We start from the raw sequence: 53,998 nt of genomic DNA on the forward strand, positions 1-53,998 counted from the left end.
CCGCCGGCGCAATCCCGACGATCCCCGTCCCGTTCACGTCGCGCACCACAACCTTGATGCGTGCGTTCGCGGCAAGGGCCGTCCCTGCATCGTTGTTCGGACACACACGGAACGACAACAGCGCCGTGGCGCCCTCTTGCGGCGTACCCACAGAGCCTCTCTGAGGTACGTAAAACGAATTCGCAACATCCGGGACGCCAGCGTAGGCGGCCGGGACGATCCAAGCCAAAACTGCCGCGATCGCAATGCCCAGCTTGGCCACTTTCAACATCATGACACCTCCTAGGGTCTCAACGGCTGCTAACAAGCTCACGGATGTAGAGGTTTTTTCGGGTCACGAACAAAGTAGTAGGAGTGATGCCGTGGCGGTTGAAAACACCTCCTTTCGAGCAATTCATTCTTGGATCGTTGCGTTATGCTATATCGAAACATTTCAAGCACTTAGACGGTAACCAGCCCACGCGCCCCTTCCCTCGGGGCCATGAGATTCGTCCGAAATACCTGAAGATAGTACCAATAATGGACCTCAAAGTCAAGGACTAGAACGCTGTAAGCGGTCGGACGGGGAAATTTTGGTGGGCGAAACAGGGTTCGAACCTGTGACCCCTTGCGTGTAAGGCAAGTGCTCTACCAGCTGAGCTATTCGCCCCCTTATTTGGCCAGAATACCCCAGGGGATCAACACCAGATAGCCGGTCAAAAGCAGGATCGGAGCGAGGGTGATGGAGCCTCGGGAGAGGGCCAGGTACCCGGTCAGGATGACCGCCGCCGCGACGGCCAAAATGACGTAATTCTTTCTCCCAAATGCGATTTCGACCCCGGGCTGATCGCCCTGCTTCGGCCCGGGACCGCGCCGCGCTCTCCTGCGGGATTCAGCGACGTTCGCCATCGACCCTCTCCTCCGCGAGAACTGCCGGCTGCGGATCCGGTCGGCGGTAGCCTCTCGGATCGATCTCCACGGTCATAAAGCCTAACCTATTCAAGGCAAATGATATATTGGAAAGGGTCGTTTCCCCCGAAATACGAGCGATATCCTCTTCCAGGACCTCGATCCTCGCGTGGGTTCCTTCGTGCCTGAGCCGGGCGACCCGGAGGCCGAGAGCCTCCCGGAGCCAGGCCTCACCCTGCTCCACCTGGCTCAGCTTCATCACGGTCACCGGAGAGCCGTGGGGGATCCGCGACGCCAAGCAGGCCGACTGCGGCTTATCCCAGACGCGGAGGCCGATGTCGCGAGCCAGGAGCCGGACTTCCAGCTTTCCGAGCCCCGCCTCGAGGAGCGGGGCGCGCACCCGGAAGCGACCGGCAGCCGCCATCCCGGGGCGAACGTCGCCGAGGTCGTCCGTGAGCGCTCCGTACGCGATCGTGGCCCACCCCTCCTCGGCGGCGACCGTCGTGAGCCGCTCGAAGAGCTCCGCCTTGCAGTGGAAGCACCGGTCGGGGCCGTTCGCGCGGTATTCCGTTCGCTCCATCTCCCGGGTCTCGATCACCCTGACGCCGATTCCCCGCGAGGCGGCGAGGGACAGCGCGGCGGTGAGCTCGGCGCCCGGGAGCGAGGGACTCTTGGCGATGACCCCCAACGCCCGTGGACCGAGCACCTGGCTGGCCTCGGCGAGCAGGTAGGCCGAATCGACCCCTCCCGAATAGGCGACGAGGGTCCGGCCCATCCCGGCCAGGATATCGGTAAGCCGCGAGCGCTTCGCGGAGAGAGCCGGCTCGATGCCCGGCGCCCGAAGCCTCAACGTGTGCTCGATCGCACGGCGGCCCGCTTGGGGCGCGCCGGCGGAATGTCCCGCGCGAACCCCGGGCCGATCGGGACCAGCGTCGACTCGCGACGCGCCTGCGCGCGCACCATCGCGATCGCCCGGAGATGCTCCTCCCAGCTCCGCGAGAAGATGTGGGTCCCGTCGCCCCGGGCGACGAAGTAGAGCTCGGTCGAGTCCGCCAGCGGGAAGAGGATGGCGTGGAACGCGCCGCGCCCGGCGCTGCAGATCGGACCGGGCGGGAGGCCGCGGTTTCGGTAGGTGTTGTAGGGCGATTTCACGTCGAGGTCCCTGTAGTAGATGCGCCCACGCCAGACGCCCATGGCATAGGACACCGTGGGGTCCGATTGGAGCATCATACCGCGCCGCATTCGATTGTAGAAGACGGCCGCGATCCTCGGACGCTCCGACGGCACCTGCGCCTCCGCCTCCACGATCGAGGCGAGCGTCACGATCTGGTGCAGCGTGAGTCCCATCTTCGCGCCCGGCAGGGCCATCTCCTCGCCGAGGACCTTGAGGCTCCGCTCCGCCATGACCCGGAGCACCTCCTGGGGGGTCAGGAGCGGATAGAAGGGGTAGGTCTCAGGGTAGAGGTAGCCCTCCATGCGGCTGGCGGGGATACCGAGGGATCGCACGAACGCGGAGTCCTCCGCGAGCGCGAGGAAGCGGACGGGGTCGATCTTGGCGCCGCGATACAGGATGTCCGCGACCTGCTCGACGCGGAGCCCCTCGGGAACGGTGACCATGTCCTCGGCCGACATTCCCTTGGCGAGCTGGCGGAGGATCCGATAGGTGCTCGAGCCGACCGGGAGCGTGAACCGCCCGGCCTGGAGGTTTCGGTCATAGCCCAAAACCCTCGCGGCGAGGACGAAGAGGCGCGTGTTTCCGACGAGCCCTTCATGCTCGAGGATCGCCGCGATCGCGTCGATGCTCGCGCCCTTAGGGATGATCACCTCGCGCATCTCGAAATGCCGCGTCACGGTGGCCGGGAACATGATGATCCCCAGGAGCACCACGACGCCGACGATTCCTCCGAGGAGGAGGGTTCGCCGGATGCGGTGGCGGCGCCTCACGGCCGCTCCTCGCCCCGTCGCGTGCGGGGCCGATCGAGCCAGCGCTGGAGGATCACGGCCGCGGCGGCGGCATGGACCGCGTCCCCGGACGCCGCGCGCCGCGCGCGCGCGCCACGGTCACCGCGTCCGCTCCGCTCCTCGGCCTCGCGGCTGCTCAGGCTCTCGTCGATCAGGTGCACGGGCAGCCCCGATTCCTTCCTAAGAGCCTTGGCGAACCGCTCGACGCGGCGGACCTCGGGCCTCGACTCCTCCCCCTCCAGTCCGAGCGGAACGCCCACGACCACGGCCGCAGCCTCCACTTCGAGGGCGACCGCCGCGACCGCGGCGGGAGCGTCGCGAACCGTAGAGAGGCGCAGGGATCGGAGGGGCGTGGCGAGAGACCCGTCCGAATCGCTCAAGGCAAGCCCGAGCTGGCGGAGTCCGAAATCCACGCCTAGGACTCGCATCGCAGCGCGTTCAGGATGGCCTCGAAATCGGTCGGCACGGAGCGGGTGAACTCGAGCGGCTCGCGCGTCACCGGATGCGCGAACCCGAGCGTTTCGGCGTGGAGGGCCTGATGGTCGATCTCCGAGAGGTGGAGCGCGGCTTGGGCGCGCCGCGCGGGCGGCAGGCTCACGAGAGGGCCGCGCCGGCCGCCGTACTCGGCATCGCCGAACACCGGATGGCCGAGGTGCGCTAAGTGCACGCGGATCTGGTGGGTCCGCCCCGTTTCGAGCGTGAGGAGAACCTCGGCGAGATAGCCGTAGTCTCGGACGACCCGGTATCGCGTGGCCGCGTGGCGTCCGCCGCGCGTGACGACCGCGATCTTCTTTCGGTCGCGCGCGCTCCGCGCCAGGGAGGCCTCGACCCTCCCCTCCCGCTCCCGCATCCGACCCCAGACGAGGGCCCGGTACACGCGCTTCATTTCCCGGGCTCCGATCTGGCGCGCCAACTCCCGGTGCGCCTCGTCCGTCCGCGCGACGACGAGAAGCCCCGATGTCCCCTTGTCGAGGCGATGGACGATCCCGGCCCGCTCGGCGCCGTGCCCGTCCGGGAGGGAGCTGTACCGGTGGAGGAGCGCGTGCACGAGGGTGCCGGTCCGGTGGCCCACGGCCGGGTGGACGACCATGCCCGCCGGCTTGTCGATGACCGCGAGCGCGTCATCCTCGTAAACGACCTCGAGCGGGATCGCCTCCGGTAAGAGCGCCTGGGGCGCGCGGCGCGGGCGGACGACCTCGATCCGGTCCCCCTCGCGGACGCGCCGGCTTGGCCGCGCGGGCGCGTCGTTCAGCCGCACGTGGCCGTCGTCGATCAGCTGGCGGACCGCCGAGCGGGAAAGCGATCGCTCCGCCTCGGCGAGGAAGCGGTCCAATCGCTCACCGGCCCGCGATGCTGGAACCGTATGAATTTTCGGGATCGGGAGCGGGTCGCCCCGCTCGGGCGAGATTCCAGGCAAGAAAGAGTACCCCCAGCGTGACGGCGCTGTCGGCGACATTGAACACCGGCCACCGGACGGATCCGACGCCGATGTCGATGAAGTCGACGACCCACCCCAGGCGCGCGCGGTCCACCAGGTTGCCGATCGCGCCGCCGAGGATGCACCCGAGCAAGATCCGATTCGCAAGGCTCCGGTAGGTCTCACGAAGAAAGAGGTAGATGACGACCGCGATCGCCAGGACCGAGATCACGATGAACGGGACGCGGCTGCCGGGAAAGAGCCCGAATGCCGCCCCCGTGTTGTGGACCAGCGTGAAGCGCGCGAAGTCGTCGAGCACCGGCACCGGCCGGCCCATCAAGAGCCGCGAGGACGCCAGCCACTTGGTGAGCTGGTCGAGCGCGATCACGGCGGCGGCGCACGCGGCGAAAACCCCGGCCCGAAGGGTCATCCGCGGAACGAGTTCGAACCCTTTTCCTGCTTCTCCTGGCACGAGACGCAGAGACCGGCGAACGGGATCGCGTCGAGGCGTGCCTTGCCGATCTCCTTCCCGCACTCCCCGCAGTCGCCATACTCGCTTCGGTAGAGACGCCGCAGCGCCTCATCGACGCTGTACAGGAGGCGCCCCTCGGCCGAAGCGAAGAGAAACGCCTTCTCACGCTCCATCGCGTCGGTGCCCATGTCGGCCATGTGGAACGAGTAGGCCGAGAGGTCTCCGCCGGCGTCCCGTTGGGTCTGGTTCATCGTCTTCTCCAAGTACCCCAATTGGCTCAGAAGCTTCCGCCGCTCGTCCAACAGTCGTTCTTCGAAATGTTTGAGATCCTTCTTGGTGAGCAACGTCTCATCCTCCTTTTCGAACGCGCTCGATGCCGACCCGGGCCCGCTCGCCGTCGAATGTCCATTCCTCGACGGCAACGTCCCCGGAAACACGCGGCACCAGCTCCTCCGCCAGCACCTCTTCCCGAATGTATCCCTCGTACCGCTCGCAGGCCTTGGAGAGGCCGGGCGAGAGATCCCAGAAGAGCCGGATCCGGTCGGTCACGTCGAAATCGGCTCCCTTCCGAAGCGCTTGGATCCGGTGCGCGAACTCGCGGACCAGACCCTCCGTGCGCAGCTCCTCGTCCAGGGTCGTGTCGACCGCGACCGCGATCGTGCCCTCCCCCTGCGCGACCCACGGCGGCCGCGAAACCTCTTGGATGATCACGTCCTCGCTGACGATCCGGAATTGTTGCCCGGCCGCCTCGACTTCCCAGCCTCCGGCGGCGATCGCCCCGCGCAGCTCCTCCGCCGGCGCTTCCTGAATGCGGGACGCGATCTCCTTCATCGCCGGACCCACCTTCTTGCCCAGGATCGCGAAATTGGGTTTCACGCTCACGGAGAGGAGCGCCCCGCGGTCCGGAAGCAGGACGATCTCCTTCACGTTCAGCTCATCCTTGATCAGATCGGCCAGTGCCGTCAGATCCCGAGCCTCCCGTTCCTTGAGCCCGGCCACTGCGAGCCTCCGGAGGGGCTGCCGGACCCGGAGCGAGGAGGCGCTCCGCGCGGCGCGGGCCATGTTCACGACCCGGAGCGCCAGCTCCATCGAGCGCTCGAGCCCCTCGTCGATCCTCGCGCGTTCGGCTTCCGGGTAGTCGCACCAATGGATGCTCTTGGGTTCTCCGGGGGACGCGGGGAGGACCAGGTGCTGGTGGAGCTCCTCGGAGAGGAACGGGATGTACGGGGCCAGGAGGCGCGAGACGGTGCGCAGGCACTCCCAGAGCGCGTCGTACGCGGCCCGCTTGTCGGCGGGATCGCCCGACTTCCAGAAGCGCCGGCGGGAGCGACGGACGTACCAGTTCGAAAGCTCCTCCAGCACGAATTCCTGGATCAGCCGGGCCGCGCGCGTCAGATCGTAGTCGTCGAGCGAGCCGCGGCAGGCCGCCGTCAGCGTGTGGAGGCGCGAGAGAATCCAGCGGTCGAGCAGCGCGGGCGTCGAGGGCTCCTTCTTCGCCGGGTCGTAGCCGTCGATGTTCGCGTAGAGCGCGAAGAACTGCGCGACGTTTCGCAGCGTGCCGAGGAGCTTCTTCGTCACCTCGGTGACGCCCTCGGGGTCGAAGCGGGTCGGCATCCACGGAGGGCTCACGGAGATCAAGTAGAAGCGGAGGGCGTCGGCCCCGCGTTGGTCCAGGATGGCGTTCGGATCGACCGTGTTCCCGCGCGTCTTGCTCATCTTCTTGCCCTGCTTGTCGAGGATCAGCTCGATCGGGAGCACGTGCTTGTAGGGCGCGCGGCCCGAGACCGCCACCGCGATCGCCATCAGGGTGTAGAACCAGCCCCGCGTCTGGTCCATCCCCTCGGAGATGAAATCGGCCGGGAAGGAGCTCTCGAATTCCTTCTTGTGCTCGAAGGGGTAATGCCACTGCGCGTACGGCATCGAGCCGGAATCGAACCAGACGTCGATCACTTCCGGTACGCGCCGCTGCGACCCGCCGCACTTCTCGCAGGTGAAGACCACCTGGTCCACGAACGGCCGGTGCAGGTCGAGCGGATCGGGTACGCCGTTCCCCTGCCGGAGCTCGGCGATGCTCCCGACACAACGGTCCGCGCCGCACTTCTCGCAGCGCCAGAGGTTGAGGGGCGTTCCCCAGTAGCGGTTTCGCGAGAGGGCCCAATCGACGTTGTTCTCGAGCCAGTTTCCGAATCGATTCGCGCCGATGTCCCCCGGATGCCACTCGACGGTTTTGTGCGCCGCGAGGAGCTGATCGCGGAAGCGCGTCGTCGCGATGTACCAGGTCTTCCACGCGTAGTAGAGAAGGGGCGTGTCGCAGCGCCAGCAGAACGGATAGCTGTGCGTCGTCATCTCCTCACGGTAGAGCGCGCCGTGGGTCTTGAGCCACTTCCGGATATCGGCCTCGGCGTCCTTCACGAACTTCCCGGCCCACGGCGTGACCTCGGCCGTGAACCTCCCCTGAGGGTCGACCATGTGGTGCTGCGGCAGGTCGAGGCGCTGCCCCAGGACGTAGTCGTCCTCGCCGTACATCACGGCGGTGTGGACGACCCCCGTCCCGTCCTCGGTCGTAACGAAGTCGGCGTCGGTGATGTAGTAGGCCTTCTTGCCGGTCACCTTCTGCAGATCGATGAAATCGAAGAGCGGTCGATAGCCCTTCCCGATCAGCTCCCGCCCCTTGAGCTCGCGCTCGACCACGTGCTCCCCTTCGAGCTGGCTCAGCCGGTCACGGGCGACGTAATAGCGCTCCTCCTTATCGCCCCTCGTCTGGCGGACCCGGACGTAATCGAGGTCCGCGCCGACCGCGAGCGCGACGTTCCCCGGGAGGGTCCAGGGGGTCGTCGTCCACGCGAGCACGAACGCGCCCGGCTCGTCGACGAGCTCGAACTTGACCGTGACGGAGGGCTCGGTCACGTCCTCGTAGCCCAGGCTCACCTCGTGGCTCGAGAGCGGCGTTCCGCAGCGCGGACAGTACGGGACGATCTTGTGGCCCTGATAGAGTAGCCCCTTGTCCCAGATCTGCTTGAGAAGCCACCAGACGCTCTCGATGTACTCGTTCGCGAAGGTGACGTACGGATGATCCATGTCGAGCCAGAATCCGATCCGCTCGGTGTTGCGCCGCCACTCGTTCTCGTACTTGAGGACGCTCGTGCGGCACCGCGCGTTGAACTCGGCGATCCCGAACTTCTCGATCTGGTCCTTGCCGCTGATCTTGAGCTCCCGCTCCACCTCGATCTCGACCGGGAGGCCGTGCGTGTCCCATCCGCCTTTGCGGGGGACGTAGTGGCCGCGCATCGCCTTGTAGCGGCAGACGACGTCCTTGACGGTCCGGGAGATGACGTGGTGGACGCCGGGGAGGCCGTTCGCGGTCGGGGGCCCTTCGTAGAAGATGAACGGCGGAGACCCCTCGCGGCGCTTCAGCCCCTCCTCGAAGGCGCGGATCTCCTTCCATAGCTCGAGGACGGTTCCCTCCGAGGCGGGAAAATCGAGCTTCGTCGAGAAGGGAAGGAACCGGCCGGTCTTCGCGATCATGCGCGGGGGTCCGGCGCGGGAAGCTGGCCGATGAGCTTGGTGACGAGGCGCGTGAGGACCGGCTCCGCCTTCGCGGCGTTGGCCAGAATTCTCGGGATGTCGACCGCCTCGAGGGCGTCCGGGAGACAGAGATCGGTCACCACGGCGAAGGCGACAAGGCGCAGTCCGCCGTGGACGGCCACGATCGCTTCCGGTATCAGGGACATGCTCACGAGGTCGGCGCCCGCCCACCTGAGGAAGCGGTACTCGGCGCGGGTCTCGAGATTCGGCCCGGCCACGCCGGCGAGGACGCCCTCGCGCAGCCGGATCCGCTCCGCCAGCGCCACGTCGCGGGCCAGCGCGATGAGGGAGCGGTCGTACGGCTCCGACATGTCCGGGAACCGGGGTCCGAGCGAATCTTCATTCGGTCCGATGAGCGGGTTGTCGCCCATCAGATTGATATGGTCGACGACGACCGCGATGTCGCCGGCTTCGTAGAGAGGGTTCATCCCTCCCGCCGCGTTCGTCACGATCAGGGTGTGGATGCCGAGCGCCTTGAGAACGCGGACCGGAAACGTCACCTGGCGCATGCTGTAGCCTTCGTAGTAGTGCACGCGGCCGCTCATGATGGCCGCGGCCCTCCCGCCGAGGCTGCCTATGACCAGGTTCCCGGCGTGGCTCTCGACGGACGTGCGCGGGAAGTGCGGGATCAGATCGTAGGGGATGACGGTCGGCTTCTTCGTGGCCGATGCGAACTCGCCCAGTCCCGTGCCCAGGATGATTCCGACCTCGGGCTTGACCGATGTGCGGCCCGCGATGAACGCCCTCGCCTCCTCGATCGTGCGGAGGAGATCCGATGACGAGGCCGTGCCGTCTTTCACGCCTGCGCTTCCAACCTTTGCCACAGATCCTCCTCCCTGATTCCGTCCGCCTCGATCCATTTTCGGCGCGACGCGGCGCCGCCCACGATGCGGAGGGCCCCGGCCCTGAGGCCGAGCCGATCGCGAAGTAGCGCGAGCGTCGCCTCATTCGCGGCCCCGCGGTCCGGCGGGGCGGTCACCCGCACCCGGACGATTCCCTCCGCCCGCGACCCCGCGACCTGGTCCGCGCGTGCTCGAGGCGTGACGTGGACCTGAAATCTCAAGCCCGGCGCCCGTGTGCGCGCCGCGCCGCGCTCATGTGGGCCGCGTGCCCAGAAGCGCCGTCCCGATCCGCACGATCGTGGCGCCTTCCTCGATGGCGATCTCGAAATCGTCCGACATCCCCATCGAGAGCCCGGCCCCCTCTTCCAGGAGTCCCGCTCGCACGGCGCTCTCGCGCAGCTTCGCGAGGGCGCGGAACGCGGCCCTGGCTCCTTCGGCTCCGCCCGTGAGCGGCCCGATCGTCATGAGCCCCGCCGCGCGGAGGGGCGGGAGCTCCTTGAGCCGGCTCAACAGAGCGAGCGCGGCCGAGGGCGCGACCCCGAATTTCTCCACGTCGCCCGAGGTATTCACCTCGACGTAACAGGACGGCGATCTTCCCGCCGCGAGAGCGCGGCGCGCCAGATCCTCGGCCAGCGACGTCGAGTCCACCGAGTGGATCTCGTCGAAGATCTGGACCGCCCGCTTGACCTTGTTGCTTTGAAGATGCCCCACCAGGTGCCAGCGGATGCCCTCACCGACTTCGGCGAGCTTCCCCTCCGCCTCCTGGATGCGGCTCTCTCCGAATTCCCGGAGGCCGAGCGCTTTCGCTTCGCGAATCGTCGCGGTCGGAACGCCCTTGGTGACGGCGAGAAGCCGTACGGATTGGGGAGACCGGCCCATCCGCTCGGCTGCGCGCGCGATCCGATCTCGAACCAGGTCCAGCCGGTCTGAAAGTGAGTTCACGCTTGGCGTTCGGGAGCTAGGAAAAAATTAAGAGCCGGACAGTATAGGCCCCGCGCGCGCCGTGGAACAAGCGGTTTTGGCCGCTCGCGGGCGTACGGGAGGGGTCAGGGCCGAGAGTCGCGGTATGGATCGTCGGTCAGGACGAGCGTCCCGTCGCAACCTTTCTTCCGGCATGGGATGGGCTCCGTGAATTCGGCCGGGGAGGCCTCGGAGCGGGATGCCAGCAGGTGAACCAACGCCTGCACCTGCTGCGGCGTATACATGTAGCCGCAGACTTTGCAGCGATACCAATGCTTCAGGTCCATGGGGCTCTCCCATTGTGTCGAGGAGAGCTCCCCCAGGCGGGAGTTATGGAGAGGCAGATTGTTCGGTGACTCTACGTCTCGACGCGGGCGAACGCGCCGGCCCCCGGACGGGAGCAACTAGAAGGTAGGACGCACGAACGCGGGATGCAAGGGGGAATTTGCCGTGATACGCTCCCCCACATGGCTAAGACACTTCTGCAGTTTGCGCTCGTTGTCGGCACGTTCCTGATCCTGGCCCGCGTCGTTCCCGGCTTCGAGGTGCGCGACTGGGGTGCGGCGGTCATCGCGGCCCTCCTGTTCGGGTTCGTGAATGCGACCCTGGGGCTCATTCTCCGGATCCTGACGTTCCCTTTGATCCTCCTTACCCTGGGCCTCTTCTCCTTTGTGGTGAACGCTCTGATGCTCAAGTTCGTCGCGATCTTGGTGCCGGGCTTCACCATCATCGGCTTCTGGCCCGCGCTCCTCGCGGCGCTGGTCCTCTCCGCGGTCAATATGCTCTTCAAGGCCGCGACCGCGGAGCGCGAGGAGCCGTAGCCGGCCCGTCGCCCGCTCCTCCGCGCAGAACGATCGCTCCATGCTCTCGAGCCGGGTCCCGCGCGACTACACGCCGAACCCGCTCGCGGTCCTTCTGCAAGAAAAGCGCGCGGCCGGGCGACCGATCCTCGACCTCACCGTGACCAACCCGACGTCGGTCGGGCTCCCGACCTTGAGCGTGCGGGCGCTCGCGGCGATCGCCGATCCGGAGGGCGCGAGGTACGAGCCGGATCCCCGCGGACGGCGCGAAGCCCGCGAGGCGATCGCCGCCTACTACGCCGCGCGGGGCACGCCCGCCGGCGGGATCGATCCGGCCAGGATCTTCCTCACCGCGAGCACCAGCGAAGCCTACGCGCATCTCTTTCGACTCCTCTGCGATCCCGAGGACGAGGTCCTCGTGCCGAGACCGAGCTATCCCCTCCTCGCTCCGCTCGCGCGGCTCGAGGGAACGCACCTACGGCAATACCGCCTTGCGTACGACGGGCGATGGGCGCTCGACCTCGACTCGCTCGAGGCGGCGATCGGACCCAAAACGCGGGCGGTCGTCCTGATCGAGCCGAACAACCCGACCGGGTCGTGCCTCTCGCCCACGGAACGGGCGGCCGTGGAGTCAATCTGCGCCGAGCGGGGTATCACGATCATCTCGGATGAGGTGTTCGGGGATTTTCCCTGGCCCCCACGCCCGGAAGTCCTTCCAAGCTGGAGCGATGAGCGGCGCGTGGCGACCTTCGTCTTGGGCGGAATTTCGAAGCTCTGCGGGCTTCCGCAGATGAAGCTCGGCTGGATCGCCGCGTCCGGTCCGGAGGGGGCCATGCGGGATGCCCTCAGTGGGCTCGAGTGGATCGCCGACCTCTTTCTGTCGGTAGGGACCCCGGTGCAAGTCGCGCTGCCGAGACTCCTCGAGGAACGCGCGGGATTCCAGTCGGCGGTCCGGGAACGGATCGACGCGAACCTCACGATCCTTCGAGGACCCGCGGGGAAGCGCGGCGCGCGATCGCCCGCCGAGGACGATGATCCGCCGTTCTTACTCCTCGAAGGAGAGGGCGGGTGGAGCGCGGTGCTTCGCTTCATGCGGCCCGCGGCCGCCGCGGGGTCGGAGAGCGTCGCCGAGTGGGCGCTCCGGAGCCGGGACGTGCTGCTCCATCCCGGTCACTTTTACGATCTGCCTGGAGAGGACGACGTGGTCGTAAGCCTCCTCACCCCGCCGGCCCAGATGGCAGAAGCGGCGCTCCGGATTCGAGATGGCTGGAGGTAGACCCAGGCGGTAGAATCGACAGGAATCATTCCGGTTCCTTCTCGGGGACCGGACCCATCGACCCCGTGGAGACCACCCGATGCGCATCGCCCGCAGTGCCTTCATCTTCTGCTGTTCGTTGCTCTTGACGTCGACGATGGCGTCGCCCGTTTTGGCGGGCCCAGCTCCGGCGAGCCCCGCGCCGAAATCGAGCCCCGCACCGAAGTCGAACCCTGCTCCGATGTCGAAGCGACCCGCTCTCAACGACAATCCCCAGATCCGGCGAAACGACATCGACTCAACCATAGCCTGGACCCAGGCAGCGAAGGAATCGCAGGACCAGGTGAGGAGGGTGCTTGTCAAGGTGCTCCAGGGAACGCCGAAGCCCACCACGCCCTACGAGCTTTCGGCGGACGAGGCGGTCTCGGACGACGTCGGCGCCAAGGCCGGCATGGTCAAAGGCACCCAGCGCTGGGTGCCGATCGCGGCTCGGGCCGATCGGGAGTACCAGGTGGTCGGAGACGAAACGGACGAATCGTCGGTCGAAACGTCGGACGAAGTCGTCTCCAGGGTTTTCGAGATTCAGGTCGCGCTGAACGGCACACTCGGGCTCACGACGGGTCTCGCCACCAAGAGCGACAAGCCCCACATCGTCGAGCTCCAGGGCGCGATGGGCGTGGAGCAGTCCGCGATCCCCGTCGTGGATTCCACCAAGATCGATTCCGGCGATACCGGCCGCGCTCCCGAGCAGCCGATGACGCTCCTCCGGATCTACGTCGTCGATCCAGATCTCGAGACCCAGGTCCGCAAGCTTCACAAGGAGACGGGTGCCTTCCCGGGATTCGGTCCCACGCAGGTGCTCGCGGATCATCCCGACGAGCTCCGCGCGATCGTCATCTCGTATTACGGTCCGAAGAACGACGTGGAAGCGCTCGCGCGAAAGATCGACGTGGCGGCGCTCCGGAGGCTCTTGCCGAGCTGAGGACTCGGGGGCGTACACCAGCTGTATCGCGTTGCATTGCTTCGGGTTCGGCCGGAGACGTCAACGCCCCCTTCACGGGCGGGAGAAAAAGTAGTACAAACGTCGCGTGGCCGGGACGCGCACGCCGGCCTGATTTCTATTCGTAGCCGTCTCCGGGCTCGCCGCGGCGGCCCACGCCGGATCTCACCACTTCATTCAAGGGGGTCAGAATGAAATTTCGCTCGATCATTATCGGCATTGGATTCCTGAGCGTATGTACCTGGGCCGCTCTGGCCGCCGACGCCAAGAAGCCAAGCGACGACTGGTCGATGAACGCGACGATCATCGAGGCGTGCTCCTGCCCGATGTTCTGTCAGTGCTACTTCGACACGAAGCCGGCGGCCCACGGAATGGCGATGGAAGGCCACGAAGCCGAGCACTACTGCAAATTCAACAACGCGTTCCAGGTGAACAAGGGCAACTACGGCGCGACGAAGCTCGACGGAGCGAAATTCTGGATCGGCGGAGACCTGGGCGGCGACTTCTCGACTGGCGAGATGAACTGGGCCGTCCTCCATTTCGATCCGTCCGTGACCAAGGAGCAGCGCGACGGGATCGCGGAGATCGTGGGCCACGTCTATCCCGTGAAGTGGAAGGCCTTCGCCGTCGGCGCGGATGCTCCGATGGACTGGAGCTACACGAAGGACTCCGCCACCGCCAAGCTGGACGGCGGGAAGATGGGCGAAGTGATCCTCCATCGGAACCAGGGCATGACCTCCGAGCCGATCGTCATCCAGAACCTCAAGTACTGGGGTGCGCCGCGGAACACCGGCTTCAAGCTCATGCAGAACGAGGTGGAAGCCTACCGGACGGGCGACAAGCCGTTCGAGTACAAGGGGACGAACGGCTTCATGATCACATTCGACATCAACGCGAAGGATATGGCCGCGAAGCCGAAGGGCTGAGCGTCGAGCCGGAAAGGGCACTCACGATGAACAAGGCGGCACTGGACGCATACTGGGATCACTTCCGGACGATCAACGGGATCACGATGCGCGCGATCGCCGCGTTCCCGAAGGACAAGATCGACAGCCGGCCCTGCAAGGACATGCGGACGCCGAAGGAGCTGATCTCGCACATGTACAATTCCATGCGCGCCATCGCGGACGGAGCGGCCAAGGGAGAGATCGAGCTCTCGGAGGAGCTGGACGCGAAGGCGGCGGCGAAGCTGAAGACCCACGACGACCTGACCCAATTCGCCACCGACTCCTGGAAGGCGGCGGACAAGTCGATCCAATCGCTGAGCGACGCGCAGATCTCGGGGCTCGTGAAAACCCCCTGGGGCGTTTCCTTCCCCGGCTTCGTCTGCGCGAACATCATCAACGATGAGCATCTCCACCACCGGGGCCAGCTCTACGCCTATCTGCGCCAGGTGGGCGTGGCTCCGCCCATGATGTGGGATTTCGAGAACAACGCCCCGGAGTTCCAGCCGAAGCAGGCCCAAAAGGTCTGAGCCGGCCGCGGGCGTGACGACAGGGCCCGATCAGGGCCTGAATCAAGCGATGGGGCGGGGACCCAAGGTGCCCGCCCCATTCGCGTTCCTCTGGGCGGCACAATTCCTCTCGCAATTCGGCGATTCGCTCTTCCAGATCGCGTTCGTCTGGCTGATTCTCGACATGACCGGGTCGAAGTCGACGACCGGCCTGGCCGCCACGATCTCCTACCTCCCCGCCCTTCTCTTCGGCCTGGCCGCCGGACTCCTCGTCGACCGATGGAACCGTCGGCTGGTCATGGCCGGAGCCGACGCGGGCCGCGCGCTCCTCCTGGCGCTGGGCGGCATCCTCCTATGGCGGGGGACTCTCACGCCCGCGGCCCTCACCGCGATCGCGTTCGGGATGGCGACGTCGGCGGTCCTCTTCAACCCGGCGCGCGACTCCCTGTTGCCGGAGATCGTGCCGACCGCCGCGCTCACCAGGGCGAATGCCTGGGTTCAGTCGTCGCAGCAGGCGGCGTTTCTCTTCGGGCCCCTCGCCGCCGGGGTGCTGATCCAGCGGGCCGGCGTCAAGTCCACGTTCCCGGCGGGGATGCTGCTCTTCGCGGGCTCCTTTCTCTTCCTGCTCGCGATCAAGCGAGTGGGTCGGGCTCACCGCGCGGGGCGCGAGTCGCTCGCGATCGGCGAGGACTTCCGCCGCGGGCTCCGGGCGATCGCCTCGGATGGGACGCTCGTGCTTCTCTTGGCCCTGACGGCGCTCGACAACATGTTCATCATGGGGCCCGCGATCCTCGGCAACGTGGTCATCGTGCGCGACACACTTCACGGGAGCGCGTCCGATTACGCCCTGGTCGAGGCGATCTACGGCGCGGGGATGATCACTGGGAGCGTCCTCGTCGCCAGGATCGGGAGCCGGGTCCCGAGCGGGTGGCTCGTCCTGATCGGGGTGACGCTCGACGGCATCACCTACGTCCCATTGCTCTGGTGTCGCACGCTGCCCTTTCTTCTGATCGTCTCCCTGTTCCACTCGATGGTGATCCCGTCGATCACGGTCCCGCGCGCCACGATCTTGCAACGGATCGTCCCGCCCGCTCTGGTCGGCCGGGTCTTCGCCCTCCAGAACGTCGTCGTGGTGGGCGTGACGGCGCTCTCCTTCGGCGTGGCCGGGCTGCTTCTCGAGATCCTGAGCGCGCCGGCGCTCTTCGCCATCGGCGGCGCGCTGGGCGCGGCGACGGGATTGGTCGGCGCACTTTCTCCCCGGCTCCGCCGCCTCTAAGCTCCGCCGTTGACCGCGGGGTCCTCCCGCGCCTATTCTTCTGCGTTCATTCCGCGAACTTCACCGGGAGGGATTTCATGTCCCAAGCCCCAGTGAGGCGCCGGCTGCAGGCTCGGCAGAGCAGCTTGATCGACGCAGAGACTCTTCCCGACCTGGCCCGCAGTTACTCCGACGCGAGTGCCCTGCTTGAAATCGCCCGCTCGCTCCTAGGGGCCAGTCGCCCGCCCGAGATACTCGGGCGCCTCCTCCACGCCACGCTGGGCCTGACGGGCGCCTCCCACACGGTCGGATACGTCTACGTTCCCGCGCGACGGAAGCTCCAGCTGGCCGTCGCCTTCGGCCTGACCCCTCCGGCCAAGAGCGAGCACCTCACGCTTTCGCGGTCGGATTACCAGCTCCTCTCGGAATCGGAGGGAGCCGCGGTCTTCCCGGTGCGGGTCGAGTGCGAGGGCGGGTATGAGCCGCTGCCCAAGGGCACCCTGCGCCGCTGGGCCGAGAGCCTCGAAGCGGCCTTCCTGCTCCCGCTGGTCGTCCATTCCGAGCTGGTCGCGATCGCGGTCGTGGGCCCCCGCATCGGGCGCGAGCCGTACACCGCCGAGACCTTGGAGATCCTCGAGCGCGCCGCGGCGCTGGCGGCGCAAGCCATCTCGTCGGGCGCGGCACAGTCCGAGAGTCCGTCCGAGCAGCAATACCCGACGGTGCCCGAGATCGACGTACGCGCGCCGTCCCAGGTGCTCCGCCGCCTCCGGGAGCTCCGCTTGAGCCACCCGGTATTGAACCGGATCCTGGGCGAGAGCCCCGCGATGCTTCGCCTCCTCGAGGAGGCGGTCAGCGTCGGGCCGACGCGCTGCCCCGTTCTGATCCAGGGGGAAACCGGCTGCGGCAAGGAGCTCCTGGCGCGAGCCGTCCACGAGATCTCGCCGCGGATCAAGGGCCCATTCGAGGTCGTCGATTGCGGCTCGATCCCCAAGGAGCTGATCGAGAGCGAGCTCTTCGGCCACGAGCGAGGCGCCTTCACGGGGGCCGTGCGCGATCGCCGCGGGATGTTCGAGATGGCCCATCGCGGGACGGTCTTCCTCGATGAGCTGGGCGAGCTTCCCCTTCCCGCCCAGACACGGCTGCTCCGCGTGCTCCAGGAGGGGTACTTCCGGCGCGTCGGTGGCGAGGAGGCGATCCAGGTCGATGTGAGGGTAGTGGCCGCGACGAATCGGGATCTCTGGGACGAGGTCGAGGCGGGGCGCTTCCGCAGGGATCTTTACTACCGTGTGAGCGTCCTCACCCTGCACGTGCCCCCGCTGCGCGAGCGCAAATCCGACATCCCGCTCCTCGCACGCCGATTCGCCCAGACGGCCGCCGAGGAAATGGGCACGCCGGCGCTTCGGATCGACGCGGCACTCGAGGCCCAGCTGCTCGAGCATCACTTTCCGGGGAACATCCGCGAGCTCCAAAATCTGATCACGGCGCTCGCGGTCGGCGGCTCGTCGGGAAACGGCGCCCCCAACCTCGGACGGATGCTCCGCCGGCCCGCGACCCTCGCTCCTGGAACCGAGCCGCCGAAGCGCGGCGATCGGAGCATGGGCAACTGGGTCCTCACCCATCTCCGCCGGCATGGATTCAACGTCGCGGCGGCGGGCCGCATGTTGAAGGTGGCGCAATCGAAGGAAGGGACGCTCGACGCGCCCGTGGCCGATCGGACAACCCTCACCTACTACTTGCAGGGGGAATGTTTGCGGGAATTTTGCGAGGCGGAATTCGACGTGGAGCGCGCCGCGCGCTCGCTCGCGGGAGGCCCTTATCTGACCGGCGTCGTCGGGCGCCGGCTGCGATCCCTCCTCAAGGTGCTTGCCTCCTCGGCCGAGGCCGACGGCGGGCTGGTCCAAGCGCGCCGGCTTTGCGAGAAGCGCATGCCGAAGCTCCCTTCCAGCTATCACGCCTATCTCGATCGCGCCCTGCAGAGCTACATCGACCAGCGCTGGAAGCTGGCAGGGTAGCCGGCCGGCTAGCGGCGGCGCACCCCGCGAAGCGCGTCAGGTGTTTCGCACGTAATACTCGTACGCGACGGGGTCGTAGACGAGATCGAGCGTCGGCACGAGCCGCACCTCCCCACCTCCGAACTTCCGCTTGAAGACGCTGATATCCGCCCAGGGGTGGTCGGGCTCCGCCTCCGGCGCGACGCCCCAGAAATCGTACGACTCGTATCCCAGCGCCTTGGCCCGCCGCATGATCTCGAAGTGGAGCAGATAGGGGGCCATGAGGTTGCGGTGCGTCGCGAGCGATCCGCCGAAGAAGTAGGTCGCGCGCGGGCCGAAATAGACGACCAATGCCGCGGCGATGCGCTCTCCTCGATGCTCCGCAAAGAAGATCCCGCCGCGCTGCCGGTCGGTGAGCAGCTCGATCAGGCGCTCAAAGTAATCGTGGGGTTTCGCCCGGAGGCCTTGGCGGTCGGCCATGGCGTCGTAAATGCTCAGAAAATCCGCGAGGCCGTCCCATGAGGTGTCCTCCACCACGCTGACGCCGTGGCGTCGCGCGACGCCGATGTTGTATCTCCCCTTCGGCTTCATCTGGGCCAGGATCGCCGCTTCCGGCGGGCGGAGGTCCACGCAGAGCGTATTTCGCGGCTCCATGTAGCGGTCCTGGAACGATCGGACTTGCTTGAAGCCCTTCATGAATTTCGGGAGGCGCTCCCAGCGGGGCTCGATCCGAAGGTGGCTCACGGGCAGCTCCTCCTGCTGGCGGCGCTGGTCGATCTCAGCGAGGGTGGCGCCCAGGACCTCCTCCGCGGCCCATTCGTCGCCGGGCAGCACCGGTCCCTCGGGGATGTAGTAGAAGCACTGCCCGGCCGGATACCGATAGGACATCACCAAGGCGCCGCCGACGATGAATCCGCGGTTCTTCAGCATGACGCCGAAGTGCCCATAGCCCGCGTCGACCCGGAAATCGGCCCACCACGAGGACTGCATGAACCCGGTCTCCGCGTTCGACTCGAGGAACCTGTCCCATGCCAGCCATCGATCATCGGCCGCAGGCGGCTCCGGCGGCATCGACGGGGCCAGCGGGGCGGTGGAGGCGGATGTGAGCGGGGGGATCGACATCAGAGGGCCGGCAGCTCGGTCTCTTCGACACTGAATTCGACCGTCACCTGGTGGAGGCGGGGCTGAACCTCCATGAATTTGCAGAGGGCCGGGTTGAAATAGTCCCGCAACATCGGGGGACGCGGATGCTTCAGAAAGTGATCCGGATGCCGCTCCAGCTCCGGGGAGCCCACCAGGTCCAGCTCCTCGCGATTTTTCACGTGCTGGATGATGCAGGGCACGTGCCGGAACCCGCGCTTGTAGAGCATGTAGGCGCGATGGCTGCCGTTTCGGAGGATCAGGCGCTTCTCCGCGTAGATCGCGTTCAGGAAGTTGGAGCCGAATCCCACCGCGATGCCGACGACCCCAACGAAATTGCCGGGGGGCGGATAGTCGGGGATGTCGCGCGGCTTGAGCGGCATGATGCCGAGGAAGCGAAGGTCATTCGATGGAGAGACGAAGACGTACTTGTCCCGCGGCGCTCGAGACCACTTGACCGGCGGATTGACGCGCTTGCGCGGGAGGCAGAGCTCGAAGATCTGCTCGTTGCTCGGGTCGGAGGGAAGGTCCCGTTGCAGCCGGTCGGCATGGGAGATGTCGATGTGCTTCTGATAGACGACGACCCGGTCCAGGTCCACCATGGCGACCTCGGTCGGCACGGTGTTGAATCCGTGGCGAATGAGGGGCTCGCGAAACAGGTTGGCCAGGAGCGGCGAGTATTCGGGACCGAGCTGGACGATCCGCGCGTTGTCCGCGGCGCCGGCCTCGCTCTTCTGCATCCCTCCCACAACGTCGTTGGCGGCGTTCCATTCGTCGATCAGATCCGATTCCCGCTGCGGCTCGGCGGCGTTGTGCCGAACGTGCCGCAGAAACTGCTTCAGGGTGGGCCGACCGATCAGGTAAAGCGCCCGGTTTTCGCTCGGGAACGCGGCGGGCTCGGATTCCACCGGGGATGTCGCGTGCTCCCCGACCCCCCTGGGCGGCGCCAGGGCGCCCGCCTCACGGGGCATGCCGTTCGAGGCGGCCTTCACCATCCGCCTGTTTGACTTCGCCCTTACCACCACGACCATACCTCCACGTTGAGAGTACGGGCCAGCTGCCGCGTCAGCAGGTCGATGACGCTCCGTTTGCCGCACAGGACCTTGGCCTGTCCGGTCATGCCGGGCCGAAGGAACAGCGAACGATTGTCGATGAGGCTCGTGACGATGAAGACCTTGTCCCCGCCCGAATGGGTGACGGGAAGCGGTGAGGCGGCCTCCGTCACGGGAGTCGCGTCCGCCGCCACGGAGATCGACTTCACCCGGCCGTAAAACGTCGTGTTCGGATCGGCACGGGTTCTGAGCTCCACCCGCTGGCCGGCGCGGACTTCGCCGATCGATTTCTCGGGAACACGGATCTGCGCCGCCACGGTCTCGTAGTCGTAGACCTTGGCGATCAGGCCGCCGGTCGAGATGAGCTGCCGCTTCATGGCCTTGAGGTCGCGGGACGGGGTCGCGACGATGCCCGCTACGGGGCTCACGACCTTCAGCTTCGCGTATTGCTGGGATAGGTCGCTCTGCTGGGACTCGAGGCGCTCCAGCCGCGCTCGGGCCGCCTCGATCTCGTCGGGCCGCGTCCCCACCAGCAGGACATTGAGACGGCGCTGTGCCTCGAGCCTTTCACCCTCGGCCTTGGTGACGGCCGCCCTCGCGTCATCAAGCTGGGTTCGCGGCACCGCGCCGAGCTGGAATAGCTGGCCGTCTCGGGCCAATTGCGTGGCGGCATAATCGGCCGCGGCCTCGGTCTTGGCCAGCGTGGCCCGCGCGACCTGGATCTCGGCGTTCGTCGGACCATTCACGAGGCCTTGAACGATCGCGTGGAGCTCCCGAACCTGCGCCTCCGTCGCGTGAAGGTTGGTTTCAAGGTCCACGCTCGACAGCCTCGCGATCGGATCGCCCGCACGCACGCGATCTCCCTCGTCCACGTAGATCTCCTCCACGATCCCCGTGACCGCCGCCCGAATGTCGGCGTTCTCCTGCGGGAGCACGCTCACCGGACCGGACGCCCGAAGCTCCATCCGCCCGAGTAGAAGCACGAGGAGAAGCGCGGCCGCCCCCAGGATCAGGAGACGGCGCCTCGGCGTGCTGGACAAGGCTCCTTTGGAAGAACGATGGGCTCCCCCGTGTCCGTTCGATTCGACGCGAGCGGGGATCGGGGCGCTCTTCGGTTCGACGCGAGCGGGGATCGGAGCGCTCTTCGGTTCGACGCGAGCGGGGATCGGAGCGCTCTTCGATTCGACGCGAGCGGGGATCGCGGCGCCCGCGGAGCTCGGGGCGTCGTCGGGCGGCGAGGAGCCGGGGATATCGTCGTCCGTGTGAGCCGCCCCCGTCCCCATGAGCCGGCGAATCCGTCGACGGAACTTCGCGCCGGCGAGCACTCCGAACATGCCGAGCGCGAGCGGCTGACCGTTGTCGATCAGGAACCCCCCCGTCTTCAATGCCACGAACACCAGGAGCGTCATTGAGTAAACGGTCGCGACCATTCCGTAGATCAGGTACACGCGGCGCTCGTGGGGTGAGGCGGACGACACAGGGGGCTCGCTCCACCCGACAAGCCGCTTGACCAGATCACCGATATGGCGGAATGACTTCTTCCTGAGGTTGGGGATGTCGAGGAAGTCGCTCAGCAAATAGTACCCGTCGAGCTTGATCAGCGGATTGAAGTTGAGGAGGGTCTTCACCCCCGAGACGGCCATGACGATGACCGCCAAGGCGTTGATCCAGGCGTCCCCCGCCGTGACGCGCCAGACCAAGACGGCCAGCGCCCACAGGAACAACTCGAAGTAGGGACCCGCGAACCCGACCCAGAGACGCTTGGAGCGCTCGGGAAAGAGCCAGGCGTCGCTGACGTTGCAATAGAAGGCGGGCTGGAAGTAGACGAACATGAACCCGATCTCGTGGACCTCCCCTCCGAAGTGCCGGCAAGCCATCCCATGCGCGAACTCATGCAACGACACCATGACCAACATGACCACGATGAGCGGACCAAGGGACGAGAGCTGATAGAGCCGCGCGAGATCCTGAACAAACCCGTTCCAATCCGAAGCCAGGGTGACGATGCCCGCGCAAATGACTGCCGCCGACAGCATCACGAACCCCCGCGTGAAGAAGAGCCGCGTCCGCGGCAGAAGCCAATTCATGATTCGCGTGGGATCGTAGAGCGGAAGCCGCGTAAGGAGCGCGTTGCCGTGGAATTTTCCCAGGACAAACGCGGGGCGAGGACGCGACGCCTTTTCGCCCTCCAGGAGGCCGCTGCGGTTGAGCCCACCCAGGAAGTGGGTGAGCGTCTCCTGGGACAATTCCGCGCCGAAATGGGACTCGGCGAGACTTCGGACCTCGTCGAGGGATCTCGTGCCGTCGAGTTGCCCCAGAATGAATTGCTCGACCTCGCCGAACCGAAAAAACTGACCGCCGACCGGATCCTTGACGACGACAAAGAGACCGGAATGCGTCCGATGCTGGCTAACGATCAGGTCGCTCCGGAATTTCGGAAGAGTGGAATTCATAGCGCTGTTGGCCAACCGACCGGTACCTCAGTCAGAGGGTATTTCTGCCCCGCCGCTTCCGGTGCGGGATTGAGCTGGGGTTTCACTTGGCACGCGCGGTGCTCCGAGGTCGGGGGGATTGGCCCCGCCTGAAACGCCACCGCTTAGCGCTACATGGACCCGGCACTCATCCCGCACCTTTCGCGCGGGGGTTATCCATGCATGGTAAGTAGTTGCATTCTCACTTCTAGCCGCAGTCGTCGCCCTTAGAGCCTCCGCCCTTCGAGCCACCACCGCCGGAGCCTCCGTTCGAGCCTCCGCTCTTCGAGCCGTGGCCGCCGGACCCTCCGTTCGAGCCGCCGTTCGAGGCATGGCCGCCGGACCCTCCGTTCGAGCCACCGCCCTTCGAGCCGCCGCCGGAGCCGCCGCAGTCACCCTTCGAGCCGCCGCCCTTCGAGCCGCCACCTTCGGCGCTCTTCGAGCCGTGGCCACGGGAGCCTTCGTTGGAGCCTCCGCCCTTCGAGCCTCCGCCCTTCGAGCCGCCACCTTCGGCGCTCTTCGAGCCGTGGCCATGGGAGCCTTCGTTGGAGCCTCCGCCCTTCGAGCCTCCGCCCTTGGAGCCTTCGTGCCCCTTCGAGCCTCCGCCATTCGAGCCGTGCCCCTTGGAGCCTTCGTGCCCCTTGGAGCCACCGCCCTTCGAGCCGCCCGAGCCGCTGCTGTGGACTGTTATGCCGCACGGCGCAATACGCTGCTCGAGCACTTCCATCTCGAGATACAGGTGTCTCATCGATTGTCACCTCCTCTCCAAGATCTGGCTTCCAGGCGGGGTAACCCTCGGGGCTGGCAACACAAAAACCAGGAGATGCGCGCTCTCCTGGTTGCCGACCGCCCCGCGCCTGTGCAACTCCCACAGGTTGCAAGATGAAATGTTAAGCGTGTAGGCGGGGACCCACAATTGAGGGGAATACGGATCCGGCGCTGCGGAAATTACGTATGCAGAACGTACATATTAGATGAAATGAATCGGGGCGGGCCGGCCCTGCCGGAACCCGCCCCGATCCGCGGATCGAAGCTTATCGGTGTCTCGAGCCTTACTCGCCCGAGGGCGGCACGTACAGCTGGCGGCGGGCCATACCGCGCGGGGTGGTCGAGGCAACCTTGCGTGCACCCTTCTTAGCGGACGTCTTCTTCGACTTGGCCTGGATCTTCTTGGCAGCCATGGCATCCTCCTGGTTTCTCTTCGGCCGGCGTCACCATGACGACCGGCTCACGGCATATCGCTATGGCAACCGGCGTGCCGATCGCTGATTCCCGGGCAAGTATCGCGGAAGCGCTTGCGCCGCAATCGCGGGGAAGGTTCGGGCTAGCGGGGTGCCGCGCTGCGGCGGGTCTATAGGATTTGGAATTTCCGCATTCATGTCGAATCAAATCCAGAATTTCATCCTGATCGCGCGGCCGAGAGGCCGAAGCAGGTTCCACAAGAGCGGGCTCGAGCCCGCCTCGAGCTTGGCTCGACCCGTCATCCCGGCAAGCAGGGCGAGATCCGCATTCGCGCACTCCACCGTGACGCGGAAGGAGGCCGGCTTTCCGGGTAGGTCCACGGCCTCGGGCGCCACGGCCAGAATCCTGCCTCGGAATTGAAGATTGGGAAACGAGAGGACCTTTATCCTCGCCCGCTTGCCCACCTGGACCTTCCCGACGTCTTCCTCCGAGATCTGCACTTCCACATGCGCCGGGTCGAGCCGGGCGACCTCGCAGAGAACGTCCCCTCGCTCGAGGTGCTCGCCGACCTTCTCCTCGATCCGGGGTGTCAGGATGGAGCCGGTCACGGGAGCGGTGAGGCGTTGATCCTGCTCCTCGGAGCGCGCGTAGGCCATCCAGCCGGCCAGGTTCTGGGCCTCGAGCGACCAGCGCTGGGCCTCGGCGGGGTCGCGCCGCTGCGAGGCCTCCGCCGCCCGGCGCTGCGCGATCTTGAGGTCCGCCTCCGCCGCGGCCAGACGGGCGCTCGATTCTGTGTTCCGGAGGCTGGCGACGGCCGAGCCCGCCACGAGCCGTTCCCCTCCCTTGGCGTAGATCCGCTCCACGATGCCGGGGGCGAGGGCCGTGACCGGTAGGATTTCCGAGGGCCTAACGACGGCCGGCCCGACGGCGTTCTGGGGGAGCGGGACCGCGGCAACGAACAGGGCGGCCGCGGCGATCCCTCCCAACAGGAGCGCGCGGGCCCGGGGATTCATTGCGTGGAGCCGCCGGCGCTGGGAAGCGAACGGCGCCAGGAATCCCACCATCGGCAGCCGGCGGTAGAGATCGGCGTTCCGGATCGCCACCGAGACCGATCCGCTCAGGATTCCGAGGAACTCCTCGGCGTCGGCGTCCCCGAATCCGGCCGGGTTCCGGGACTCGAGAACCAGGTAGCCGAGAACCCCCTCCTCGTCCTGGAGCGGCAGGGCCAGGATCGACTGCATCTCCCCCGACTCGAAGTAGCGCGCGAACACGTCCCGGTCCGGTATCGCCAGGCCCTCCTCGGCCACGTGCTCGGCGGAGACGTGGAGCCGGCCGCGGCGGCGGAGGACTACGCCGAGGACATCGGCGATCCCGAGGACCTCCGCCTCGTTGGCCTCCACGGTCACCTTGTCACTGACCGCCCGGACCTTGAGCGCGCCCCCCTCGAGGAGCGCGACGAGCGCGCGGTCGCGCTCCACCACCGCCTCCGTGGTGTTCGCGACCGTCGCAAGCACTCGATTCAAGTCGAGGGTCGCGGTGATCTCGCCCGTGAACTTCGCGAGCGCGCGCAGCATCTCGATCTGGCGCGCGTTCTCCCGCTCGAGAACGTGCCTGCTCACCGCGATCGCGGAGGCCGAGCCGACGTACTCGACGAAGCGGAGATCGTCCCTCGAGAAGTCGCGCCCGTCAAAACGCCGGCAGAGCGCCAGGATCCCGACGACCGAGTCCCGCGCGCGAAGGGGCGCGTAGATCTCGAAGTAGGGGTTCCGCGCCTCGCCTTGGAGCCCCTGTTCGTCGCACCAGGTCACGAATTCCTCGTCCTTGAGGATCCCGGCCTGATCGACGGAGCCCGCCGACGCGCCCGCGACGCCTGCCGCGGCCTGCTCGACAAGGCTCTCTTCGAGGCCGGCCCTCAGATCATCGGGCGTGCCGTACAGGCAGAGGAGCCGGTACCCGCCTCCGGGTTCGGCGAGGAAGAGGGCACCCTCGCGCGATCCGACCGCGCCGGCCGCGACCGGAAGAAGGGCCGCGGCCATCCGCTCGAGGTCTTCGCTGCTCCCGAGGGCGGTGGCGACTTCCTGGAGCGCGAGCGCGCGGGTGGTGATGGTCGTGAAGATCGTGCCGGTCGACGGGGTGTCGTCGATGAACGGTTTGCCTCTCTCGTGAATGGGCATCGTTAGAGCCAGAAATCCGTGCGCACGAAGTGGGACCAGGCGCGGCCCATGCGCTGGTAGAGGTTCCATCGGCCGACCTCGATGCGCGCGATTCCGCTTTCACCGAATCGCACGCCCTCGGGCTCGCGGTCCAACCGGCCCCAGACCTTGAATCGTGCCTTGGTGCCTGGGGACTCCGGCGGCAGCGAGAACACGCGCTCCACGCGCCCCGAGAGGCTCCGGCCGGGCTCGCTCCGGAGACGGAGCGTGAAGCGCTGCCCCGGCTCGATCTCACCGAGATCGAACTCTCGCAGATCGCATTCGACCTCGGACCCAGCGTCGCGCGCCAGCACGAGGAGCGTGTCCCCGGCTTCGAGGCGGGCGCCGAGGAGATCGGTCGGTCGCGGCGTGACCACGACGCCGCCTTCCCGGGCCGCCAGCGCGAGCCGCTCGCGGCTGGTCCGGAGGCCGGCTTCGTCGGCGATGGCGGCGCCCCGCTCCAGGGACGCGTCCTGATAGAGCGCCGGATTGGAACCCTCGATCGATCGGGCGAGATCGATCGAGCTCTTGTCCGAGCGCGACCTCGCCCCCTGCCATGCCGCGCGAAGGCTGTCGTTCTCGAGGATCGCCACGACGCGCCCCGGAAAGACGCGATCGCCTTCCCGGACCAGGACCGCGGCGACTCGCCCGGGCTCCTCGGCGCGGACCACCTCGCGTTCCGCCGCGACGTAGCGGGCGTGGGCGGCCACGTAGCCGGGCAGCCGGACGAATTGGGCCGCGACGCCGAGAACGAGAACGGCCACGGCCCAGGTCAGCGTCTTCCGGGTCGGGTTCCGCACGGCCTTTGCCGCCTGCGCCAGAGCGTCCCCGGCCGGCTTCCGCACGAACATCCCCAGCATGCAGGCGAAGACGATGAAGCCGGTCTCCGACCAGGCGCTGACCAACGCGCCTTTGAGCCATTGGAAGAAGCAGAAGATAATGAGGTAGGAATGAACCAGCGTCGCGAGGCCATACGTGAAGTACGCGCGCCGCCGGCGTATCCCGAGAACCTGCTCCCCCGGATTCGCCCGCCGAAACGGCCGCCGAATCAGATCCCGCACGTATCGCATCGACTTTTCCCGGAGCTCGGCGATCTGGAGGATGTCGCTCAGCACAAAATAGCCGTCGTACTTGAGAAGCGGATTCAGGTTCCAGAAGACGCCGAAAAGGAGCCCCATCATCATGACGCGATAGGAGAGGTCGTTGATCCCCAGCCCCGGCGGCGTGATTTGCCAGAGCAGGGCCGCGGCGACCGTGATGAACGACTCGAAGTAGATCCCCCCCATCGCCACCCAGATGCGATGCCATCGGTTTTCAAAGAGCATCGAATGCGACACGTCGCAGAAGAAGCAGGGGCCGAAGTACAGAACCATGAACCCCAGTCGATGGACTTCACCCCCGAAGTGCTTGCAGGCATAGGCGTGGCCGAACTCGTGCACAGCGCCCACGACCGTGAGGATCACGACGATGAACAGGATCCCCTGGGCGGCGCTGCCCCCTCCGGTGAATCCGAGGAGGTAGTTCGGGTCGAAGCTCACCCGGTCCCGGTTCACGATGACGAGCCACAGGCACCAGAGGAGCCCCAATGTGACCGCGTAGACCGGTACGGGACGGAAGAGCCAGCGCACACTGTGAATCGTGCGGTTGAGGAACGCGTCCGGATCCCAGATCCCGAACTCCCAGCGGAGCATGTTCCGGAAGATTTGGGCGACGCGAGGGCGACGCGCCCGGGCCCGCTCGATCAGGAGGAGATTTTTGCTGTAGGGATCCTCGAGAAGGCCGATCGCGTTCAGGTCCTGGACCGCTTCCTCGACGACGGGGAGCGAGAAGTCGTTGTACGGCATCGCCTCCTGGCAAAGGCGCGCGACGTCGGCGAGCGTGCGGTCCCGATCGAGGTGGATCGCGACGAGATAGGTGTACGGGTCGATTCGAAAATACTTGTCCCGCTCGGAATCGCAGACCGTGTAGGCGACGTCATCGCCCTCGGCTACCTTCCGGATGACGAGCCCATCCCGAAGCTTGGGGTTGCGGTTCACCGTGAGTCGACGATCTCCACGACGGAGCCGTCGCGGAGCGGCCGGTCGGTGCCGACGACGACGTTGCCGTGGCCGCCCAGGCCCGATTCGATTTGGATCGCGTCTCCGTGCGAGGGCCCGAGCCGGACCACGCAACGGTGGACGCGATCGGAGTCGCAGCGCCACACCCACGTGGAGCCGCCTTCCGCCTCCACGATCGTCGTGCCCGGGACGGTGCAACTCTCGTCTCCGGGTTGCACCGGCAGAACGAATCGGGCCTCCGCGCCGGCCTCGGGGCTGGCCGACCGGCTGCGAAACGTGGCGACCACCTTGAAGGTTCCGCTCGCCGGATCGGTGAGCGGATCCACCCGGCTCACCGTCGCCTCGATCGGCGCCCCGCCTCGCGCCGGCTCCAGGCGAACGCGTGTCCCTGGCCGCACCGCTCCGCGGAATGCCGACGGCAGATAGGCCGAGGCGCGAAGACGATATGGATCGGTCACGCGGAGGAGCGGCTGTCCCACGACCACGCGGTGGAGCGGCTGGACGCGGATCATCCATGCGAGCCCCGCGATCGGGGCGCGCACCGCGCAACGGGAGAGGGCGACCTGGGAGAGGCCGAGCGCCGCCTCGGCGCGGTCGAGCTGGAGCCTGGCCTGCTCGACCTCGCGCGCGGCCACGTGGCCCTGTTGGTCCAGCGCCTGCGCCCGGTTGAGCTGCGAGAGCGCCCAGGCTCTCTCCGCCTCGTCGCGCTGAAGGGCGAGACGCTCGTCCCTGTCGTCGATAATGAGAAGCGTGTCTCCCTCCTCGACGCGCTGTCCCTCCACGACGCGGATCTCGAAGATGTCGCCGTCGGTCTCCGCGACCAGCTCCGCCTCCCGCTCGGCCTCCAGGTAGGTGGCGAACGAGGTTCCACCCTCGGAGGTCGGAAGCGCGGCGGCAACGCGGACCCGCGGCACGGAGCTCTGACGGGTGGCCGCGTCGGTCCGCGACGCCGGTTCGGGCGAGGGACCGGAACAGCCGGCCCCGAGCAAGCCGACCGTGAGCGGCAGGATCATCAGCGGGGCGAAGCGGCGGAAGGCATCCCCAAGCCGCCGGGCGATCATGTCGCCGCCTGCATGGGGGCCGCGTCGCGCGCCCGGCTCGGGTCCACTTCGCACGATCCCACGCCCAGGGGGATCAGGTACGCAAGCGCCTCCTCCCGACGTCCCAGGCGCATCAGGGTATCGAGCAGGTTCCCGATCGCGCCCTTCCATTCCGGATGGTGAACGAAGGATCGGCGATCCTCCTCACTCAACGTCTCGATGATCTCCTTCATCTGATCGGCCGCGCGGATGAACTCGGTCGCGGCCCCACCCACGTCGCCGCTGTCCCAGAGGATCTCGCCGAGGAGTCCGTGGATGCGCGCGGCCAGCGGCGTGAATCCCCCATCCTCCGCGCGCGGCGATATCTCTCGGAGCGCGTGCGCTGCGTCCAGCGGATCCCCCTCCCGCCATGTCGCCCGCGCCTCGTCGTAGGCCGCGAGCAGCTCGAAGCGGAGCATGCGCGACCACCGGGCGACGTCGCGGGCCTGGTGGGCAAGCTGCCTCGCTGGACCGTACTCCTCGGCGGCGAACGACACCTCCGCGCTGGCGAGAAGAGAGCGGACGAGATTCTCGGCGTTCCCGGTCGGCTCCGCGAGGCCGATGGCGCGGTCCGCGGCCGCTCGGGCAGCAGCGAGGTCCCCCCGCTCGGCCATGAGAAGAGCCCACAGGGCCTGGATCACGGACTTCTCGGCGCCCGCATCGAGCGCCTCCGCGATATCCCACGCTAACGTCAAATTCTCCTCGGACCGGGCGAGCTGGTCGAGACTCAGGTAGAGCTCGGCGAGGTTGATGTGCACGACAAGGACGTGGTCCTTCGAAGCCATCGAGGCCGAGACCTCGAGCGCGTCCTGATAGTGGCGGTAGGCGCTTGCGTAATGTCCCCGCTCGAAGTGGAGAAGTCCCAGATTATTCAGACAACGGCATAGATCTTCATTGTTTCCGAGCTCTCGGCATAGGGAGAGCGAAGCCTCCCAGTGGCGCTGAGCTCCGCCGTGGTCGCCGCGGGCATAATGGAGGTTCCCCAGGTGGCGAAGCGTGACGGCCTCCCCCCGGCGGTCGCCCGTCTTTCGGAAGAGCCCCAACGCCTCGTCCAGGTGTGGCTCCGCGTCCGACAGCTCCCCGAGCCGGTAGTGCGTGATTCCGATGTTCTTGTGGGTTTGCGCGAGCTCCGCGGGATCCCTGGCCTCCTCGCGGATCGAGAGGGCCGCGCGGTGGCACGCTAGCGAGTCTTCCAGCTCCCCATGCTGATAGTGAATGCCCGCGAGGTTGTTGAGCGCGGAGGCCTTGAGACGCGGATTGCCGGTTCGCTCGGCGAGCCGAATCGCCTCGTCGATGTACCGCTTGGATCGGTCCAGGTCCCCGCGGAAAAAGTGGAGCTTTCCCAGCTCCCGACACGTGAGGGCGAGCGCTGCCGGGTCCTCCTGGCCGCGCACGCCCGTCTCGATCGACTCGTACTCCGCGATCGCGCGATCGTACGACTTCCGGGACTCCATCGATCGGCCGAGAAGGTACTGGACGCGCCCGACCACTTTGGCTAGCTCGGCCTCGCGCCGGGGCTTCCCTCCGGCGCGGTCGAGCTGCAGAGCCATTTCGTAGCTTGCGAGCGCATCGTTGTAATGCCCGCTCGCGTACTCCTCGTTTCCCCGGCGCTCGCGGATATCGGCGAGGAATCGAACCTGCTCGGCCGGCGGTTGCGCCGCATAGAGCTCGTGCAGAATGCGCTCGGCCTGCTCCAGGTAGTGGATCGCATCGGTGTGGGCGAAAAGCCGGGACGCCGCGCCGGCCGCCCTCGTCAAATAAGGGATCGCCTCGTCGCGAAGGCCGGCCGCGAGGAGGTTGTGGGCGATGATCCCGGCGTACTCCTCCGTGTCGCCGAAGCTCTCCTTCAGGAAATGCCCCACGACGGTGTGGTATTCGATTCGAAGCTCGGGCGGGATGCTCGCGTAGAGGATCTCGCGAATCTTGGAATGGTCGAAGTGATACTGCGGCCCCGCCGCATGGATGAGGTGATGCACCTGCTCCAGGAACTGGAGCGCCTTGAGGAGCGCCATTCGCTCGATGCGAAGGCCGCGCAAGATGGTGCCCGAGTGGAAGACGTCGCCCTCCACCGCCCCCAGCTCGAGGATCTCGCGCTCCCGCGGACCAAGCCTTCCCAGCCGGCGCATCACGACGTCGAAGACCTTCTCGGGAATCGAGATCTTATCGACCGTCGTGTGGAGCACCCACCGCGACTCCCGCTCCTCGAGGACCCGCTCGCTCGTGAGAAGCTTCAAGATCTCGACCAGGAAGAAGGGATTCCCCTCCGTCTCCCGGTACAGAAGCGAGGGAAAATCGTCGCCCCACGTGTGTACCGGGTAGAGGCGGTCGAGAATCTCCCTCACGTCGTCCCGCCGAAGCCGCGGGAGCTCGATCCGCTCGAACCGCTCCTCGCGGCTCAGGAGCTGGAGCAGCCCCGGGAGTGGGTGCGCCTTCTCGCCGGGCTCCGTCACGATCTCTTCCGGTCGGTAGGTCCCGACGAGAAGGAGGCGGCGGCGCGGCACCCGCCGCGCGAGAAAATGAAACAGCCGAAGCGAGGCTTCGTCGGCCCACTGGAGGTCTTCGATGACGAGGACCAGCGGCCGCTCGTCGGCGATGAAGGCGACCAACTGATCGAGCACCTCCCATAGTTCCTCCTCGCTGGTCGGACCGTTCGACGCGAACGCGAAGCGGAGAAACCGATTCAGGACCGGCAGCGATCCCCCGAGCCGGGGCGTGCGGTCGAAGAGAAACGTCTGGAGCGCGGCCGCCGATGTGACCCCGCGCAGCGCGAAATAATGGCGAAACGCCTCGGCGAACGGGAAGTAAGAGCTCGTGGTCCCGCCGAAGAGACAGGCCGAGACGATGACGCGCGCCCCTTCCCGGCGGCAGATGTGCTGAATCTCCTCGAGAAGACGCGTCTTTCCGACCCCCGCCTCGCCGGCCACGCAGACGGCCGCGCCTTCGCCCGATCGAGCCTCGCGCAGACACGCGCGGATCCGGTCCAACATGGGGCCGCGGCCGACCAGCGGAGCGAGAAATCGCTCGCGCCGCACGTCGTAGACGTCCTGGTTCGCGATCAGATCGACTTCCTCGTGAATCCCGGCGCGGCGCCGGCGGTCGTGCTCGCGGAACCGGGTGAGGTCGTCCGCCATTTCCTCGGCGCTTTGATAGCGGGAGGAGACGCTCTTCATCATCGCCTTGAAGACGATGTGCTCCAGCTCCGCGGGCACCTCGGGCGCAAGCTCCCGGATGGTGATGGGATCCTCGTGGAGGATCGCGTGGGCCACCGCGACTTCCTGGTCGCCGCTGAAGGGGAGCCGGGCGGTCAAGAGCTCGTACATCATGATGCCGAGCGAGTAGAGGTCCGTCCGGCCGTCGAGGTCCTCGCCGACGACCTGCTGCGGGGACATGTAGGCGACGGTCCCGAGGATCGAGCCCTCCCGCGTGATCGTGCTTCCTCCCACGATCTTCGCGAGGCCGAAATCGAGCACCTTGATCCGGCCGTCGGGCGTGCGCCGGACGTTCTGCGACTTCATGTCGCGATGGACAATTCCCTTTCCGTGCGCCTCGCGGAGAGCGGCGAGGATCTCGACCGCGACACCGAGGACCTCGACCCATTGGAGCGGCCCGTCGGTGAGGAGCTCCCGCAGCGAGACGCCGGGGACATACTCCATCGCAAGGAAGAGGTCCTCCCCCTCGGTCCCGACCTCGTAGAGCACGGCGGCGTTGGGGTGACCCAATGTGGCGGCGGCGCGCCCCTCGTTCAGAAAGCGCTTGCGCGCTTCGGGGTCGCGGGCCAGCTCGGGGTTGAGGAACTTGAGGGCGACGCGGCGGCGGAGGACCAGATCCTCGGCGAGATAGACGACGCCCATCCCGCCCTGTCCGAGCGTGGACTCGATCTGATAGTGCGAGATCCGGGAGGGGTCCGTGGACATCTGGCTTCAACCTCGGAGGGTGAAGATACCCGCGAAGCGAACACGACCTCAGTCCGCGACTATACGCCTTTCGCGCGGCGACTCCCAGGCGCATTCCTATTGAATTGCCCCTACTCTTGTGCTATTTTAGCGGCTCTCTTTTTGGGGGAGCTCGCCATGCGTTCTGCGCTCGCTTTCGCCACCCTCGGCATCATCGCAGCAACCGCACTTAGTCCCTGTGACGCGCACGCCGGTTTCCGTGCCGCGTTCGATCCGCTCACGGTCGACAGCAAGATCTGGAATCGCTACGAATCTCCCGCGCTGCGCCCGCTCCCCGAGGCGGGGGGCATCGAGCGCTATTTCGCCTTCACGACCCGGAGCCAAGTCGTGGGCCGCGAGGCATGCCGGCAGATCTGGCTCCACCGGAATGTCTTTAGGGCCGGGAGCACGCTCGGAGATGTCGCGTTAGCCCGGCAACCTCTCCTCATCGACCCCACGGCTCACATTTCCTACCTGGACCCGGCGTGGAGCCCGGACGGCCGCTTCCTCGCCTACGTGCAGACGGATGCGATCGGATCGAGCATGGCGATCTATGTCCAGGAGTTCACGCTTTCGGACGACATCTACGAGGCCGTGACCCCGATTGGGAATCCCATTCTCGTGGTGCCCGACATCCCGAACGCGACGTCGCGTCACCCCGACTGGAGCCCCGACGGTCGATCGCTTACGTTCGACTCGACGATGTCGGGCATGAGCTACGACATCTACACCGTGACCGTCTTCCCCTCGGTCGGATCGCCGGTCCGCCGGACATTCGACGACACGACCACGGAACAGAATCCCGCGTGGAGCCCCGATGGGAACCGGATCGCCTACCAGACCGAGATTTTCGGTCCCGCCGTGATCGCGATCCTCGATCTGACGACGCCCTCGCCGCATCGTTGGACCTTGGCGGAGCGCGTTCCCACGCCCATTTACCACGCCGGTCCGTCCTGGTCGGGCGACGGCCTCTCGATCTACTACCACGCGCCCAAGAGTGAAGATGTGCAGCAGGTTTCCGACATCTGGAAGCTCGACCTTTTCAGCCAGGCCAAGTGCGACATATCGATCGACCTGGCATCCGACTCGGAGGTGGACGTCTCTCATTACCTGCACTCCTCCCCGGACGGGATCGCCTTCAACTATTTCCTGTTCGCGTCGATGGCCGGGTCGTCCTCATTCCTGGGGCCGAATATCTGGCGCGGTGAGTTCATCTATAACTGTTTCCCGCCGCTGTCGATGGGCGTGAAGGTGAAGCCGAACCCTCTGAAGATCGGAGGGTCCGGGACCACGGTCGTTACGACGACCCTCACGTTCCCGCCCGAGACGATCGCCGCGGGGTACCAGTGCTCCTCAACCGACGGTCCCCTCGAAGGCGTGAGGATGCGGGCCACGATCCTCGCAAGCCCGACGCTCACGATCCTCCCCGCCCCGGTTTCCGGCGGATCGATTCTTCCGCTCACCGATGCCGGAGGCATCGTCCCGTTGTTTGTCGACAAGGTCCAGGGAGGATCCCCCCAGATCGATGTGTCGTGGAGTCGGGCTGAGGTCGAATCGGTCCTCACGATAAAGGGCCTCTTTGGGGATAACATTCCGGTCCGGATCGACGCCTACTCCAACCTTGTCGGCCGTACCTTCCGCGGCATCGCGTACATCCGGGTCACCCCGCCCGCGACCACCGCGCCGGCCGCGGCTGTCATGCTCCAGCAGAACTCGCCGAATCCGTTCAATCCTTCCACGATGATCCGGTTCGTCACCCGGGTGGACGGAAACGTCGCCGTGCGGATCTTCAACGTGCGCGGCGAGCTGGTTCGCGCGTTCGCGGAGCAGCGGCTTGCCCCGGGGAGCCACGCGATAGGCTGGGACGGCCGGAACGACCGCGGCCAGGATGTTTCGTCCGGCATTTACTACGCGGAGGCTTCCATCCCTTCGGGGTGGCGCGATCGAATCAGGATGACGTTGCTGCGATAGTCGGGGATCTCCGCCCGCCGCCGGACGCCGGCGGCGGCATCCGCTTCGCTCACCGCACGATCATCAGCTTCTTCGCCGAGAACTCGCCGCTCGGGTACGTGATTCGATAGAAGTAAACCCCGCTCGCCACCCGCGCCCCGTCGTCGGTCTTCCCATTCCAGCGGACGACGTGAATCCCCGCCGTCTCCACGCGGTCAACGAGGGTCCTCACGGTTCGGCCCATGATATCGAAGACGCGGATCTCGACCCGGCCCCGGATCGCGATGCTGTAGGGGATCACCGTTTCGGGATTGAACGGATTGGGCCGGTTCTGGAGGAGCGCGTTGACATGGGGCGGCGTCTCCGCAGCCGGCTCCTCCACGGCGGTCGCGAGCGCGCCCGCCTGGATCGGGTAGAGCGGGCCATACGTGCTCGTCTGGAATCCGACAGTCTGACCCGCCCAATCCGCCTGCATGGACGGAATTCCCGGTGCGGTCGCGGGGCTCGGACACGGCCAACACCTGCCGGTATCGGAGGCTGCCAGGGTGCGAGCCCCGCGGCAGCTCGTGAGGAACTTGTAGAGCATTCTCATGCGGTTCTCGACGCCTGACCGCGCGTAGTTCTGGGTGGTCGGGGCAACCGCGGGGTCGCGAATGAACTGGAACGAGAAGCCATAGCCCAAGGCCTTGCTTCGATCCTTGTCGGCAACGCTGTCGAGCTCGCGCGACCGTGCGATGCCCACCACCTGCGCGTTGGGGTAGAAGGCCACGCTCTGCGCTGTCGAGTCTGCGACTTTCGAGAGCGCGTCGAACCTGTTCGCACCCGGGCAGCCACCGTCTAGTGGATAGGTAAACGTGCCCGGAGCCGCGAGACCCGGTCCCGCGCCCGGCGCCGAGAAGCGGTCGTCGATCGCCGGGTACGGCGTGGTGCCGGTACCCGACCACGCGTTCGCGCAAGAGCTCACGCCGAAGACGTTTTGGGCGAGGCTCAACTGCAGCGTGTTGTCGACCGTGGTCGAGTTGATCAGGTTGTTGAACATATCGTCGCCGCTCACGAAGAAGCAGCGGTCGCCCTGATCGGGACCCGTATCACGACGCCACCACTGCTCGGCCAATGTAGCGTCCTGCTCGTCGAAAGCCGTCACAGTCTTATGGTGGCCGGACTGAATCATGATCCTGTACCACTTGGCCAGCGAGTCGGCGATCGGGTACTCGAGGTAGTTCGGGAAGAAGTTCGAAAGTTGGCCGGGTCGCTTGTCGGGTAGCTCGTGTCCCCCGATGTTCGACGCCAGGTCGTATCCCTGCAGCATGCGGTAGCGGTCCGCGCGTACACCCAACCCTCGAAGGGCTTGCGTTACCGGGTCGTACCCGTAGCTCCAGGTCGTGTAGGTGCCGTCGAGATTGAGGAGGGGTGTGTCGGTTCGGTTCTCCAGGAGCGAGCCCGCGGGTCCCGCGGCATAAACACTCGGGAGCACCCGGAACTCGATGATGTCCGGAGCCCTGAGTCCGCCTACGCCAGGCAGAATCGGAAGATCTTCGACTTCGCGGGCGAGGTTATCCGAGGAGAACGTGTATGACGTGCCCCCATTGATGTCGACGCCCTTGAAGTAGTACTGCATCCGCGTGCCGCGCGGGAGGAACCGGAGGCTGGCGTAGGTCGTGTTCCCGTTGATGGAGAAGCCACCCGGGAGCGACGCGCCGGCCCGGAGCTTGTCATCCGGCGGCCAGTTGATCGCGTACTCGGAGCCGAGAATCGTGGTGTCCGTGGGCGCGACGCTCACGTTCGCGTAGATCTGGCAGGAGTCGAACGCGCTCCACGTCTTCGTGGCCGGATCGAACAACCGATAGATCATGCGCGGGAAATCAAACGCGGCGTTATAGGAGCCGTTGTGGCGCGCCTGATAGTCCTCGCCAGCGGCGATGGTCAGATCGAGCCCGTCCTTCCAGTTGATGCCCATGCCGTTCTTGCGGAGACCGGTGACAACGGCGACCGTGATCGAATCGCCGAGCTGAGCATTCCAGTTATCGTGGACCGCGATGTTATGCAGCGTTCCGCCCGTCGGATCGAGGTCCGACCCGCGGTTGCCCGGCCAGCAAGGCGTGGTCTGGCAATTCGCTCCCCTGATCGTTCCGTCTACGAACATCGACTGTGCAATAGCGCCCGGGAAGATCCCGAAGATCGGAGCCGGGACGCCCGAGGTGACCTGGATGCGGAAGTTGTCGTAGAGGAGCGCGTTCGCTTGGCTGCTCGAGCAGTTTGCTCGGTCGGCCGCGAACGACGGGATGCACTCGAGGTTGTAGCGAACCTGGAACGAGTCCGCCTGCACCGCTTCGGCCAACTCGTCTCCGTCGTCGATCCATCCTTGGAACGCGCCCTCATTGACGGCGTTGTACGCCGCGGTGTTTCGCCAACCCGACCAGCTCCCGAACTTGTGGATCCGGTACTCGGCGTACTGCACGTAGCCGGCGAACCGTGGGAGGTCGAGGTATTCGGTCCACTGCGCGAAGATGGAAGCCGTTCCGGACGGGACCGGGAACGTGCAGCTCACGATCGAGTTGAACTGCCCGTTGATCGCCAGGTTCGTGTTCGGATCGCCGCCCTCGAAGAAGAGGTCGGACGACGACTGCTTTTGAGGTGCGCAGAAGTCCGACGTCACGTTCTCCGTGCCGGGAGCCAGCTGCCAGAGCTCGCCGATTCCGGCCGCGACGCGGCAGGATAGGAACGGGGCGGTTCCATACGTGCCCCTGACGATTGCACCGCCGAACGGATCGCTGCCGCCGGCAGGAGCCTGGTCGGTATAGATCGCTCCGTTGTCGCTGGTCGCCACGTCGTCGATGATCTCGCCATGACTGTCCGGCCAAAGGCCGTCCTCGGAAGAGAATCGACTGTCCGCCGTGAACACGACATATAGGACCCGGTGAATCGACGGAATGTTGGTGACCGTGTAGGAGACCGAATTCGGTAGTCCCGAAGCGGCGCCCACGACGATCTGAAGGTCGCTACCGCTGTTCGACGCGACGTTCTGCGCCGTCTTGATGCTGCCCGTCCAGCTCACGAGCTGCTCCGAGTTTCCGTCCGGGCCACCAAACCGCGTTCCGACCATCGGGATGATGTCGTTATAGAGCGCCCGGTTGTTCTGGAGCGGATCAAGATTGTTTCCGCCGCTGGTGCCGCCCCCGATGATCGTGAAGTAGTCGTAGTTCTGCTCGGTGCTCAGATTGCCCAAGAAGGTGAAGTTGTAGCTGGCGCTGTGTGCCCCGGTGTCGAGGTACAGAATCTGAAACGAGTGATTCGGATAGCCAACCTGGACCGCGAAGTTGGTATCGAACTTTCCGCACCAGAGGCTGTTCGAGCCGTCGAGGATCGAAGGCCGCTGGGAAGCCGGCACGGACACGTTCACCACGTGCCAGAGAATCTCACCCAACGACTGGTCCGCGCGGGTGTAGGCGATGGTGTTGTTGTTGCCGGCGATGTCCGGCTGATTGTCCGTATACCCCGAAGAGTTCGTGAATCCCGGCGTCGGCTGGAGGCTGTCCGCGACCGGGCTCGACTTCGCCGACCACGTCCCCAGCGCACGCTGAACGCAGGCGCCGGGATAGAGGAAATACGAAGTCGTGGCGGCGGTCTGACGTAGGAGCGTGCCGGACCAGTACGGACGAACGACGGTGTACGTCGGCTGGGGACTGTAACTGCCGCCGTTTCCCGTGGGAGGGCGTGCTTCCGTCGTCGAGGGGAGCAGCAGAACACCGACCAGAAGAAGCGTGGAAATGGAGCGCTGGGAATGACGCAATGTACCCCCACTTCGACGCGCCCCACGAACTGAAGAACGGCGGGATACTATCAGGGACTCGTCATTCTGTCAATGTGTTCCGGCGGATGGTAGTGCCTCCGCGGCACTACACGACGGAGTGGTGACGCGCGGGGGCCCTACGACGATCGAGGTTCGCCCATGGCGAGCGAGATCGCGCGCTCGAAGGTGGTAGCGCGCCCGGTCTCGAACGCCGATTCAGCCGCGGCGCTCCCCAACCTCCGCTTCGTCTCGGCCAGGCATCGCTCCATGCCTGCTCGATCCGGTGGTGTCGGCGGTGCTCCCAACGCATCACGGAGCGCGGCGGCAGCGCCAGCAAGGACGAGCGCGCGCTCGTCCTCTCCTTCCGCCGAGGCAAGCGCCGCGGAATACTCCAAGCACTCGGCGACGGCCACACGATCTCCAAGCTCTCGAAAGATCGGGATGCTCTCATCAAGAAGCGCGTGCGACTTCGAGTAGTCCCTTTGCCCGATGGCCACCCGCGCGAGCTCGTGAAGCGTGTACGCAACGCCCCACCGGTCTCCGAGTCGCCTGTGGATGGCAAGCGCTTCCTCGTGGTACCGCTGCGCGCCAGGGTGATCCTCGTGGTCGAGGGCCACGCATCCCAGCGCGTTCAGGCCCAGCGCTTCCCAACCCTCGTTCCCGAGCTCGCGGTTGATCGCGAGCGATTGCGCATAGAGGGACTTCGCCGCCTCATAATCCTGAAGCGCCTGGGAGACGACGCCCAGGTTGTGGAGCGCGATGGCCATTCCCCGCTTGTCGCCTGCCGCGCGCCGGATGGCAAGACACTCCTCGTACGACTCGCGCGCGTCGGCATGCCTGCCCTGATCGATGGCGACCGTTCCCAGCTCGAGCAGGATCGCCGCCGTGACGTCCGTCTCTTCGGTCGGCCTGCTTACCGTGAGCCCCTCCGCAAGCAAAGCCCGCGCCCGTTCGTATTCGCTCTGGCTACGCGCGAGGGCGCCGGCACCCAACAGGGCCTTTGCGCGCGCGATGGCGAGCCCCGGCCCGGTCGCGTCCAAGGAGAGCGCTGCCTCCAACCGCCGCCGCCCCTCACCGAGGTGGCCGTGGATCCGCCAGAATCGCCAGAGGGCGCCGGCCAACTGGAGCGCCCCTTCCGGCCGGGCCGAACGAATCGTCCATTCGCCTGCCAGACGCAGGTTGTCGTGCTCCTGCTCCAGTCGCTCGAGCCACGCCGATTGGTCGCCGCCGCTCAGCTCGGGCTCGGCTTCCTCGGCGAGTCCCAGATAGAAGCGGACGTGCTGATCCAGTCTTTCGGGCCTGCTGCCGGCCTTCTCCAGCCTCTCCCTTCCATAGGCGCGCAGGGTCTCGAGGAGTCGGTACCGAGCCGCCCCACCGACACCCACCTCCGGCAACACGAGCGACTTGTCGACCAGATGGGTGAGCAGGTCGAGGACTTCTTCTTCCCCGATGCCATTGCCGGAACAGACCGATTCCACGGCCTCGAGCGTGGCGCCTCCGGCAAAGACGCTCATGCGGTCGAAGAGGACCCGCTCGTTGTCGCTCAGAAGCTCGTAGCTCCAGTCGACCGTGGCCCGCAGCGTCTGCTGGTGCGGGAGCGCGCCGGGGCTTCCCGACGTGAGAAGGCGGAATCGATCCTCGAGGCGGCTCAGAATCTGTCCGACCGGCATGACCTTGACTCGCGCCGCGGCCAGCTCGATCGCGAGCGGGATGCCGTCGAGCCGCGCGCAGATCTGCGCCACCGTCTCCGCATTCTTCTCGGTCAGTGAGAACGCCGGCGCCACCGCAGCGGCCCGCTCTACAAAAAGGCGAACCGATTCGAATTGTCCGATCTCCCGGCGGGCCAGCGGGACGGGTCCCTTGAGATCCGGCACGTGAAGAGGCGGCACCCGCCAGAGGGCCTCGCCGGGAACGCCGAGCGCCTCGCGACTCGTGGCGAGGATGCGCACCGCGGGACAGCCCGCGATCAGCTCGGCCGCAAGCCGGCCGCTGGCCGAGGTCAGGTGCTCGCAGTTGTCCAGGAGAAGAAGGAGCGTGCGGGATCCGATCGACTCCTTGAGCGTGTCCATCAGCTCACGGCCCGGCTCCTCGCGAACCTCGAGCACCGCTGCCGCACGCTGCGGCACGAGCACGGGGTCCGAGAGCGGTGCCAGCTCCACGAGCCAGACCCCATCCGGGTACGATTCGAGCAAGTTCCGAGCGACCTGGAACGAGAGGCGCGACTTGCCGCAGCCGCCCGCGCCGGCGAGCGTGACCAGGCGAGCCGTGCCGAGGAGGCGGCCCACCTCCTCCATCTCATCGCGCCGGCCGACGAAGCTGGTCAAGAGCGACGGCAGGTTGTTGGGCACGCGTGACTGCGGAGCGAAAGGCGCCGCGCCTGCGATCTCGTCCGCCTCCGGCCCCCCTCGCTCCAGACCCAAACCGCGGAGCGCCGCGGCAAAATCCGCCGCGCTTGCGTAGCGGCGCGCCTTGTCCTTCGCCATCGCCCGGAGGAGGACTTGGTCCAGCTCGCGCGGGAGACCGGGCCGCGCGCGCGAGGGGGCCGGTGGCTCGACGAGCGCGATCTCGTGAAGGACGGAGAGCATCGAGGGTCCCTCGAACGGTAGCCGGCCCGTCGCCGCTTCGTAGAGCACGACGCCGAGCGAGAAGAGATCGGTGCGCGGGTCGAGGGGCTCCCCGCGCGTCTGCTCGGGCGACATGTACGCGGCCGTGCCGACGATGGCGCCGGTCGCGGTAAGGCTCACGGCATCCGCGTCCGCGCGCGCTCCGGGCAGGCGCTTGGCGAGACCGAAATCGACGACCTTCGCCTGGCCATCGGAGGTGAGAAGGATGTTCGTGGACTTGACGTCGCGGTGGATCAGGCCGACCCGGTGCGCGGCGTCCAGCGCGTCGGCGACCTGGGAACCGATGGCGATCAGCTCCGGAAGACCGAGAGGGCTCCGGTGCAGGCGCTCGCGGAGGGTCTCGCCCTCGACGTACTCCATGACGAGGAACGGCGCGGGATCCGAGTCCTCGATCGCGTACATCGTGACGATGTTGGGATGGTTGAGGGCGGATGCGAGCTTCGCCTCGCGCACCAGGCGTTCCACAGCCATGCGGTCGCCGGCCGCCCAGGGGGGCAGCATCTTGATCGCGACCGGGCGCTCCAGCTTCAGATCCTCGGCGCGGTAGACCTCGCCCATCCCACCGGCCCCGATCTTCTCGACGATTCGGTAGTGGCCGAGGCTCGCGCCGGCTTCCATCTGCTCCACGATGCCGTTCCCCCTGGAGGTGGGGCCGGGGTCTATCTCCCGGAGGCCCCCCGCCCCTTCCATACATGATAGATCGGAAAGCCGAGGGCCGCGACCAGCACGCCGGCCATGGCGCGCCACTGGCTGGCCGCGAGATCGCTGACGATGATGGTGATCGTGACGAGGATAAAGATGATCGGCGTGAGGGGAAAGATCGGGGTCCGATAGGAGCGCGAGCCCGCCGGGGCCTCGGCGTCGGGATCGGGGGCCGCCTCGACGGCGGCGGGAGTACCCCTCGCCGCCCGGCCCCGCTGGATGAAGATCGCGGCGATCGTGAGGCCGTAGAAGAGCCAGGAGGTCGTGACGAACCAACCGGAGACGTCCTCGAACCCGCGAGAGGCGGCGGCGAGCCAGATGCACGCGAGCGCGCACTGGAGCCAGAGAGCGAAGTCCGGAGTTCCACGGCGCGGGTGGACGTGCGCGGCCCGTGACCAGAAGAGCCCGTCGGCAGCCATCGCCAGGGTCACGCGCGGGCCGGTGAGGATCGAGGCGCTGATGGTTCCGAATGTGGACACCGCGACGAGAACCGCGAGGGCGCGGCCGCCCCACTCCCCGAGGACCCGGCGCACCGTCTCGCTTCCCACCGCTTCGTAGGCCGCGACCTCGCTCGGCGAGAGCACCGCGAAGTAGGCGAGATTCGTCACGACGTACACCGCGATCACGATCGCGGTCCCGCCCAGGATCGCGATCGGGAGATTTCGCCTCGGATTCACGATCTCTCCCGCGACATAGGTCGAGTCGGTCCAGCCGTCATACGCGAACAGGATCGGGATCATCGCCGCGACGAACGCGATCAGAAGCGGATGCGTCGAGAGCGGCACGGCCGAGGTCGCCGCGCCGGTAGGGCCCGAGTGCCGAAGACCAAAGGCGGCGCCGCAGAGCGCGAGAATCCCCGCGACCTTGAGCGTCGTGAGAATCGTCTGCGTATTCGCGCCCTCGCGGACGCCGAGCCAGTTCACGAACGTGAGGACGCCGATGGCGGCGAGCCCGACCGGGAATTGGGCGGCCGCGGGCCATCCGACCGCCTGACAGGCGTAGATTGCGAAGACGCTCGTGATCGAGGCGATCACGGTGGGCTTGATCACCGCGAGGGAGGCCCATCCGAAGACGAAGGCCAGCCGGCGGCCGAACCCCTCTCGGATGAAAACGTAGAGGCCGCCCGTGCGGGGGTGCTGGACCGCCAGCTCGGCGAGAACCAGCGAGCCCGCCATTGAGAGGAGTCCGCCCACCACCCAGGCGGCCAACATCAGCGCTTCGGTGTGGAGCTCCCTGGCGACCGAATGGGGGGACCGGAAGATACCGGAGCCGATGATGCTCCCGACCGTGACCGCGGTCGCGGCGTAGAGGCCGATTTGCCGTCGGAGGAGAGGTCGGGGGCGTTGGTCGATCGGTGTGATCTTCGGCTGGCCGCCTGGGCTGGCGCTCACCGGACGCGGAGAATCTTCGTCCAGACGGATCGGTGCTCAGATTGGATTCGCGCGAAGTATTGCCCCGCGGGTACCGGGCGGCCGGTTCGGTCCGTCCCGTCCCATGGCACCGTGTGCGGGCCCGGCCCGAGCGCGGCCTGCAGCTTGAACGCGCGAACGATCCGCCCCGCGACATCGTAGATCGACACCCGCACGTCCGACGTCCGGTCGAGCGTGTAGCCGATCTCGGCGGATCCGTCGGACGGATTGGGCCGCGTGCGCATCGCGGCGAAGCGATAGGGGCCGCCGCGGATTCCCGAGACGAGTCCCATCCGCTCCTCGTGACCTTGCGCGTCGATCGCCCCGAGCGCGTAGTAGTACCGGCGTCCCGGCTCGGCGGTCTCGTCGGTGTAGCTGTACTCCGGGCCGCCGCTCAAGGGCGACGTGGTGAGGCGAGTCGAGATATCGGCAAGAGTGGATCCGCGGTATACGTGGAAGCCCGCCGCATCCGATTCGGCGGAGACGCGCCACTCCAGATGCACTCCCTCCGGCCGGGAGTCCGCGAAGAACTCCACGATCGCGACCGCCGTGGGGCTGTCTTTCGTGAGGGTCATGGCATCGATCACGGAGCCGTCGCGCGCGATCGCCTGGACGCCCAGCGTATTTGCGGTCACGTCGACCGCGGTCACGTGGAAGGCGCTGAGCGAGTAGGCCTCGTAGACCGGCGAGCCGGCGAGCGCATAGAGTGCGCGGCCGCCGCCCCCGGTAACGATGTAGATCGTTCCCTTTGGATTCTGGTAGTCCGGCTCCTGGACCTGGTCGACCGGCGCGCCCGCGGCGATCGGGTAGGTGCGCGTGTAGTAGTGGTTGTGGCCTTGAAGCACGAGGTCGACTCCATATTTATCGAAGATCGGGCCGAGCGCCGCGGCGATCGTGGCGTCGTCCCCGTGCGCGCCGAGGTTCGAGTACATCGGAACGTGGAAGAACACGATCTTCCATTGCTTGTTCGTCGCGGCAAGGTCGGAGGAGAGCCAAGCGAGCATCGCCGAATTGGGGGCGACGTTCTCGAGGGTCACCTCGATCGACGCGAAATGCGCGTTCGAGTAGTCGAACGAGTAGTAGCGCTCGGTGCCGGAGTTCGCCGTGGGAAAGTAGAAGGCATCGAGGTACGGCTGCCCGTTCGCCGTCACGACGTCGTGGTTCCCGAGGCAGGAGTAGAACGGAATTCTCGCGATCGTCTTCCGGTAGATGTCGAAATATTGCGGCGTGAAGTTCGCGGCTTCGCCGCCCTCGTAGATGATGTCGCCGGTGAGGATGCCCAGATCGGCGTTCAGGGAGTCGATTCGAGCCGCGAGCTGGATCTGCTCAGGCGTCGCGCGGCCGATATCGCCGAACGCGACGAAGCGGAACGGCTCGTTCGTCGCCGGCGCCGTTCGAAAGGAGTCGGAGCCGTCGGTGAGCGTGTCGGTCCCGGTGATGATCCGGTAGTAGTACTTCGAGGAGGGCGTGAGGCCGCTCAGGCCGACCGCGTGGCGGGTCGCGGTCCCCGCGTGGGCGGTCTCGCTTCCGAGGGCCGGCGTCAAACCGTAGAGAACCTTGCCGGTCGTGTTGGCGTCCGTTTGCCACGCGATCGTGATCGACGTCGGCGTCTGGAGCCAGACGGACGGATAGCGGAGGAGATTGACGGCGGTCGCGGGACGCGCCGCAGCGAGTGAGAGGGCGATCCCCACAATCGCCGCGATGTGCCGCACCTTCATCCTATAGGGCCCCTCATCCGAAGGGTAAATTGGTGGAGGCGGAGGGAATTGAACCCTCGTCCGAAAGCAGATCCGGAAGAAGCACTACGCGCGTAGTCCGTTATCCACCTTCGCGATCCCGGACGCCAACGGACTAGGTCACGGAATCGCTAGCTCGATGTGTTCTCGTCCTCCCGACTCGTGCGGATCGTGAGAACCAGCCTACCTTGATGACGCCCGATCCAGCCTCGGCAGGCTCAGACCGGTCGGACGTGGCAGCTAAGCCGCCAGAGCCAATTCAGAATTGGCTGTTGTGTTTTGCCCGTGGTTTTACGAGGCCTACGGGCACCTCGGCGCGCGCTTCTAAGTTCACTGCTCCGTCGAATCCTTTCGCCCCCATCCGTGCTACTGATGATGGATCGGCTATTACGGTTCAGAGTTTAGCACCGCCTCACCCGATTTGTCCCAAGCCTTGATCCTGGAAAGCTCTAACCCGCACAATCGGCGCATGATCGGGCGATTGCTCTCCCACTATCGAATCACCGAGGTACGATCAACGTATTGGCGTCGCAGGAGTAGGCTCGGTACTCCACGTGTACCGATAAATCCAGAGGCTTGCGTCGGGGACCGACGTCACAAGCTCCGCGGTCGCGAGAAACGCGGGGTCGGTGAACTCCTGCGGAAACACGACGTACCGTATCCCGAGTCGACGCAGGAGGTCGCTGCTTGGGGTGATGTGGATGATGTACCAGTCCCCTTGGTGGAGCGAGAAGGATACGTCCGGACCCTGATCGGGCTCGAGCTCGATATGGGCGTAGCGGTTGTAGATCGACGCGCCGGACGACTTGGGATCGATCACGCGCAAGTCATCGAGCGGTGGCACGAATTTCGTCCCGTTGAACACCTGGCCGCCCGCCGCCTTGATCAGGTCGGCGACGACGTGGGGACCGTAGACCGCCCATCGGGCATCCGGCTCCCTGCGGATCAAGGGTGAAACCTGTTTGAATAGCTTCGTGTCGATGATCGGTCCGAGACCGACGGCGACCGGGTTCACCAAGCCGTAGCTCCAGATGCTTGGTATGAGAACGCACGCCGCGAACGCGAGCCGCTTGCGTGCCAGCAACAGATAGCCCGCGGCCGCGGAGAGGAGCGTGACCCAGGCGACCTGGTTCCCGACGGCGAAGGATCCGGTCGCGCGGTTGAACATGAGGGAGTACACGAGAACTACCGCGAGCAGCGCGGCGGCGATGATGGTCTTCGGCGCAAAGCCGCGTGGGAGGATCACGCGTGCTTTCGCGAGGAAAACGCAGCAAAGCAGAATGCTGGCGAGCCCGAGGCCCAGGAGGGAACGCGTGCCCTGCGACTTCCCAAACGCGGACGCCAGGGCCAGGAAGCGCGGCCAGCCGAGGACCATCCAGCTGAAAACGACGACGATGTAGGCGATCAGGCTCCACTCGAGGGCGCTCGCCCGTGAATTCCGCCGCCACTGCCAAAGAAGCACCGCCGCCGGTATCGGGAACAGAAGTACGAAGTTGCTCGCCTCGCACACGTTGAACCACTGCGGCGGAACGTGATCCTCCGACATGAAGAAACCGTACAGGCCGCTGAAGATCTGGGCAAAGGCAACTTCGCCGCCCGTTGAGTTCCGCGCTCCGGGATAGACCGTGCCGAGCACGAGCTCGATGGCGTGTCTGGCGTCGCGATAGTACAAAGCGAGCAGGACGGCCGCCGCCAACAGGGCCAGCACCGCGGATCCGGTCCGAAATATCATGCCGCCCCTTGTGCGGATCGCCCCGAGGTGCGGACCGACCGAGCCCACCAAAACCGCGATGCCGAGATAAAAAAGCGGCACCTGAAAGGGCGGGTACAACGACAACACGGCATCAAGAAGGAAGAGCGTGAAGACCAGGGCCGAGACGGCGATGGCCCATCTGCTGGGCGAGAGCGCGAGGTAGTGCCCCGCGACGAGCGCCAGGGCGGCGGAACCCACCATCTCGGGAAGCATGGCAGGCGTGGAGTACCACCACTGCATGAAGCCCGAAAAGAACACCCAGGCCGCGCCGAGGAGGGATACCCCGAAATCGCTCCCGGTCACGAGCATCAGCAGCAGGAAGATGCCTCCCACAAGAAGGAAGGCCTTCATGTTCCAATAGAAGGCGAACGCACGCTCCAGGTCGAGGACGAAGAACCCCCAATATTGGGGCCGAACCAGAGTCGACCAGTGCCGGACCGGCAGATTCATGATCAATGGCGCGCGCCCGGGGCCCCAGCGGGAGCTCTCCGCGGAGAAAGCGGGACGCGACTCCGCCTGACTCACCATCGCGGGTGTCATGACGGCCCATTCGTCGATCCGGATGAGCTTTGGCTTTCCGAGGAGAACGCCGGCATTGGGGCCCCGATCGGGGAAGGATCGGTCCCACATTCCGACAGAAGATCCGTGAATCTTGAAGGCCGTGGCGAGGACGAGGAGGAGAACCAGCGCGCAAAGGAAGAGGAGCACGTTCCGATCGAAGCGGATGAGGTGCGGTTCATCGGGGTCGCGCTTCGGGGTGGCCGGATCGGGCTGCGGCTTCCGCTTAGGGCGCACCGTCTTACCGCTCACCGGGGCGACTCCTGGATCTCGATCAGAATCGCCTGAAGCGCCAGCTGAAATCCTAGAATGAAGGGCAGAATACTCAGCATCACCGTCCCGGTGGTCGCGACGTGGCCGGACGAGACGGACTTGATCCACGTGAACGCCCCGAATCCCGTGCCCCACGCAAGCAGCAGCGAACCCAGGATCCAAAACACCGCGACGGGCGAGAACTCCCGGAGCACGTGGCGCTGGTAGATTCGGTACCAGAAGCCCTTCAATAGATAGAGTGGGAACGTTACGAGGACCTGACCGACTCGCATGGAAGACCGTTCATCCTCGTAACGAGCCGGCACCGGTACGTCCTTCACTCTCGCCCGGAATACGTTCAGGTGGATCAGCATGTCGCTCTCGAAGAAGTATCGTCGGGCGATCCGGTCCAGCGGCAGCCTTCGCAGCATTGCCGAGTCGATCGCGATGTAGCCGTTGACGGGATCGAATACATGCCAGTATCCGGAAGCGAGTTTTGTCAGGAAGGTCAGCCCGAAGCTGCCGGCGAGGCGGATCGTCGGCATGTCGGGCAGCCTGCTTTCCCAAAGGAACCGGTTGCCCTTCGCGTACGCGTATCCATCGACCACAATCGGATCCAGCAGGGCGGGAAGCAATCCGGGGTCCATCTGGCCGTCGCTATCCATCTTCACGACGACGTTCGCTCCCCCCTCCATGGCCAGCTTGAACCCGGTCACGATGGCTCCACCCACGCCCTGGTTCACCGCGTGCTGCACCAGCTTTAGCCGCGGCTCGCCCAGCCCCCGAACGAGATCGGCCGTTCCGTCCGTACCCGCGTCCTCCACCACGATGATCGAGTCGACGAACTCGGGGATCCCCTGGATGACGCCGACAATGTGCGTCGCCACGTTGAACGCCGGCATCACGACCGCAACCCGCCGCTCTCGATACATCGCCGCGCCCCGAAACGTTGTGATTGATCAGCGTGAATGCCGGCCCCGAGACTAATGTATACCCGCAGGATCAGATTCGCGTCAGTATATGCTCGGAGTATATGGAGCATGAGGGCCGCTCACCCGAGGCTGGAGCGGGGAGAGGGCCGAAGCAAGGATACGGAAGCGCGTTTGAACGCAGATCGATCGATAGGAGAGCCGACAATGAAGACGCAGGAAGCGATAGCGCAGCACTTCGGACTCATGTATCAGACCGCCGCGGCGAACCTCGACGGGCTGACCCAGGAACAATCGCTGATGCATCCCTCGCCGGGCGGTAATTGCGCCAACTGGATCCTGGGGCACCTCACGAACGTCCAGAACGGCGTCATGGGTCTCATCGGCGAAAAGCCGGTCTGGGAGAGCGGCCAGCTCACTCGGGCAGGCTTCGACCCGATTTCCGGAGCGGCCAACGCCATCGAGTGGAACACCATGAGAGAACGGTTCCTGGGGTCCAAGGATCGTTGCCTGGCGGCAATCTCAGGGCTATCCGACAGGGCCCTGGCCGAGTCGGTTCCCCACCCGTTCGGCGGCACCACAAGCCGCGCGGAGCTGCTGCACCTTCTCGCCTTCCACCAGACCTACCACGTCGGGCAGCTCGCCCTATCGCGGCGAATCGCCGGGCTGGAGGGCGCGGTCAAGGGGCCGGGTCAGGTGCAGAAGGTCTGAGCGGGCTGACCGGTTTCACTTCGGCCCTGGAGGAGTTCCGATCCGGAATCTCGAGATGGACGGTCTCGCCCGTGCCGTGCTCGTCGCCCCACATCCTGCCTCCGTGGGCGGTCATGATCCCTCGGCACAGGGCGATCTTCAGCCGGGAGCTTCGAGCCTTGCTCCCCGGACCGCCTGAATCCTGGGTTTCCACGGGCGCGGAGCCCTGCCCCGCTCGACGCGTCACCGAAAGAAGCAAACCGGAGCCCGACCGGGCGAGAGCGACGGTGACGGTGCCGCCCGGGCTGGACAACGTGGCCGCGTTCGTAACCACCGACCGCAACACCTGCATGAGCGCCTCCCGGTCGATCCAGCCGCGCGCAGCCTCGCAGGAGGCAACTTCAAGCCCGACGCCGAGCGACTGAACGTGCGGGCGCAATTCATCCACGACCGCACGAACCACGGTCTCGACCGGCTGAGAGGCGAACCGGAAGACGCGCTTCCCCGCCTCGAGATCCGCGAGGTCGACGGCATCGCTTAACAGGTCGAGGAGGCGCCTGCCGCTCTCCTCGATCAATTTGTAATAGTGCGCCGCTTTTTCCGGCGTGAGCGAGGCCGCTCTCTGTTCTCCCAGCTGCGCAAAGCTGAGGATCGCGTGGAGCGGAGTCCGCATCTCGTGGGACATGATTGCGAGGAGCTCGCTCGTCGCGCGCGACGCCGATTTGTCCCTATCGCTCACTCGGATGGCTCCCTCGCCGCCTAGGCGGCCCGCTCGGCCCCGGGGGTCGGATCCACGGGACCCGATTTCTCGGCGGGGTCGGCTTCCGCGGCCGGGTGGGACCCCGCGACTCGGAAACTAAGGATGAATCTCGTCCCAGCGCCTTCCTCGCTCTCCACTCGGATCGCTCCCCCATGGGCGCGCATGATTCCAAACGTCACCGCGAGGCCGAGACCCGTCCCCTTGCCCGGAGCCTTGGTCGTGAAGAACGGCTCGAAGATGCGTGCCTGGACGGCCCGAGGGATGCCGGGTCCGTCGTCCTGGACGTAGAGCTCAATGAACCCGTCGTCCCGCAGCGCCGCCTTGATCTCGACGATGCCGTGGCCGCGGGGCTCCATGGCCTGCTCCGCGTTGAGTATGAGGTTCATCAGCACCTGCTGAATCTGGTTGGCGCTGCCGTGGATGAGCGGCAGGTCCTTTGGAACAGCGGTTTCAAAGGCGATCTTGTGGAGGCTCAGCTCGTGATGGAGGATCGCCTTGGTGTCCGCGACGACCTCCTCGAGCGCGATCGGCTCGGGCGTCAGATTCTCCTGCCTCGCGAACTTCAGCAAACTGTCAATGATCGCGCGGCACCGCTTCGTTTCCTTCTCGAGGATCGCGAACGTCTCGCGGAGCGGATTGTCCTCGGCAAGGGACCGCACCGTGAGCTGGATCATGCCTTGAATCCCCGCGAGGGGGTTCTTGACCTCGTGGGCGATCCCGGCACCGAGTTGGCCGAAGGCCGCCATCTTCTCGGATTGGATCAACTGCGCCTGAGCGTCCCTCAGAGCCAGGTCTCGCGTGTGGAGCTCCGATGCCATCTGATTGAACGAGCCGGCCAGCTGCCCCATCTCGTCGCGGCTGGGAACAGCGACCTGGACGTCGAAGTCGCCGTGTCCGATCGATTGCGCGGCGTGCGTCAATTGACTGAGGGAGCGCGTCATCTGGGTCGCCCAGATGAGGCTGACGATTGCCGCCGCGACCAGGAGCCCGAGGGCGAGGAAGATGAGGTTCGTGAGCAGTTTCCGGAGCGCAAAGTAGGCTGCCGACTTTGGGATCTCGGCGCCGGCTCGAAGCCCGCCGATCCCGACGCTAGCAATCCCCGTAATCATCCGCTTCCCGTCGCGTTCGGTTTCCTTGACCATCGCGATGCTCCCGGGGCCAAGCGGGGGGAGCCAATCGAGCCGCTCCTGGGAGGCCGTCCGCCGCGAATCGACGTGGCTCACGATGCGTCCATCCACATCGACGAGAAATACATCGAACGCGCTCGAGCTGCGTCCCAGGGAAATCGATCGGTTCAGATCAACCGTGCCGACCACGACGAGCGGTGGGCGGCCGGAAGCCCGAGGAATGCGGACCGCGATCGTCGAAACAGGAAGTGAGCTTGAAATGGCGGCATTGCGAACGTAGAGCGACCCGGCCCGGATCGAATCGAACGGGATGGGATATCTCGCGATCGCCGCCAGGAAGGATGCTCGGCTCACCCCGGCCGCGCGCGTGGTGACGCTGTCCAGGAGCATCGCCATGGCCTTGCGACCCTCGAAGATCCGCAAGGCCACGAGGCCAGGAGTCCTCGCAAATAGGGCTCTCAAGGCCTCGTCACGGCGCTCGCTGAGAATATTCGAAGCGTCCATGACGCGACCCGCCGTGACGAGTTGGTCCCGGTAGGCCGTCAGGCGCAGATCTGCCTCCTCCGCCGCGTGGACCGAGACGAGGGAGACGAGATCCTCGACGTATGCGACCTTGTCCGCGTGGAACATGCGCGCCATGGTGTACGTGATGAGACTCACCACCGTCGTCACGACGAGGAGCACGCTGAGGAGAATCTTGAACCGGAATGTCACCCGGATCTTCGACGGCATGTCGGATGCCCCGCGCATTAGAACTTCGCCCGTAACACTTGGCTCCAATAGGAGCTGTGCCCCGCCGGATCCACGGCTTCGACGAGGAGCAGATTGGCACCGGCTTTCAGACGAACCTCGACCTGGAAGGAGCCGTCCAGGTTCACCTGGAGCCGCTGGCCCATGACGTAGACGCGGGCTCGCGGGTCAGTGCGCCCGCGGACCGTAAACCTGGAGCCTTCGACCTCAGTCGGAGGCGGATCGATTTGAAGCGGCAGGAGCTCTCCCTCGAGTGTGACCGTCAGCCTCCGAGCCGCGGACGGCAAGCCCTCGATCTCATCCTGAATCGCCGCGACGCTCCACCGGTAGGAGCCGACGGCAAGCCGCCCCCAGGTGAGCGATGGAGCCGTCACCATCTCGTCGAGCGCGAGGTCGCGGAACGCCGGGCCCTTCTCGACGCGCACGCGATATCCATCGGCATTCTCGACCGGGCTCCAACGGAACGTGACGCGCGGAGGGAGGTCGAGATATGGAAACGAGGATCCGTCCGCGGGCTCCAGCACGGCCGGAGCGATCGGGATGGGACGCGGTTCCTGAATTCGCCCGCCGGAGTCCACGCGACTGAACTGGCTGGGACCGACATGGATTTTGCGTCCGTTTGCCGCCAGCTCCAGGCTTCCGCCGAGCACGGCTACGGACGTGGAGCGGTCGCGACCGACCTTAATTCTGACGTCGGCGGTCCCGCCCGGCTCAGCCCTCAAGATGGCACGTCCCGCGGGGATCTCCACCTCGATCGGCGCATCGTAGGATCCCCCGATCCGGGCCGTGAGATCACCCTGCAGCAGGGACAGCCCCCGCGGCGACTCGATCGGATCCGCGCCTAGGTGGAGACCGGTGACGACGACCAAGGCGTTCTCTTCGACCTGCACGGCGACTTTGGGTCCGTACTCGATGGCCGCCGCCCCGTCCGGACCGGTTTGGACCGCATCCCGATCGTAAAGCTCCACCCCGGACGCGGCCGGACTCCATCCGATCTGGCCCGCCGAACGACGCTTCACGTCCCGGCGTTTTACCGTGAGCTTCGCGACTGGGGAGGAGGAGGCCTCGATAGGATCGAGCAGGTCCGGTTCCAACAATCTGCCCGAAGGCCCGGCCAAACGGACGCCGGCCATGAGGGTGCGCATGTCGTCTCCGGGGGGGAACACGACGCTGAGCACGGCCAAGAAGCCTGAGAAGCATGCGAGCGTCATCGCAATCGCCAAGAACACCTCGAGCAGGAGCTTCCACATGCCCGGAAGCAATGAGCCGCCATCGGGCTTGGTCGGCCGCGGGACGGAATCCCACGCCATGTCAGTAGCGACTCTGGGCACGAAGGAACCATCCATGTGAGCTCTCCGGGCCCGTCTCGAGCGGGTCGCCGGAGAAGGTCGTAAAGTTGTAGCCGACGCCGAGGCGGAAGTTCAGCGACGGGTCCCAGGAAAGCTCGTTCAGCCACCCCGCGCGCCGGTCTCCCACCTCGCGCTGCGACAAAGCGCGGTACTCGACTCCGTAGCGGAACGGCTTTCGAACCGTGTACTCGAGACGCTGGGCCCAGAGCACGCTATGGGTCTCGCCGGTGCCCACGCCTTGCGACTCGCCCCGGATCCGTGCGGCGGCCTTCCCGACCCAGTCGATCCCAGGCACGATTCGCACGGTGGTCTCGAGCGCGGTCACCCCGAGGGTGGTCTCGGAGAGCGTCGTATCCCCCGGCGCCGAGAACCGCCGGTCCCGGAGGAGGGTCCAACGGGCGAATCCCTCCACGCGATCCGAGTGCGGCGGCCGGAACGCGACGCCGAGGGTCCGCTCTTCATACCGCGCGGGAGTGCTGTTCGCCACGCGATCCCGGGTGAAGCTGAGGCGATAGTTTCCCCGCGCCGAGATTCCCGCGACGAGGTTCCATTCAAGCCCGGTCGACGTGAGCACCTGGCGCTCGCGGCCGCCGGCCCCGTCGATGCGATATTCGCCGCGTGTCGTGGCGACGAC

The 53,998-nt window shown here is 66.3% G+C and carries 40 protein-coding genes, 1 tRNA gene, 1 other RNA gene and 1 pseudogene (1 of these 43 cut by a window edge); 9 read left to right on the forward strand and 34 right to left on the reverse strand.

Features of this window, described 5'->3' with window-relative positions:
* The 14 genes from E6K79_04805 to E6K79_04870 form a co-directional block, all read right to left on the reverse strand.
* Positions 1 to 274: hypothetical protein (locus E6K79_04805; GenBank protein ID TMQ65379.1), on the reverse strand; the 274-nt coding region annotated here is incomplete at its 3' end.
* Positions 275 to 573: 299 nt separating this feature from the next.
* Positions 574 to 649, reverse strand: a tRNA-Val gene (locus tag E6K79_04810).
* Positions 650 to 651: 2 nt separating this feature from the next.
* Positions 652 to 810, reverse strand: coding sequence for a DUF3098 domain-containing protein (locus E6K79_04815; protein ID TMQ65440.1), 159 nt, complete (start codon positions 808 to 810; stop codon positions 652 to 654).
* 61 nt (positions 811 to 871) lie between these two features.
* The gene (larE, locus tag E6K79_04820) at positions 872 to 1,663 is read right to left on the reverse strand and encodes an ATP-dependent sacrificial sulfur transferase LarE (protein ID TMQ65441.1); all 792 of its coding nucleotides are present in this window, start codon (positions 1,661 to 1,663) and stop codon (positions 872 to 874) included.
* Positions 1,664 to 1,734: 71 nt separating this feature from the next.
* Positions 1,735 to 2,874 (reverse strand): endolytic transglycosylase MltG, encoded by a 1,140-nt coding sequence (mltG, locus tag E6K79_04825; protein TMQ65380.1) that lies wholly within the window; start codon positions 2,872 to 2,874, stop codon positions 1,735 to 1,737.
* Positions 2,829 to 3,278, reverse strand: coding sequence for a Holliday junction resolvase RuvX (ruvX, locus tag E6K79_04830; protein TMQ65381.1), 450 nt, complete (start codon positions 3,276 to 3,278; stop codon positions 2,829 to 2,831). The genes mltG and ruvX overlap by 46 nt, the downstream gene beginning before the upstream one ends.
* Complete coding sequence (locus E6K79_04835; protein ID TMQ65382.1) at positions 3,266 to 4,306, reverse strand: RluA family pseudouridine synthase; 1,041 nt, start codon at positions 4,304 to 4,306, stop codon at positions 3,266 to 3,268. The genes ruvX and E6K79_04835 overlap by 13 nt, the downstream gene beginning before the upstream one ends.
* Positions 4,188 to 4,697: a signal peptidase II gene (lspA, locus tag E6K79_04840; GenBank protein TMQ65383.1), complete on the reverse strand. Its 510-nt coding sequence runs from the start codon at positions 4,695 to 4,697 to the stop codon at positions 4,188 to 4,190. The genes E6K79_04835 and lspA overlap by 119 nt, the downstream gene beginning before the upstream one ends.
* A complete protein-coding gene (locus E6K79_04845) occupies positions 4,694 to 5,083 on the reverse strand; it encodes a TraR/DksA family transcriptional regulator (GenBank protein TMQ65384.1) in 390 nt (129 codons plus the stop codon). Before E6K79_04845 ends, lspA begins: the two co-directional genes overlap by 4 nt.
* 4 nt (positions 5,084 to 5,087) lie before the next feature.
* Positions 5,088 to 8,264: an isoleucine--tRNA ligase gene (locus E6K79_04850; protein TMQ65385.1), complete on the reverse strand. Its 3,177-nt coding sequence runs from the start codon at positions 8,262 to 8,264 to the stop codon at positions 5,088 to 5,090.
* The gene (locus tag E6K79_04855; GenBank protein ID TMQ65386.1) at positions 8,261 to 9,184 is read right to left on the reverse strand and encodes a purine-nucleoside phosphorylase; all 924 of its coding nucleotides are present in this window, start codon (positions 9,182 to 9,184) and stop codon (positions 8,261 to 8,263) included. Before E6K79_04855 ends, E6K79_04850 begins: the two co-directional genes overlap by 4 nt.
* On the reverse strand, positions 9,121 to 9,495 hold the full coding sequence (locus tag E6K79_04860) for a DUF167 domain-containing protein (GenBank protein ID TMQ65387.1): 375 nt from the start codon (positions 9,493 to 9,495) through the stop codon (positions 9,121 to 9,123). Before E6K79_04860 ends, E6K79_04855 begins: the two co-directional genes overlap by 64 nt.
* A complete protein-coding gene (locus E6K79_04865) occupies positions 9,419 to 10,108 on the reverse strand; it encodes a YggS family pyridoxal phosphate-dependent enzyme (GenBank protein ID TMQ65388.1) in 690 nt (229 codons plus the stop codon). Before E6K79_04865 ends, E6K79_04860 begins: the two co-directional genes overlap by 77 nt.
* A 104-nt stretch (positions 10,109 to 10,212) precedes the next feature.
* The gene (locus E6K79_04870; protein ID TMQ65389.1) at positions 10,213 to 10,413 is read right to left on the reverse strand and encodes a hypothetical protein; all 201 of its coding nucleotides are present in this window, start codon (positions 10,411 to 10,413) and stop codon (positions 10,213 to 10,215) included.
* A gap of 180 nt (positions 10,414 to 10,593) precedes the next feature.
* On the opposite strand from E6K79_04870, the gene E6K79_04875 reads away from it, so the two are divergent.
* The 7 genes from E6K79_04875 to E6K79_04905 all read left to right on the forward strand — a co-directional run bounded on the left by E6K79_04875 (position 10,594) and on the right by E6K79_04905 (position 17,901).
* The gene (locus E6K79_04875; GenBank protein TMQ65390.1) at positions 10,594 to 10,947 is read left to right on the forward strand and encodes a phage holin family protein; all 354 of its coding nucleotides are present in this window, start codon (positions 10,594 to 10,596) and stop codon (positions 10,945 to 10,947) included.
* A 40-nt stretch (positions 10,948 to 10,987) separates the two neighbouring features.
* Positions 10,988 to 12,202: a pyridoxal phosphate-dependent aminotransferase gene (locus E6K79_04880; protein ID TMQ65391.1), complete on the forward strand. Its 1,215-nt coding sequence runs from the start codon at positions 10,988 to 10,990 to the stop codon at positions 12,200 to 12,202.
* Between the two features lie 220 nt (positions 12,203 to 12,422).
* The gene (locus tag E6K79_04885) at positions 12,423 to 13,163 is read left to right on the forward strand and encodes a hypothetical protein (protein TMQ65392.1); all 741 of its coding nucleotides are present in this window, start codon (positions 12,423 to 12,425) and stop codon (positions 13,161 to 13,163) included.
* 209 nt (positions 13,164 to 13,372) lie between these two features.
* A complete protein-coding gene (locus E6K79_04890) occupies positions 13,373 to 14,107 on the forward strand; it encodes a DUF1326 domain-containing protein (GenBank protein ID TMQ65393.1) in 735 nt (244 codons plus the stop codon).
* Between the two features lie 26 nt (positions 14,108 to 14,133).
* Entirely contained in the window at positions 14,134 to 14,655 is a 522-nt protein-coding gene (locus E6K79_04895; protein ID TMQ65394.1) for a hypothetical protein, read from the forward strand.
* 13 nt (positions 14,656 to 14,668) lie between these two features.
* The gene (locus E6K79_04900; protein TMQ65395.1) at positions 14,669 to 15,910 is read left to right on the forward strand and encodes an MFS transporter; all 1,242 of its coding nucleotides are present in this window, start codon (positions 14,669 to 14,671) and stop codon (positions 15,908 to 15,910) included.
* Positions 15,911 to 15,987: 77 nt separating this feature from the next.
* Complete coding sequence (locus E6K79_04905) at positions 15,988 to 17,901, forward strand: sigma-54-dependent Fis family transcriptional regulator (protein ID TMQ65396.1); 1,914 nt, start codon at positions 15,988 to 15,990, stop codon at positions 17,899 to 17,901.
* A gap of 36 nt (positions 17,902 to 17,937) precedes the next feature.
* On the opposite strand, the gene E6K79_04910 is transcribed toward E6K79_04905, so the two are convergent.
* The 8 genes from E6K79_04910 to E6K79_04945 all read right to left on the reverse strand — a co-directional run bounded on the left by E6K79_04910 (position 17,938) and on the right by E6K79_04945 (position 32,967).
* On the reverse strand, positions 17,938 to 19,002 hold the full coding sequence (locus E6K79_04910) for a peptidoglycan bridge formation glycyltransferase FemA/FemB family protein (protein ID TMQ65397.1): 1,065 nt from the start codon (positions 19,000 to 19,002) through the stop codon (positions 17,938 to 17,940).
* Positions 19,002 to 20,045 carry a hypothetical protein gene (locus E6K79_04915; GenBank protein TMQ65398.1) on the reverse strand — a complete coding sequence of 348 codons (1,044 nt, stop codon included), beginning with the start codon at positions 20,043 to 20,045 and terminating at the stop codon, positions 19,002 to 19,004. Before E6K79_04915 ends, E6K79_04910 begins: the two co-directional genes overlap by 1 nt.
* Positions 20,036 to 22,540 carry an HlyD family efflux transporter periplasmic adaptor subunit gene (locus E6K79_04920; protein ID TMQ65399.1) on the reverse strand — a complete coding sequence of 835 codons (2,505 nt, stop codon included), beginning with the start codon at positions 22,538 to 22,540 and terminating at the stop codon, positions 20,036 to 20,038. Before E6K79_04920 ends, E6K79_04915 begins: the two co-directional genes overlap by 10 nt.
* 211 nt (positions 22,541 to 22,751) lie before the next feature.
* Entirely contained in the window at positions 22,752 to 23,291 is a 540-nt protein-coding gene (locus E6K79_04925; protein ID TMQ65400.1) for a hypothetical protein, read from the reverse strand.
* Between the two features lie 637 nt (positions 23,292 to 23,928).
* On the reverse strand, positions 23,929 to 25,968 hold the full coding sequence (locus E6K79_04930) for an HlyD family efflux transporter periplasmic adaptor subunit (protein ID TMQ65401.1): 2,040 nt from the start codon (positions 25,966 to 25,968) through the stop codon (positions 23,929 to 23,931).
* A complete protein-coding gene (locus tag E6K79_04935) occupies positions 25,902 to 27,953 on the reverse strand; it encodes an HlyD family efflux transporter periplasmic adaptor subunit (GenBank protein TMQ65402.1) in 2,052 nt (683 codons plus the stop codon). The genes E6K79_04930 and E6K79_04935 overlap by 67 nt, the downstream gene beginning before the upstream one ends.
* A complete protein-coding gene (locus tag E6K79_04940; protein ID TMQ65403.1) occupies positions 27,950 to 29,185 on the reverse strand; it encodes an efflux RND transporter periplasmic adaptor subunit in 1,236 nt (411 codons plus the stop codon). The genes E6K79_04935 and E6K79_04940 overlap by 4 nt, the downstream gene beginning before the upstream one ends.
* Positions 29,032 to 32,967 carry a tetratricopeptide repeat protein gene (locus E6K79_04945; GenBank protein TMQ65404.1) on the reverse strand — a complete coding sequence of 1,312 codons (3,936 nt, stop codon included), beginning with the start codon at positions 32,965 to 32,967 and terminating at the stop codon, positions 29,032 to 29,034. The genes E6K79_04940 and E6K79_04945 overlap by 154 nt, the downstream gene beginning before the upstream one ends.
* A gap of 156 nt (positions 32,968 to 33,123) precedes the next feature.
* On the opposite strand from E6K79_04945, the gene E6K79_04950 reads away from it, so the two are divergent.
* The gene (locus E6K79_04950; GenBank protein ID TMQ65405.1) at positions 33,124 to 34,956 is read left to right on the forward strand and encodes a hypothetical protein; all 1,833 of its coding nucleotides are present in this window, start codon (positions 33,124 to 33,126) and stop codon (positions 34,954 to 34,956) included.
* Between the two features lie 49 nt (positions 34,957 to 35,005).
* Here the strand turns inward: E6K79_04950 and E6K79_04955 are convergent, their stop codons facing one another.
* The 7 genes from E6K79_04955 to E6K79_04985 all read right to left on the reverse strand — a co-directional run bounded on the left by E6K79_04955 (position 35,006) and on the right by E6K79_04985 (position 48,691).
* Complete coding sequence (locus E6K79_04955) at positions 35,006 to 38,725, reverse strand: T9SS type A sorting domain-containing protein (protein TMQ65406.1); 3,720 nt, start codon at positions 38,723 to 38,725, stop codon at positions 35,006 to 35,008.
* A 137-nt stretch (positions 38,726 to 38,862) separates the two neighbouring features.
* Complete coding sequence (locus E6K79_04960; GenBank protein ID TMQ65407.1) at positions 38,863 to 42,039, reverse strand: tetratricopeptide repeat protein; 3,177 nt, start codon at positions 42,037 to 42,039, stop codon at positions 38,863 to 38,865.
* Positions 42,009 to 43,472, reverse strand: a complete 1,464-nt coding sequence (locus E6K79_04965) for an amino acid permease (GenBank protein TMQ65408.1) — start codon at positions 43,470 to 43,472, stop codon at positions 42,009 to 42,011. Before E6K79_04965 ends, E6K79_04960 begins: the two co-directional genes overlap by 31 nt.
* Positions 43,439 to 45,178, reverse strand: a complete 1,740-nt coding sequence (locus E6K79_04970) for a hypothetical protein (GenBank protein TMQ65409.1) — start codon at positions 45,176 to 45,178, stop codon at positions 43,439 to 43,441. Before E6K79_04970 ends, E6K79_04965 begins: the two co-directional genes overlap by 34 nt.
* Positions 45,179 to 45,208: 30 nt before the next feature.
* Positions 45,209 to 45,555, reverse strand: a transfer-messenger RNA (tmRNA) gene (ssrA, locus tag E6K79_04975).
* 155 nt (positions 45,556 to 45,710) lie between these two features.
* Complete coding sequence (locus tag E6K79_04980) at positions 45,711 to 47,759, reverse strand: hypothetical protein (GenBank protein ID TMQ65410.1); 2,049 nt, start codon at positions 47,757 to 47,759, stop codon at positions 45,711 to 45,713.
* Positions 47,756 to 48,691, reverse strand: a complete 936-nt coding sequence (locus E6K79_04985) for a glycosyltransferase family 2 protein (GenBank protein ID TMQ65411.1) — start codon at positions 48,689 to 48,691, stop codon at positions 47,756 to 47,758. Before E6K79_04985 ends, E6K79_04980 begins: the two co-directional genes overlap by 4 nt.
* 36 nt (positions 48,692 to 48,727) lie before the next feature.
* Between E6K79_04985 and E6K79_04990 the strand changes: the two genes are divergently transcribed.
* Positions 48,728 to 49,399, forward strand: coding sequence for a DinB family protein (locus E6K79_04990; GenBank protein ID TMQ65412.1), 672 nt, complete (start codon positions 48,728 to 48,730; stop codon positions 49,397 to 49,399).
* On the opposite strand, the gene E6K79_04995 is transcribed toward E6K79_04990, so the two are convergent.
* The 5 genes and pseudogenes from E6K79_04995 to E6K79_05015 all read right to left on the reverse strand — a co-directional run.
* Positions 49,368 to 50,117: a HAMP domain-containing histidine kinase gene (locus E6K79_04995; protein ID TMQ65413.1), complete on the reverse strand. Its 750-nt coding sequence runs from the start codon at positions 50,115 to 50,117 to the stop codon at positions 49,368 to 49,370. The genes E6K79_04990 and E6K79_04995 overlap by 32 nt on opposite strands.
* A 20-nt stretch (positions 50,118 to 50,137) precedes the next feature.
* Positions 50,138 to 52,015, reverse strand: a complete 1,878-nt coding sequence (locus E6K79_05000) for a HAMP domain-containing protein (protein TMQ65414.1) — start codon at positions 52,013 to 52,015, stop codon at positions 50,138 to 50,140.
* The gene (locus E6K79_05005; protein ID TMQ65415.1) at positions 52,015 to 53,325 is read right to left on the reverse strand and encodes a FecR domain-containing protein; all 1,311 of its coding nucleotides are present in this window, start codon (positions 53,323 to 53,325) and stop codon (positions 52,015 to 52,017) included. Before E6K79_05005 ends, E6K79_05000 begins: the two co-directional genes overlap by 1 nt.
* A gap of 1 nt (position 53,326) precedes the next feature.
* On the reverse strand, positions 53,327 to 53,938 hold the full coding sequence (locus E6K79_05010; protein ID TMQ65416.1) for a hypothetical protein: 612 nt from the start codon (positions 53,936 to 53,938) through the stop codon (positions 53,327 to 53,329).
* Positions 53,916 to 53,998: pseudogene (locus E6K79_05015) on the reverse strand (hypothetical protein); it runs 9,316 nt beyond the window's last position. Before E6K79_05015 ends, E6K79_05010 begins: the two are co-directional and overlap by 23 nt.

The sequence above is a fragment of the Candidatus Eisenbacteria bacterium genome (assembly GCA_005893305.1).
Lineage (GTDB): Bacteria > Eisenbacteria > RBG-16-71-46 > SZUA-252 > SZUA-252 > WS-9.

What these genes read in the sequence shown, in the direction of transcription:
- E6K79_04940 (TMQ65403.1), bottom strand. Translation starts at nt 29,185, where the DNA reads ATGGAAGGGCGCGATCGGGAACCTGCTCGATACCCTGATGCGCCTGGG.
- E6K79_04890 (TMQ65393.1), top strand. Translation starts at nt 13,373, where the DNA reads ATGAAATTTCGCTCGATCATTATCGGCATTGGATTCCTGAGCGTATGT.
- lspA (TMQ65383.1), bottom strand. Translation starts at nt 4,697, where the DNA reads ATGACCCTTCGGGCCGGGGTTTTCGCCGCGTGCGCCGCCGCCGTGATC.
- E6K79_04970 (TMQ65409.1), bottom strand. Translation starts at nt 45,178, where the DNA reads ATGAAGGTGCGGCACATCGCGGCGATTGTGGGGATCGCCCTCTCACTC.
- E6K79_04875 (TMQ65390.1), top strand. Translation starts at nt 10,594, where the DNA reads ATGGCTAAGACACTTCTGCAGTTTGCGCTCGTTGTCGGCACGTTCCTG.
- E6K79_04835 (TMQ65382.1), bottom strand. Translation starts at nt 4,306, where the DNA reads ATGTCGCCGACAGCGCCGTCACGCTGGGGGTACTCTTTCTTGCCTGGA.
- E6K79_04855 (TMQ65386.1), bottom strand. Translation starts at nt 9,184, where the DNA reads ATGGATCGAGGCGGACGGAATCAGGGAGGAGGATCTGTGGCAAAGGTT.
- E6K79_04895 (TMQ65394.1), top strand. Translation starts at nt 14,134, where the DNA reads ATGAACAAGGCGGCACTGGACGCATACTGGGATCACTTCCGGACGATC.
- E6K79_05005 (TMQ65415.1), bottom strand. Translation starts at nt 53,325, where the DNA reads ATGGCGTGGGATTCCGTCCCGCGGCCGACCAAGCCCGATGGCGGCTCA.
- E6K79_04990 (TMQ65412.1), top strand. Translation starts at nt 48,728, where the DNA reads ATGCCGGCCCCGAGACTAATGTATACCCGCAGGATCAGATTCGCGTCA.
- E6K79_04925 (TMQ65400.1), bottom strand. Translation starts at nt 23,291, where the DNA reads ATGAGACACCTGTATCTCGAGATGGAAGTGCTCGAGCAGCGTATTGCG.
- E6K79_04945 (TMQ65404.1), bottom strand. Translation starts at nt 32,967, where the DNA reads ATGTCCACGGACCCCTCCCGGATCTCGCACTATCAGATCGAGTCCACG.
- larE (TMQ65441.1), bottom strand. Translation starts at nt 1,663, where the DNA reads ATGGGCCGGACCCTCGTCGCCTATTCGGGAGGGGTCGATTCGGCCTAC.
- E6K79_04885 (TMQ65392.1), top strand. Translation starts at nt 12,423, where the DNA reads ATGTCGAAGCGACCCGCTCTCAACGACAATCCCCAGATCCGGCGAAAC.
- ruvX (TMQ65381.1), bottom strand. Translation starts at nt 3,278, where the DNA reads ATGCGAGTCCTAGGCGTGGATTTCGGACTCCGCCAGCTCGGGCTTGCC.
- E6K79_04910 (TMQ65397.1), bottom strand. Translation starts at nt 19,002, where the DNA reads ATGTCGATCCCCCCGCTCACATCCGCCTCCACCGCCCCGCTGGCCCCG.
- E6K79_04960 (TMQ65407.1), bottom strand. Translation starts at nt 42,039, where the DNA reads ATGGAAGGGGCGGGGGGCCTCCGGGAGATAGACCCCGGCCCCACCTCC.
- E6K79_04985 (TMQ65411.1), bottom strand. Translation starts at nt 48,691, where the DNA reads ATGTATCGAGAGCGGCGGGTTGCGGTCGTGATGCCGGCGTTCAACGTG.
- E6K79_04905 (TMQ65396.1), top strand. Translation starts at nt 15,988, where the DNA reads ATGTCCCAAGCCCCAGTGAGGCGCCGGCTGCAGGCTCGGCAGAGCAGC.
- E6K79_04850 (TMQ65385.1), bottom strand. Translation starts at nt 8,264, where the DNA reads ATGATCGCGAAGACCGGCCGGTTCCTTCCCTTCTCGACGAAGCTCGAT.
- E6K79_04950 (TMQ65405.1), top strand. Translation starts at nt 33,124, where the DNA reads ATGCGTTCTGCGCTCGCTTTCGCCACCCTCGGCATCATCGCAGCAACC.
- E6K79_04930 (TMQ65401.1), bottom strand. Translation starts at nt 25,968, where the DNA reads ATGGAACCTCTACCAGCGCATGGGCCGCGCCTGGTCCCACTTCGTGCG.
- E6K79_04870 (TMQ65389.1), bottom strand. Translation starts at nt 10,413, where the DNA reads ATGGACCTGAAGCATTGGTATCGCTGCAAAGTCTGCGGCTACATGTAT.
- E6K79_05000 (TMQ65414.1), bottom strand. Translation starts at nt 52,015, where the DNA reads ATGCGCGGGGCATCCGACATGCCGTCGAAGATCCGGGTGACATTCCGG.
- E6K79_04880 (TMQ65391.1), top strand. Translation starts at nt 10,988, where the DNA reads ATGCTCTCGAGCCGGGTCCCGCGCGACTACACGCCGAACCCGCTCGCG.